At 46.5% G+C, this 57,671-nt stretch carries 44 protein-coding genes, 1 tRNA gene and 1 other RNA gene (2 of these 46 running past the window's edge); 16 read left to right on the top strand and 30 right to left on the bottom strand.

What is annotated here, in order from left to right:
• From IC230_RS16210 to IC230_RS16250, 9 genes are all read right to left on the bottom strand, one after another.
• Positions 1 to 905: the 5' portion of an NAD(P)-dependent oxidoreductase gene (locus IC230_RS16210; RefSeq protein ID WP_191040084.1), read on the bottom strand. 445 nt of this gene lie to the left of the window's left edge; 905 of the gene's 1,350 nt are visible here — the first part of the coding sequence; the start codon lies at positions 903 to 905; its stop codon lies off the left edge, out of view.
• 87 nt (positions 906 to 992) lie between these two features.
• Complete coding sequence (locus tag IC230_RS16215) at positions 993 to 1,859, bottom strand: nitrilase-related carbon-nitrogen hydrolase (protein WP_191040085.1); 867 nt, start codon at positions 1,857 to 1,859, stop codon at positions 993 to 995.
• Positions 1,860 to 1,938: 79 nt separating this feature from the next.
• Positions 1,939 to 3,321, bottom strand: coding sequence for a dihydropyrimidinase (gene hydA, locus IC230_RS16220; protein ID WP_191040086.1), 1,383 nt, complete (start codon positions 3,319 to 3,321; stop codon positions 1,939 to 1,941).
• Between the two features lie 255 nt (positions 3,322 to 3,576).
• Complete coding sequence (tnpA, locus tag IC230_RS16225) at positions 3,577 to 4,038, bottom strand: IS200/IS605 family transposase (RefSeq protein ID WP_191040087.1); 462 nt, start codon at positions 4,036 to 4,038, stop codon at positions 3,577 to 3,579.
• A gap of 185 nt (positions 4,039 to 4,223) precedes the next feature.
• On the bottom strand, positions 4,224 to 5,765 hold the full coding sequence (locus IC230_RS16230; protein ID WP_223860678.1) for an NCS1 family nucleobase:cation symporter-1: 1,542 nt from the start codon (positions 5,763 to 5,765) through the stop codon (positions 4,224 to 4,226).
• Positions 5,766 to 5,819: 54 nt separating this feature from the next.
• Complete coding sequence (locus tag IC230_RS16235) at positions 5,820 to 6,869, bottom strand: nucleoside hydrolase (RefSeq protein WP_191040088.1); 1,050 nt, start codon at positions 6,867 to 6,869, stop codon at positions 5,820 to 5,822.
• Positions 6,870 to 7,346 carry a GNAT family N-acetyltransferase gene (locus tag IC230_RS16240; protein WP_191040089.1) on the bottom strand — a complete coding sequence of 159 codons (477 nt, stop codon included), beginning with the start codon at positions 7,344 to 7,346 and terminating at the stop codon, positions 6,870 to 6,872.
• Between the two features lie 108 nt (positions 7,347 to 7,454).
• Complete coding sequence (locus tag IC230_RS16245) at positions 7,455 to 8,801, bottom strand: aminotransferase class III-fold pyridoxal phosphate-dependent enzyme (protein ID WP_191040090.1); 1,347 nt, start codon at positions 8,799 to 8,801, stop codon at positions 7,455 to 7,457.
• Positions 8,802 to 8,830: 29 nt separating this feature from the next.
• The gene (locus tag IC230_RS16250) at positions 8,831 to 10,288 is read right to left on the bottom strand and encodes a CoA-acylating methylmalonate-semialdehyde dehydrogenase (RefSeq protein ID WP_191040091.1); all 1,458 of its coding nucleotides are present in this window, start codon (positions 10,286 to 10,288) and stop codon (positions 8,831 to 8,833) included.
• A gap of 108 nt (positions 10,289 to 10,396) precedes the next feature.
• Here IC230_RS16250 and IC230_RS16255 point away from each other — a divergent pair, with 108 nt between their 5' ends.
• Positions 10,397 to 10,867, top strand: a complete 471-nt coding sequence (locus tag IC230_RS16255; RefSeq protein ID WP_191040092.1) for an Lrp/AsnC family transcriptional regulator — start codon at positions 10,397 to 10,399, stop codon at positions 10,865 to 10,867.
• A gap of 47 nt (positions 10,868 to 10,914) precedes the next feature.
• Here IC230_RS16255 and IC230_RS16260 read toward each other — a convergent pair whose 3' ends face one another.
• Positions 10,915 to 11,775: a DUF4349 domain-containing protein gene (locus tag IC230_RS16260; protein WP_191040093.1), complete on the bottom strand. Its 861-nt coding sequence runs from the start codon at positions 11,773 to 11,775 to the stop codon at positions 10,915 to 10,917.
• A 378-nt stretch (positions 11,776 to 12,153) separates the two neighbouring features.
• Here IC230_RS16260 and topA point away from each other — a divergent pair, with 378 nt between their 5' ends.
• From topA to IC230_RS16285, 5 genes are all read left to right on the top strand, one after another.
• Entirely contained in the window at positions 12,154 to 14,856 is a 2,703-nt protein-coding gene (gene topA / locus IC230_RS16265; RefSeq protein ID WP_191040094.1) for a type I DNA topoisomerase, read from the top strand.
• A 290-nt stretch (positions 14,857 to 15,146) separates the two neighbouring features.
• Positions 15,147 to 17,426 carry a glycoside hydrolase family 20 protein gene (locus IC230_RS16270; RefSeq protein WP_191040095.1) on the top strand — a complete coding sequence of 760 codons (2,280 nt, stop codon included), beginning with the start codon at positions 15,147 to 15,149 and terminating at the stop codon, positions 17,424 to 17,426.
• Positions 17,427 to 17,551: 125 nt separating this feature from the next.
• Positions 17,552 to 18,244 carry an SIR2 family NAD-dependent protein deacylase gene (locus tag IC230_RS16275; RefSeq protein ID WP_191040096.1) on the top strand — a complete coding sequence of 231 codons (693 nt, stop codon included), beginning with the start codon at positions 17,552 to 17,554 and terminating at the stop codon, positions 18,242 to 18,244.
• Positions 18,245 to 18,394: 150 nt separating this feature from the next.
• Positions 18,395 to 18,778 (top strand): iron chaperone, encoded by a 384-nt coding sequence (locus tag IC230_RS16280; RefSeq protein ID WP_191040097.1) that lies wholly within the window; start codon positions 18,395 to 18,397, stop codon positions 18,776 to 18,778.
• 54 nt (positions 18,779 to 18,832) lie between these two features.
• Positions 18,833 to 19,273 (top strand): hypothetical protein, encoded by a 441-nt coding sequence (locus IC230_RS16285; RefSeq protein WP_191040098.1) that lies wholly within the window; start codon positions 18,833 to 18,835, stop codon positions 19,271 to 19,273.
• Between the two features lie 22 nt (positions 19,274 to 19,295).
• Here the strand turns inward: IC230_RS16285 and IC230_RS16290 are convergent, their stop codons facing one another.
• The 3 genes from IC230_RS16290 to IC230_RS16300 form a co-directional block, all read right to left on the bottom strand.
• The gene (locus IC230_RS16290; RefSeq protein ID WP_191040099.1) at positions 19,296 to 20,510 is read right to left on the bottom strand and encodes a DUF5009 domain-containing protein; all 1,215 of its coding nucleotides are present in this window, start codon (positions 20,508 to 20,510) and stop codon (positions 19,296 to 19,298) included.
• Between the two features lie 8 nt (positions 20,511 to 20,518).
• A complete protein-coding gene (locus tag IC230_RS16295) occupies positions 20,519 to 21,253 on the bottom strand; it encodes a CPBP family intramembrane glutamic endopeptidase (RefSeq protein WP_191040100.1) in 735 nt (244 codons plus the stop codon).
• A 75-nt stretch (positions 21,254 to 21,328) separates the two neighbouring features.
• A complete protein-coding gene (locus IC230_RS16300; RefSeq protein ID WP_191040101.1) occupies positions 21,329 to 23,185 on the bottom strand; it encodes a M61 family metallopeptidase in 1,857 nt (618 codons plus the stop codon).
• A gap of 255 nt (positions 23,186 to 23,440) precedes the next feature.
• Here IC230_RS16300 and IC230_RS16305 point away from each other — a divergent pair, with 255 nt between their 5' ends.
• The 3 genes from IC230_RS16305 (at position 23,441) to IC230_RS16315 (ending at position 29,470) form a co-directional block, all read left to right on the top strand.
• Positions 23,441 to 26,509: a tetratricopeptide repeat protein gene (locus tag IC230_RS16305; RefSeq protein ID WP_191040102.1), complete on the top strand. Its 3,069-nt coding sequence runs from the start codon at positions 23,441 to 23,443 to the stop codon at positions 26,507 to 26,509.
• A gap of 126 nt (positions 26,510 to 26,635) precedes the next feature.
• A complete protein-coding gene (locus IC230_RS16310) occupies positions 26,636 to 28,321 on the top strand; it encodes a TonB-dependent receptor (RefSeq protein ID WP_191040103.1) in 1,686 nt (561 codons plus the stop codon).
• An 18-nt stretch (positions 28,322 to 28,339) separates the two neighbouring features.
• Positions 28,340 to 29,470, top strand: coding sequence for an HU domain-containing protein (locus IC230_RS16315; protein ID WP_191040104.1), 1,131 nt, complete (start codon positions 28,340 to 28,342; stop codon positions 29,468 to 29,470).
• Between the two features lie 139 nt (positions 29,471 to 29,609).
• Here IC230_RS16315 and IC230_RS16320 read toward each other — a convergent pair whose 3' ends face one another.
• From IC230_RS16320 to IC230_RS16340, 5 genes are all read right to left on the bottom strand, one after another.
• Complete coding sequence (locus IC230_RS16320; protein WP_191040105.1) at positions 29,610 to 30,473, bottom strand: sigma-70 family RNA polymerase sigma factor; 864 nt, start codon at positions 30,471 to 30,473, stop codon at positions 29,610 to 29,612.
• A gap of 75 nt (positions 30,474 to 30,548) precedes the next feature.
• Positions 30,549 to 32,675 (bottom strand): polyribonucleotide nucleotidyltransferase, encoded by a 2,127-nt coding sequence (gene pnp / locus IC230_RS16325; RefSeq protein WP_191040106.1) that lies wholly within the window; start codon positions 32,673 to 32,675, stop codon positions 30,549 to 30,551.
• Positions 32,676 to 32,900: 225 nt separating this feature from the next.
• Entirely contained in the window at positions 32,901 to 33,176 is a 276-nt protein-coding gene (rpsO, locus tag IC230_RS16330) for a 30S ribosomal protein S15 (RefSeq protein WP_191040107.1), read from the bottom strand.
• A 102-nt stretch (positions 33,177 to 33,278) separates the two neighbouring features.
• Positions 33,279 to 34,796, bottom strand: a complete 1,518-nt coding sequence (locus tag IC230_RS16335) for an LptF/LptG family permease (protein WP_191040108.1) — start codon at positions 34,794 to 34,796, stop codon at positions 33,279 to 33,281.
• A 95-nt stretch (positions 34,797 to 34,891) separates the two neighbouring features.
• On the bottom strand, positions 34,892 to 35,284 hold the full coding sequence (locus IC230_RS16340; protein ID WP_191040109.1) for an START-like domain-containing protein: 393 nt from the start codon (positions 35,282 to 35,284) through the stop codon (positions 34,892 to 34,894).
• Between the two features lie 114 nt (positions 35,285 to 35,398).
• Between IC230_RS16340 and IC230_RS16345 the strand changes: the two genes are divergently transcribed.
• Positions 35,399 to 35,472 (top strand) — tRNA-Met (locus tag IC230_RS16345).
• Positions 35,473 to 36,103: 631 nt separating this feature from the next.
• Here the strand turns inward: IC230_RS16345 and IC230_RS16350 are convergent.
• A complete protein-coding gene (locus IC230_RS16350; RefSeq protein WP_191040110.1) occupies positions 36,104 to 37,303 on the bottom strand; it encodes a hypothetical protein in 1,200 nt (399 codons plus the stop codon).
• 1,053 nt (positions 37,304 to 38,356) lie between these two features.
• Positions 38,357 to 38,731: a transfer-messenger RNA gene (gene ssrA, locus IC230_RS16355) on the bottom strand.
• A 167-nt stretch (positions 38,732 to 38,898) separates the two neighbouring features.
• Between ssrA and IC230_RS16360 the strand changes: the two genes are divergently transcribed.
• Positions 38,899 to 39,540: a hypothetical protein gene (locus IC230_RS16360; protein ID WP_191040111.1), complete on the top strand. Its 642-nt coding sequence runs from the start codon at positions 38,899 to 38,901 to the stop codon at positions 39,538 to 39,540.
• Positions 39,541 to 39,555: 15 nt separating this feature from the next.
• On the opposite strand, the gene IC230_RS16365 is transcribed toward IC230_RS16360, so the two are convergent.
• Both IC230_RS16365 and IC230_RS16370 read right to left on the bottom strand, forming a co-directional pair.
• On the bottom strand, positions 39,556 to 40,530 hold the full coding sequence (locus tag IC230_RS16365; protein WP_191040112.1) for an alpha/beta hydrolase: 975 nt from the start codon (positions 40,528 to 40,530) through the stop codon (positions 39,556 to 39,558).
• Positions 40,531 to 40,814: 284 nt separating this feature from the next.
• The gene (locus tag IC230_RS16370; protein ID WP_191040113.1) at positions 40,815 to 41,312 is read right to left on the bottom strand and encodes a DUF421 domain-containing protein; all 498 of its coding nucleotides are present in this window, start codon (positions 41,310 to 41,312) and stop codon (positions 40,815 to 40,817) included.
• Positions 41,313 to 41,387: 75 nt separating this feature from the next.
• Here IC230_RS16370 and cobC point away from each other — a divergent pair, with 75 nt between their 5' ends.
• Together cobC and IC230_RS16380 are read left to right on the top strand one after the other, a co-directional pair.
• The gene (gene cobC, locus IC230_RS16375) at positions 41,388 to 42,044 is read left to right on the top strand and encodes an alpha-ribazole phosphatase family protein (RefSeq protein ID WP_191040114.1); all 657 of its coding nucleotides are present in this window, start codon (positions 41,388 to 41,390) and stop codon (positions 42,042 to 42,044) included.
• Between the two features lie 10 nt (positions 42,045 to 42,054).
• On the top strand, positions 42,055 to 42,597 hold the full coding sequence (locus IC230_RS16380; protein WP_191040115.1) for a DUF6580 family putative transport protein: 543 nt from the start codon (positions 42,055 to 42,057) through the stop codon (positions 42,595 to 42,597).
• A gap of 102 nt (positions 42,598 to 42,699) precedes the next feature.
• Here IC230_RS16380 and IC230_RS16385 read toward each other — a convergent pair whose 3' ends face one another.
• Positions 42,700 to 45,330: an MGH1-like glycoside hydrolase domain-containing protein gene (locus IC230_RS16385; protein ID WP_191040116.1), complete on the bottom strand. Its 2,631-nt coding sequence runs from the start codon at positions 45,328 to 45,330 to the stop codon at positions 42,700 to 42,702.
• Between the two features lie 115 nt (positions 45,331 to 45,445).
• Positions 45,446 to 46,255: a glucose 1-dehydrogenase gene (locus IC230_RS16390; RefSeq protein ID WP_191040117.1), complete on the bottom strand. Its 810-nt coding sequence runs from the start codon at positions 46,253 to 46,255 to the stop codon at positions 45,446 to 45,448.
• Positions 46,256 to 46,710: 455 nt separating this feature from the next.
• Between IC230_RS16390 and IC230_RS16395 the strand changes: the two genes are divergently transcribed.
• The 3 genes from IC230_RS16395 to IC230_RS16405 all read left to right on the top strand — a co-directional run bounded on the left by IC230_RS16395 (position 46,711) and on the right by IC230_RS16405 (position 50,526).
• Entirely contained in the window at positions 46,711 to 47,316 is a 606-nt protein-coding gene (locus IC230_RS16395; RefSeq protein WP_191040118.1) for a T9SS type A sorting domain-containing protein, read from the top strand.
• Between the two features lie 513 nt (positions 47,317 to 47,829).
• Entirely contained in the window at positions 47,830 to 48,729 is a 900-nt protein-coding gene (locus tag IC230_RS16400) for an alpha/beta hydrolase (RefSeq protein ID WP_191040119.1), read from the top strand.
• A 45-nt stretch (positions 48,730 to 48,774) separates the two neighbouring features.
• Positions 48,775 to 50,526, top strand: coding sequence for an alpha-L-rhamnosidase-related protein (locus IC230_RS16405; protein ID WP_191040120.1), 1,752 nt, complete (start codon positions 48,775 to 48,777; stop codon positions 50,524 to 50,526).
• 69 nt (positions 50,527 to 50,595) lie between these two features.
• On the opposite strand, the gene IC230_RS16410 is transcribed toward IC230_RS16405, so the two are convergent.
• The 6 genes from IC230_RS16410 to IC230_RS16435 form a co-directional block, all read right to left on the bottom strand.
• Positions 50,596 to 51,015 (bottom strand): LytR/AlgR family response regulator transcription factor, encoded by a 420-nt coding sequence (locus IC230_RS16410; protein WP_191040121.1) that lies wholly within the window; start codon positions 51,013 to 51,015, stop codon positions 50,596 to 50,598.
• Positions 51,016 to 51,192: 177 nt separating this feature from the next.
• Positions 51,193 to 51,966 carry an SDR family NAD(P)-dependent oxidoreductase gene (locus IC230_RS16415; protein WP_191040122.1) on the bottom strand — a complete coding sequence of 258 codons (774 nt, stop codon included), beginning with the start codon at positions 51,964 to 51,966 and terminating at the stop codon, positions 51,193 to 51,195.
• Between the two features lie 112 nt (positions 51,967 to 52,078).
• Positions 52,079 to 53,419: an MFS transporter gene (locus IC230_RS16420; protein WP_191040123.1), complete on the bottom strand. Its 1,341-nt coding sequence runs from the start codon at positions 53,417 to 53,419 to the stop codon at positions 52,079 to 52,081.
• Between the two features lie 25 nt (positions 53,420 to 53,444).
• Positions 53,445 to 54,230: an SDR family NAD(P)-dependent oxidoreductase gene (locus IC230_RS16425; protein WP_191040124.1), complete on the bottom strand. Its 786-nt coding sequence runs from the start codon at positions 54,228 to 54,230 to the stop codon at positions 53,445 to 53,447.
• Positions 54,231 to 54,359: 129 nt separating this feature from the next.
• Positions 54,360 to 55,418 (bottom strand): sugar phosphate isomerase/epimerase family protein, encoded by a 1,059-nt coding sequence (locus tag IC230_RS16430; protein ID WP_191040125.1) that lies wholly within the window; start codon positions 55,416 to 55,418, stop codon positions 54,360 to 54,362.
• A gap of 44 nt (positions 55,419 to 55,462) precedes the next feature.
• Positions 55,463 to 57,671, bottom strand: the 3' portion of a protein-coding gene (locus IC230_RS16435) for a DUF7133 domain-containing protein (protein WP_191040126.1). 350 nt of this gene lie beyond the right edge of the window; only the last 2,209 of its 2,559 coding nucleotides appear in the window; the start codon falls outside the window, past its right edge — the gene reads right to left on this strand; the stop codon is at positions 55,463 to 55,465.

The following is a 57,671-nucleotide window of genomic DNA, read 5'->3' on the forward strand; positions in this document are numbered from 1 at the left end:
CGGCGGTAGACAATCGTTACTTCTTTGGCTCCCAGCCGTTTCGCCTGCGTAGCCGCATCAATCGCCGTCATGCCTAATCCAATCACAGCGACTTTATCACCGACCGGTACTGACGGGTATCCTTTCTCGCGGATGTCGTAAATGAAGCGTATCGCATCTTCAACGCCCGCCAACTCTTCACCGGGAATCTCCAGATGCCTGGCCACGCCAACACCGATTCCGAGATAAACAGCATTGTAATTGGTCTGCAACTCGGCTAACGTTACGTTACGTCCCAGTTCCTGATCGTACTTGATGTCGATTCCGCCCAGCGACGTAATGAAATTAACTTCATCTTCGCAGAATTGGGGCGTTACTTTGTAAGCAGCAATGCCATAGGTCATCAACCCACCGCCTTTCTTTTCCTTCTCGTAGATCGTTACGTCGACACCTTCCCGACTCAATACGTGCGCACAGCTTAATCCCGCCGGTCCCGCTCCTATTACGGCTACTTTCTTTCCAACAGACGGCTTACGCTGAAATAACGGCCACTTTTGCTCAATGGCTTTTTCCGTCGAGAAGCGCTGTAATTTGGCGATTGGAATCGGCGGTTCCTCCAGAAAATTGTAAACACACGAACCTTCGCATAACTTTTCTACGGGGCAAACCTTCGAGCAGCCGCCCCCCATAATGTTCGCGTCAAAAATCGTGTAGGCCGACCCTTTGACGTTATCCGTGGTAATCTGCTTGATGAACTTGGGAATGTTGATGCTCGTCGGGCAGCTTTTTGTGCACGGGGCATCATAACAAAACAGACAGCGATTCGCTTCCACCAGTGCCGCTTCGCGATTTTCGAACGGTGGATGGATGTCGCTGAAATTTTGCTCGTATTGTTCAGCTGTTAATCGATTGTTGAGTATCGCCACGTGTTTAGAATGATGACCGGGTCGCCGGTGCGATTATGAATGATAAATGATGGTACCCAAATGGCTCATTCATCATTTATCATTAGATTACAGTTCTACCAATTTATCATACGTCTCCGGTCTTCTATCCCGGAAGAATTGCCAGACGCTACGTACTTCGTCGATCATGTCGAGATCAAAATCAGCTATCAATAGCTCGTCTTTATCTTCAGAAGCCGTGGCAAAAATCTGGCCGCGCGGATCAACGAAATACGATGAGCCATAGAACCGTCCAAGGTTCCAGGGCTTCTCTTCACCCACGCGGTTAATGCAGCCCATGAAATAGCCATTCGCAGCGGCATGGGCGGGCTGTTCCAACTTCCATAGGTATTGCGACAAACCCGCTACGGTTGCCGACGGATTGTATACAATCTCCGCACCATTCAGGCCCAAGCAACGCGCGCCATCGGGAAAGTGCCGGTCGTAGCAGATGTACACACCGATTTTGGCGTACATGGTTTGGAAAACGGGATAGCCCAGATTGCCGGGCTTGAAGAAAAACTTCTCCCAGAAGCCCGAGGTATGCGGGATGTGGTTCTTCCGGTATTTACCCAGATACGTACCATCGGCGTCGATGACGGCAGCGGTGTTGTACAGGACACCAGCCTGCTCTTTTTCATAGACGGGCACGATCATGACCATTTTGTATTTTTTGGCGTACTCGGCCATCCGATCTGTCGTTGGACCGGGAACCGACTCCGCCGAAGCGTACCAGGCACTGTTCTGCCCCGGACAGAAATACGGGGTATTAAATATTTCCTGCAAACACAAAATCTGCACGCCTTTCTCACCAGCTTCTTCAATGAGCGGGATGTGCTTTTGCACCATCGCTTCTTTAATTTCCTCAATCGTGCCTTCGCCCTCGGTCTTCGGCAGACTCATTTGTATCAATCCCGATTTAATAATTCGTGGCATGCTTATTTCGTGTTTAATTGGTTTTAGCAGGGAGCAGGGCGTTTATTTTTCTCTGCCCATCGCACCATGCTCCCTGCTTTTAAATCTTCCCGCTCACTTTATTACGTTTAATAAACTGGCCGTATCCCTTGTCAACCAGGCATTTATTGTCGTCAATAGTAACCTGACCACGTAGTAAAACGGTTTTTACTTTACCCGTTAATTCCCAGCCTTCATAACCCGAATAATCAACGTTCATATGGTGGGTTTTCGCGGAAAGCGTGTGTTTTTCTGCTGGATCGAAAATGACAATATCGGCGTCGCTCCCCACGGCTATGGTTCCTTTTTTTGGGAACATACCAAAGATTTTGGCGGGGTTCGTACAGGCAACTTCGACGTATTTATTCAGCGTAATTTTGCCTTTGTCGACGCCCTCGCTGTACAACAATTCCATCCGATTTTCGATGGCAGGATGCCCGTTGGGAATCTTCGAGAAATCGTCTTTCCCCATCAATTTTTGCTCCCACATGAATGGGCAGTGATCCGTAGCGACGACCTGAATCATTCCCTGATTGATACCGGCCCAGAGTGCTTCCTGATCTTTCTTCTCCCGTAACGGCGGACTCATCACCCATTTGGCGCCGTCAATATCCTCGCCATAAAGCGACGCGTCAAGCACCAGATACTGGATGCAGGTTTCGGCAAATACTTTCTGATTCCGGCGAGTGGCATTCCGAACACCATTTAGCGCCCCTTCACAGGTCATATGCACAATGTACCCCGGACAACCCGTGTAATCGGCCATATCGGTAAAACGGCAACTGGCTTCGGCTTCGGTCACTTCGGGTTGCGAGAGATAATGATAAAGGGGCGACATTTTCCCTTCCGACCGGTGCTTGGCAATGAGGTAATCGATCATGTCGCCGTTGGTCGCGTGAACCGTCACCATGCCGCCTTGTTTCTTCACCTCCTGCATCAGACCAACCATCTGGCTGTCATTGATCATCAATGCTCCTTTATAGGCCATAAAGGTTTTGAACGACGTAATGCCTTCGTTCTCAACCATCTCTTTGATTTCAGCTTTCGAATTTTCGTTAAAATCCGTTACGGCCATATGAAAACTGTAATCCCCAACGGCGGTTCCGGTAGCGCGGGAATTCCATTCGGCCAGGGCTTCTTTTAGCGAATGCCCTTGTTTTTGCAGAACAAAATCAATCACGGTCGTTGTGCCGCCAAACAGAGCTGCGCGTGTGCCGGTCTCGTGTGTATCGCTCGAAAACGTACCCATGAAGGGCATATCCAGATGCACGTGGGGGTCAATACCGCCCGGAAATACTAATTTACCAGTGGCATCAATGACCGTATCGGCCTGAACGGGCAGGTTTTTCCCAATGGCCGAAATCGCTTCGCCCTCAATGAAAATATCCGCAACGTAATCGTCGGCCGCCGTAACGATCCGACCATTTTTAATCAAAAGCGACATAGTTAATTTATCGTTTATGACCACTCCCGTGGAGAGCCTCAACTACAAATTCTACTACAAAGAATTCAGGCCCGTCGGGCCGATATCTTTGTAGTAGAAAAGTTCAAATTCTGCATCAGCAAAAGCTCCATAGGAGCGACATCTTTTCTATTTCGCTACTATGGAGCTTGAAACTCATTGGCGTCTTTTTAACTACAAAGATTTCGCCACTATGTGGCTACACACGAATTGATTCAATTCAATGATACACGAATTTCAATTTATCCATTCAAATAAATATCGTTCATCGTATTCAACCTCAAACTTTTCCAAAAACGCTAAATACTCATCTTTAAAGCTCCTTTTCTGATGATGCACTGGCTGTGACAGAATATAGTTTATCACGTTGTCTAAATGAGATTTAGAGTACGAAAAAGCGCCAAAACCTTCCTGCCAATTGAATTTATTTTTCAATAATTTTCGGTCATTAATCCAAGCCGACGAATTTGCTTTTATATCCCTCACTAAATCAGATAATGAGATATTCGGCTTTACACTTAAAAGCAAATGTGTATGGTCAGGCATACAATATAGGGCTAAAACTTTTTGACTTTTACCATTTACAATCCCGCAGATATATTTCTCCAGTTCATCTCGAAATTCTTCTTTTATCAAGTTCTCTCTACCCTTTACGGCAAAGACGAGTTGAATATAAATTTGCGAATACGTATTTGGCATTTGAGCTTACGGTATTTATTTTGTTTTAAAGGCCAATTGGGCCGAATCATTGTAGCAAAATTGGGATTCGCAATTTCAGCTAAGCTCCTTAGGAGTGATATTGAAAAGATGCCGCTCCTAAGGAGCTAAAAACGGCTCAATCACCTTGCTTTTCTACAAAGATTACAGCCCTATGGGCTTAAAATTCAGTCAGCTAACGTAACAGCGGACTGCTGAAAGTTAGAAATCGAAGACCGACTATTCATCAAACCCATATAAACTAAACCGCTTACGAAAAAACCAACAAACCAGGCATAGTTGTAAAGATTTGAAATCCAGATCGGTACGCTGTCAGCAGGAATCACCTGAATCGTGGTGAGAAAGCCTGGAATGTTGGGAATAATACCAGCTAACAAAGCGATGATCGCTGCGGAGTTGAACCCGTTTTTGTAGCTATACATCCCGATTGTGCTGTACAGATCATTCAGGACAAGCTTTTGTTTACGCAGGAAGAAATAATCCGCAATCATAATCCCACCCACCGGTCCGAGCAGGCTGGAGTAACCAACCAGCCAGGTAAAAATGAAGCCTGTCGGATCGGCGATTAACTTCCAGGGGAAAATCAGAATCCCAATGACTCCCGTAATGTACCCTCCCTTCCGAAAGTCAATTTTTGCCGGAGCCAGATTCGCAAAATCATTGGCCGGACTGACAATGTTTGCGGCAATATTTGTCGCCAATGTGGAAATCGCCACTGCAATCATGGCGATGCTTACGAGAAGTTTACTCTCAAATTTCCCGGCCAATACGAGCGGGTCCCAGATCGTAGTGCCGTAAATAATAGTGGTTGCCGACGTAACGACGACGCCGATAAACGAGAAAAGGGTCATAGAGGTTGGAAGGCCAATAACCTGTCCGCGTACCTGCGCTTGCTGACTGGTGGCGTAGCGGGTGAAATCCGGAATGTTCAGCGATAACGTAGCCCAGAAACCAACCATGCCGGTTAACGCTGGAAAGAAAAAAGCAAAAAATGCAGCCGAGTCCGAGAATTTAGCGGGTTGCTCCAGAATGGGTCCGAGACCGTTTCCGGCAGAAATAGCCCACCAGAGTAACGCTATTGCAGCTATAGGCAAAAAGAACGCTTTGAATACCAGAAGCTTACGAATACTATCAACGCCGAGGTAAACGACGTACATGTTCAGCAGCCAGAACAAAAAGAAACAGATAGCCGGACCCGTTTGTAAGCCAAACGAAGCCGGAAAAACCGGTGGCAACGTTTCCAGCGACGGAATCCACAGCCGAAGCATCTGATAGATAGAAAACCCACCAATCCAGGTCTGAATACCAAACCAGCCACAGGCCACAATGGCACGTAGCAACGCCGGAACATTCGCGCCACGAGTGCCGAAACTGGAACGTACTAAAACCGGAAACGGAATACCGTATTTGGCTCCAGCACGCCCGTTCAACACCATCGGAATCAGCACAATGGTGTTGCCCAGAAAGATGGTGAAAATAGCCTGCCACCAGTTCATACCGCCCTGGATCAGCGAACTCGCCATCATATACGTTGGAATACACAAACTCATGCTGATCCAAAGAGCCGCATAATTCCAGGTAGTCCACGTTCGTTTCGACGCGGGAATAGGTGCCAAGTCCTCACTATAAAGCGTTGACGATTCGGATATAGTTGCTTCCGTTACTTCCTGCATTTTTCCGTTTTTGGTTTCTGATTTGAGCTTTGACAAAGTTTTGAACTTTGTCAAAGTTATTCTGCCGGTAAACTGTAAACTACAAACTATTTAGCTCATTTTCAACGTATCGAAGACCATTTTCTTGAATTTAGCTTCGTCGGCTTCGACACAAATCGTCGCATTCGGCGGTTTACCCCAAACGCCCAGTTCGTCAATCGCCAAAGCGCCTAACGTTAATTCGCCACGTGTTTCAACATCTACGTAACGCGACACTTTTTCCGATATGATTGTCGGATCAATCACGGCGGCAATCGTAATCGCATCGGGGTGATTCGAACCGTTCATTTTCTGGTGCTCTTTGCAATACACCCGGCGAACGCGGTTAATCTTCATGAAAAAGTCAGAGTATTTCGTTCCCAGCTTTTCCACTTTCGCGTAATCGTCGTCCGTAAATACCGAACTCTTCACACTCACGTCGAAACCAACCGTCGTCAGCGGAATTCCAGACTGAAACACGACCCGGGCAGCTTCTGGATCAACCCAGGCGTTATACGTAGCACTCGGGTTAATGTTGCCGTAAAATTTATAGAAACCGCCCATAAAGTACAACTCCTTAATCTTCTTCGCGATGGATGGATCGCGTAGTAACGCCAATGCTACGTTGGTCAATGGCCCGATGGCAACCAGCGTCAATTCACCGGGGTTAGCATTGACCAGACGAATAATTGCATCGACAGCGTGTTCTTTCTCCGACTTTTGTTTCGGGTCCGGGAAGTGCGCGTCGCTCATGCCATCGCTGCCATGCACATACGTAGCGTTTCCGTGCACCTGCCGCACCAGCGGACGTGCTGAGCCCTGATAGACTGGAACTTGGCCGGCTTTACCAGCCATTTCCAGCGTGTACAGTGCATTCTTGGTCTGTTGTTCAAACCCAACGTTACCGCACGTAATGGTAATAGCTTCTACTTTCAACTTCGGCGACATTACGGCCATCAGAACGGCCAGCGCATCATCGGTAGCGGTATCACTATCCAGAATAATTCGTTTTACGGAATCAGCCTGTCGCTTTTCGCCTGACGCAAATGCCCAGGCAGGCAATAAGGCCGAGGCCGATCCGGCCGAAACGGTTTTAATGAAGTTACGTCTTGTCGCGAGCATTTAGTCAAGTTTACGTTTCATTCCTTCGTGCGTTGCTACGAATCCCAGCGATTCATAAAATCGGATAGCGTCAGGCCTCCGCTTATCGGTTGTCAGTTGGATCAAATGGCAACCTTTTTCTTTAGCCCGGTTAATCGCGTACTCAAACACTTTTGTCCCGATGCCTTGTCCGCGATACGTCGACTTGGTCCGTACGGCTTCAATTTGCGCTCTTAATCCACCCTGATACGTCAAATATTGAATAAATGACAGTTGAAACGTAGCCACTTTTTCGCCATTCAATTCAACAATCGTTAACTCCTGATTTGGATCAGCCTGGATCTTTTCAAAGGCGTTTACGTAGCTATCTGACAACGTAGCGTCGTGTTTCTCTCGCAATGCGCCAAGTGTGTCATCCAGCAGCATTTGAACGATTTCATACAGATCATCTTTTGTTGCCAGCCTGAATATCAGGTTTTTATCCAAAGGTATTATCATTGAAAAGTTTATAGAACACAGATTTTTATGATGATTATGATTCACGCAGATCATAACTAACCATAATCATCATAAAAATCTGCCGGTCCGCCGGTGCGGTTCTATTGGTTAAACAACATGCTCGTCAGCGATTTTCAATGCTTCACTTATGATCGCCATCCCTTCATCAATCTGCTCTTTCGTGACACAGAGTGGTGGGGCCACAAATACGTAACTCCAGCGCACAAAGGTGTACATGCCTAGCTCCTTGATTTTAGCCCCGACTTTGCTCATCACCGCCATCTCCTCGGGCTTGGCGTTGAACGGTGCCATAGGCTCCTTTGTGGTCCGATTTTTAACAATTTCGAAGCAACCCAGCAGGCCCGTTGTCCGGAAATCGCCGATACTCGGATGTTTTTGCTTCATCAATTCGGCCTGCTCAGCAACGTATTGACCCATTTCGACGGCATTCTCAATCAGATTTTCATCTTCGTAAATTTTCAGCGTTTCGAGCGCAGCCGCACAACCCACCGGGTGCGAATTATAGGTCATACCCGTTGCCAAGACCGTATCGTTATAGCGGGCAGCAATTTTATCTGTGACCATCAGACAACCGAATGGAATGTATCCGCTGGTAATCCCTTTGGCCATCGTAACCATATCCGGCACAATCCCGTGATTTTCAAAGCCAAACCATTTTCCGGTACGTCCGAAACCACTCATGACTTCATCGATAATCAGCAGAATATCGTACTTGTCACAGATCTCCCGAACAGCTTTTAAATAGCCTACTGGATACTGTAAACATCCCGACGTGCCCGACTCGCCTTCCAGCATAATCGCAGCAATGTTACCAGATCCTTCGTAGGCAATGACTCGTTCCAATTGCTCAACCGAATCGGTCAGCATACTGGCTTCGTCGTGGTTCCAGCGATACCGGTACGGAATATCGATGTGGATAAAATTTGGGGCCTGCTGCGAATCGTCGGGCAGTTTACGAGGATCGCCACCCACCGATAAGGTGCCATACGTAGCGCCATGATAGGACTGGTATCGGCTCAGAATCTTGTGCCGACCGGTATACGAACGTGCCATTTTTATAGCCGCTTCATTCGACGTAGCACCACATAACGTAAAGTACGCTTTGTTCAGATCGCCGGGGCAGATTTCGGACAGTTTCTTGCCGAGTTCACCCCGAACCTTCGTCACGCAATAGGGCGTTACGTAGCTCACTTCCTGCATTTGCCGGACCACCGCTTCCGTAATCCGCTGATTCCCATGCCCGATATTGACATTCATCAACCCGGACGAAAAGTCGATGTAGCGCTTATCATCGTAATCATACAGATAAACGCCTTTGCCGTATTTAACCGCAATCGGTGAAATACCTTTTTGTTTGCTCCAGACAAATACGGTTGAATCAAAATTATCCTGGAGGACTTCCTCCGTTTCGGAAAGTGTTGCTGTGTCAAGCATATTTTTTTAGTTTGAAGTTCGCGATTTGACTAACTCATCCAGTTTATTCCAGCTTCGGGATTCCACTTGGTGGTACTCTTCTTAAGCTTCGTCCAGAATTCGATGGAGCTTTTTCCGGTAATATCCCCTACGCCAAAACGGCTTTCGTTCCAGCCGCCGAACGAGAACGGTTCGCGCGGAACGGGGACGCCCACATTTACGCCTACCATGCCCGCACTCGCTTTGTCGATGACGTAGCGGGCCATGCCACCATTCTGCGTAAAAACAGAGGCCGCGTTACCATACGGATTCGCGTTTTCAATCGCCAGTGCTTCATCGACGGTATTCGTTCGCATGATGCTGATGACGGGGCCAAAAATTTCTTCCTGCGCGATAGCCATGTCGGGCGTTACGTAGTCAATCACCGTCGGACCAACGTACGTACCGTTTTCTTTTCCTTCAACATTCGGGCTACGTCCATCGACCAGCACTTTCGCGCCCTGACTTTCTGCTTCGGTGATGTAGCGTTCAATACGTTCTTTCGACGCCCGATTGATAACGGCGCCCAGGTTTTTTCCGGGCACTACTTTCTGCGCTTCTTCGCAAAGTTTCTCAATGATATGATCAACCGGACCAACGGCTACCATCGCCGAAGCGGCCATGCAACGCTGTCCTGCGCAACCTGCCATAGACGCCGTAATGTTTTGAGCGGTCATGCCGGGAATTGCGTCTGGCAGGACAATCAGGTGGTTTTTGGCACCGCCCAATGCCAGACAGCGTTTAAAGTTGCTCGTAGCCCGTTGATAAACGTGTTTGGCAATTTTGGTCGAGCCGACGAACGAGACGGCTTCGATGCCCGGATGATCACAAATAGCGTTCACGACCTCACTGTCGCCGTGTACTACGTTAAAAACTCCCGCGGGCAAACCGGCATCCTGTAATAGCTCTGCTAGTCGTCCGACGCTCAGAGGGACTTTCTCCGATGGCTTGATAATCATACAGTTTCCCAGCGCAATGGCATTCGGAATGGTCCAGTTCGGCACCATGCTCGGAAAGTTGAAGGGCACGATACTGGCCACGACGCCTAAAGGCACGTGTTCGGTCCGGCATTCAACGCCTTTGCTCACCTCCAGGATTTCGCCGGTCACGAGTTGCGGGAGTGAGCAGGCAAATTCCGATAACTCCGCCCCTTTTTCAATTTCGGCAACAGCTTCGTCGTACGTTTTGCCGTTCTCTTCCTGAACCAGCAAAGCCAGCTCTTTTAAATTCTTCTCTAATAGCGCTTTGTATCGAAAAAAGACTTGTACTCTCTCCTTAATCGTTGTCCGGCTCCAGGCTGGGAATGCGGCTTTGGCTGCCTTCACGGCTGTGTCCAAATCCGTAGCTGTCGACAATGGAACCGTTGACAGATGCGTACCATCTACAGGCGAGATGACATCCAGTGTCTGGTCAGTTGCCGCGTCGACAAACTGTCCATTTATGTAATTCTGAATGGGGGTATATTTCATAGTTTTGTTGTACACCTGCATTTTTTGCAGAAACTGAGCATGCAAACTAAAAATAATTTACAGTTAAGTCAACTTTTAACAATATTTTTACCAAGCAAAACCACGAGAATGGAACGAAATCACAGTACGCTGGACGATCTGGACTTTGCCATTTTATCCTGCCTACAGAAAGACGGGCGCATGTCATTTACGGAAATTGCCGACCAATTGAACGTATCCGTCGGTACAGCCCGAACCCGGCTCAATCGCTTAATCGAAGAAGGCGTCATTAATATCATAGGCCGGGTTGATCCGGAAAAAGTAGGCTTCCAGGCCTATGCACACGTAGCGGTATACGTCCGGCCCGCTACGTTGAAAGAGCGTATTGCTGAGGAAATTTCAAAGATGCCGGAAGTGAGCTTTCTGGCGAGCACATCGGGGGAATACGACCTGGAAGTGGACGTAATGTGCCAGACAAACAATCATTTAGTCGAGTTTATCAACGAAATCTCAAAGCTCGAGGGGATATATCAGACCAAAACAACGCTGTATTTCAAAGTCTACAAATACGCCCAGCCGGATTTGAATTTATTGAAATGAGTGCTTACCTACAATATTCATTCCTATAAATATCGTCACCAGATTTATTATGCGGTATTCCGTCGTTGTCGATACCAGCGACGGACAAGCCAGCTTATCCCGCCCCCCACAATGAGAACTGGCAAAAAATAGAACAGGCCGATAAACACGGATCCTAACAGTCGAAAGCCGTCGCTAAAATTACTCCAGAGCTGCGAGAAGAATGGCTCTTCAGGCCGCAGGGCGGTCGCCGTCTGCTGGTAATACGTCAGACTAATGGTGCTGAGAGCTACGTTGTCTTTGAGCTGACGTAACTCAGCTTCCTGCACTTCGCGCTCCTCCCGAATCTGACCCAGTTGCTCCTCTATTTTCAACACATCTTCCACACTACGAGCCTGTTTCAGCAAGTTCAGGTAGGTTTCTTCTACGACTTTTTTGCTCCGTATGCGAGCTTCCACATCTACGTACTGTCGTGTGACATCATCAACCGTAATCGTTTTTATATCGGTATAAATCGATTCATTCACCACAGCCGTCAGTAAAGCGTCAAACTGATTGGCAGGCACCCGTATCGTCAGCGCATTTTCGATCGTGTTATCGGTTTTTGTTTCGTTTGAATTCGTAATCTGTCCCCCTTGCTGGTGAACAGCCTGCTCGATAGCCTGCCCTGATGCCTTAAAATCATCCACACGAATACGTACCCGCGCATTGCGGATAATTTTTTGATTAATAGCGGGCGTAGGCTGAACCGATTGTTCATTCCTCACCTTCTTACCTTGTTGTGGAGAAGACGTAGCGTCCTGGGTAAGTGCTGATGGCTGCAGTAAAGCCACATCTGCCATCGCGTGTTGATCAGTTTCACGGTTAGTGGGCTTTGACTGGCAGGCCATAACGACCAGCAACAGCCCAAGAGCTAAAAAATTATTCATAGTGGTCAATACGTTATTCCCTCCCTGTAAGATGCCTACCGATGATAATTTCCATATGAGGTCGTTTTAATTTTATTATTCGACAAAAACACGTCATATCACTTATTTTTAAGGATTTCGCGCATCGTAACCGAACTGTGAGCCATTAGCTGTTGTTATCCTTGTATAGCCGGTTGAGCGGCCCGACAATCCCCCCGTTTTATTGTATCGTACATAACTTGTCTTGCACAAGTCAGTGCTTTTGCGTCTATATTTGGCCCGAGGCATATAATCAGACCAGGAATGGCAAGCCCGTTTTTGTCCGGAATATACGCTCTGTCCATACAGATGCTTCGCAATAAAAGGCAGCGAAGATAGTTTCAATCTGAACCTCGAATTATGTCAAAAAACTTAGTCATAGTGGAGTCGCCGGCGAAAGCGAAAACCATCGAAGGCTACCTCGGCAAGGACTTTACGGTGAAGTCTAGTTTTGGTCACGTACGCGATCTGCCCAAAGATGGGCTGGCTGTGGACGTAGCAAATGGATTTCGACCATCCTACGAAATTTCACCCGACAAAAAGAAGTTAGTCAGTGAATTAAAATCATTGGCGAAATCGGCCGATGAGGTTTGGCTGGCTACGGATGATGACCGCGAGGGCGAAGCTATTTCGTGGCATTTGAAGGAAGCTCTGGGCCTGCGGGACAACACCAAGCGAATCGTATTCCGCGAAATCACGAAGAATGCAATTCAGAACGCTATTTTATCTCCCCGCACCATCGACGTCGATTTAGTGAATGCTCAACAGGCCCGGCGTGTGCTGGACCGGCTGGTAGGTTATGAGCTATCGCCCGTACTTTGGCGCAAGATCAAAGGCGGCAGCACAGGCTTATCGGCTGGTCGGGTTCAATCCGTGGCGCTACGTCTTGTGGTTGAGCGCGAGCGGGAGATTGATAAACACTCGGCAAAATCGTCGTTTAAAGTTACGGCGCAGTTTATTGTCGATGGTAATAAAGTTCTTAATGCGGAATTGCCTAAAAACTTCCCGACGTCCGGCGAGGCTCGAAAATTTCTGGAAGCTTGTATCGGTGCTACGTTCACCATCAAGAATTTAGAAGTCAAACCCGCCAAAAAGTCGCCCGCTCCACCCTTTACTACGTCGACACTGCAACAGGAATCGTCGCGCAAACTGGGTTATTCCGTGGATCGTACAATGCGGATTGCTCAGAACCTGTACGAAGCCGGTAAGATTTCGTACATGCGGACCGACTCAACGAACCTCTCGCAGGAAGCCATTGATAAGGCCAAAACCGAAATCGAAACAGAGTTTGGTCCGAAATACGTACAGACCCGGCAATTTAAGACGAAGAATGAATCGGCTCAGGAGGCCCACGAAGCCATCCGTCCGACGAATTTCAACGACCGTAATGCCGGTGGCGACCGCGATCAGAAACGGCTATATGAACTAATCTGGAAACGGGCCATTGCCTCTCAAATGGCGGACGCTCAGCTCGAGCGGACGATTGTAACGATCAGCATCCGGTTTGCGAACGGCGCGTCAGGAGCTACTGTTCAGCAGGATCTTAGTTTCGATGTATTCGGCGAAGATTTCGATCCGGCACAGAAAACAGCTTTTAATTCGCAGACTCCAGCCACGAACACTACGTTCCCGAATGAGCTGGTTGCGCAAGGCGAAGTCATTAAGTTCGACGGCTTTCTGCGGGTTTATCTCGAATCGAAAGATGACGAGGACGATGAAGACTCGAAAGGCATGTTGCCCCCGCTGAACATCGGACAAATTCTGAATCTTGGTCAGATGAAAGCGACGGAAAAGTTTACCCGTCCGCAACCCCGTTACGCGGAAGCCTCACTGGTGAAGAAACTGGAAGAAATGGGCATCGGTCGTCCGTCGACGTACGCGCCAACGATTTCAACCATTATCAACCGGGGCTACGTTACCAAGCAGGACAAACCCGGTCAGGAACGGAAGTACATAGAATATACACTCCAGAACAACAACATCAACGAAACCAGCGGCAGAGAAACCTTTGGCTCCGAAAAAGCGAAGCTGTTCCCAACCAACACGGGTATCGTTGTCAATGATTTTCTGGTCGAATATTTCCCGGACATTGTGGATTATAAATTCACGGCAACGGTGGAGAAAGATTTCGATGAAATTGCCGATGGCAAGATGAACTGGCAAACCATGCTGGAAGGCTTCTACGGCGATTTCCACAAGAATATTGAAGAGATTCAGGGATCGTCGATCGTATCCTTCAAGACAGGTGCGCGGGAACTCGGTCTCGATCCACGTACCGGCAAGAAAGTGTCGGCCCGCTTGGGTAAATATGGTGCCTACGCGCAAATTGGTGAATCGACGGACGACGAAAAACCGCAATACGCCAACATGCGCGACGGACAGCTTATCGAAACCATTACGTTGCAGGATGCACTGGATTTGTTTTCGCTGCCCCGCGAAGTTGGTTTCTTTGAAGATAAAGCCATGACGATCGGAATCGGCAAATTCGGCCCCTACGTGAAGCATGACGACAAATACGTTTCGCTGACAAAGGAAGATGACCCCTACTCGATTGACGCGGATCGTGCCATTCAGCTCATTCAGCAGAAACGGGCGGAGTCGGTTAGCGAATCGATAGGCGAGTACGAAGGGAAGCTTGTCACGACTGGAAAAGGGCGATTTGGTCCTTATGTTAAGTATGAGGATAAGTACATTTCGATTCCACGAAACGAATCCCTGGCAGGGCTATCGCTCGACCGGGCCATCGAACTGATTCTGGCTAAACGTCAGGCCGAAGCGAATAAATACATTAAGGAATTCCCGGAGAATCCGGCTGTAAAGGTCGTGAATGGGCAATACGGACCGTATCTGGCGGTTGGCAAACGTAACGTCAAGATCCCGAAAGATGTTGACCCCGCTACGTTAACCCTGGAAGATTGCCTGAAACTGGCTGGCGATGACCCGGCACCCGCAAAAAAAGCAGCTACCAGTAAAACAGCTGCGCCGTCTGCGAAAGCACCGGCAAAAGCGAAAGCGGCCGTCACGAAAAAACCGGTCGCGAAGAAAGCAGCCGCGAAAAAGTAAAAAGAGAATCCCGTTACTGATACGTAGCGGGATTTTTTATTGATTGATTTATCAACCGCAAAGAGCACAGAGGACTCTTGGCGACCTTCGCGATTATCTCTGCGTACTTTGCGCTGGGTTGCCGGAGCGGTTAAAATTATGGCGTTCATTAATCGAAAACCTTGTCAGTTTGTCTTTTGTAAGATTATCACCAAAAAGCCTTTCCAGTCGGGAAGGCTTTTGTTTTTAAGAGCCTTTGGAAAATCATCGCTATTTTGCCGCTTAAACCATATGCTACGTTGTCATTCCGCATGAAACATCTGCTTTTATTCTTTTTTCTTTCGTACACGACATTTGCCCAGACTGAAAATCAATACAATCTCATTCCGTTTCCAGCCCGCTTTGTCGGACAGAACGGCCAGTTTACCCTTTCGGCAAGCACTCGCGTTGTTACGTCACCCGCTACGGATGCGAGCGTAAAAGCCGTAGCCCAAACGTTTGTGAACCAAGTCAAAGCCGCGAATGGATTAACGCTGCCTGTTGCTGGAACAAGCCCAGCTTTAGCGAAAGGAGCGCATATTTTTCTGACGCTGAATAAGAAACTGAACCTCGGCGACGAAGGCTACAAACTAACTATAACGCCAACGCGCGTATTGGCCGAAGCTGCTACACCAAAAGGGTTGTTTTATGCCGCACAAACCATGCGGCAACTGTTGCCCGTTGGTCAGTCGGCAACGGCTACGATGCCTGCCTGTGCTATCACTGACAAACCTCGTTTTAGTTACCGGGGATTGCATCTCGACGTATCGCGGAATTTTATGCCTGTGTCGTTCGTCAAAAAATACATCGACTTACTGGCGATGCATAAACAAAATACCTTTCACTGGCACTTAACCGACGATCAGGGTTGGCGTATTGAAATCAAAAAATACCCGAAACTGACGCAGATTGGCAGCAAACGGGCCGAAACGGTCGTTGGACAGTATTTTCAAAATTACCCGCAGCAATTTGATGGCAAGCCCGTCGGCGGATTTTATACGCAGGATGAGATTCGGGACGTAGTGCGCTACGCGCAAAGCCGGTTCGTCACGATTGTTCCTGAAATTGAAATGCCTGGTCACGCACTGGGAGCGTTGGCTGCTTATCCAGAATTAGGTTGCGAACCAACAAAAGCGTACCAGGTAGCCACGAAATGGGGCGTGTTCGATGACGTATTCTGCCCATCCGACAAAACTTTTGGCTTTTTGCAGGACGTACTGACGGAAGTAATGACCCTGTTTCCCGGAAAACTCATTCACATTGGGGGTGATGAGTGCCCGAAAACAGCCTGGAAAAACAGTGCGTTCTGCCAGGAGCTGATGAAGAAAAATAATCTCAAAGACGAGCACGAGCTACAGAGCTATTTTATTCGGCGCATCGAAAAATTCGTGACCAGTAAAGGGCGGGCTATTATCGGCTGGGACGAAATTCTGGAAGGTGGTCTGGCGCCGAACGCCACCGTCATGAGCTGGCGCGGAACAGAAGGCGGTATTGCTGCGGCCAAACAGAAACACAACGTTGTGATGACGCCTACCGGAACCTGCTACATGGATTATTACCAGGGCAATCCGGCTACCGAACCGCTGGCGATTGGTGGTTATCTGCCGCTCGATCAGGTGTATGCCTATGAACCCATGCCAACGGAGCTAACACCCGCCGAGCAGAAATACGTGTTGGGCGTTCAGGGTAATATCTGGACGGAATATACACCCACGCCCGAAGCAGTTGAATACATGGTTTATCCACGCGCCATTGCCATTGCTGAATTGGGTTGGATGCAGGCGGGTCCGCATAATTTCGAGGACTTTGCTCAACGTCTCAAAAATCACCTGCCCCGACTTAGTGGGGTCAACTACGCCAAACGGCTTTTTGACATTACAGCTACGACTCAGGGCAACGAGCAGGGACAGTTGCAAGTGGTTCTGAAAAAACTCGATTCCGATAGCCGGATTTTCTATACGCTCAACGGCAAGGAGCCAAACGAACGTAGCACCGAATACATTGGCCCATTTACGTTAACCAAAACCACCACAGTTAAAGCCATGACATCTGCTGGTGGTCGTTTGCAACAAACGTTCACGCTACACAAAGGCAAGAATAAGCCCTATACGTATGCCATTCCGCTCGAAAACAAAAGCGACCAGACAACGAAAAAACTGACCGATGGTATCCGGGGCGAAACACCACGTGATCGTCGCCAGTGGGCCAATTTCTTCGGCGATATGGACGTAACGGTTGATCTTGGCGACGTAACGAGCGTTACGAAAGTGTCATTGAATTTTCTGAAAGTTATTTTAGAGAAGAACTTCCCCCCTACCTCCGTTGAGATTGCTTTATCAAAGGACGGAACGGATTTCAAAGAAGCTATTGCTCAGCCCATTACGTATGAGTTGAACGGCCCGTGGGACATTCTGCCCGTCGTGGCTGATTTCAAGACCGCTCGCGCCCGTTACGTTCGGATTCGTGCCAAAAACATAGGTGTGTGCCCCGCCGGACACCCGAATGCGGGCGAAAAAACCTGGTTCGCCACAGATGAAATTGTGGTAGAATAAAAGGTAGCCTGGACTTTAGTCCGGGTAGCCGTAGGCTAATTTGTAACTATAATCTTTTAGCCTATGGCTACCCGGACTAAAGTCCAGGCTACCTTTTCACCACTGAATTTCGTATCTTGTCTATTATGCAGACACGCAAAAAAATCGTTGTTCTTTCAGGCGCAGGGATCAGTGCTGAAAGTGGAATTCCCACCTTCCGGGCGTCGGATGGGTTATGGGAAAATCACCGCATCGAAGACGTAGCAACGCCCGAAGCCTGGATACGGAATCCAGCTTTGGTGCAGGATTTTTACAACCAGCGCCGGGAACAGGCACTGAGCGTTCAGCCCAACGCAGGACACTTTGCCCTTGTGAAACTGGAGGAGAAATACGACGTAACGGTCATTACGCAGAACGTCGATAATCTCCACGAAAAAGCGGGCTCCTCAAACGTGATTCACCTACACGGCGAGTTGTTTAAATCACGTAGCACTAAAGACCCGGACTTAGTTTATGACATCGAAGGCTGGGAACTGAAGGCGGGTGATTTCTGCGAAAAAGGCTCCCAATTACGGCCGCACATTGTCTGGTTTGGCGAAGCCGTACCTATGATGGACCTAGCGCTGGAAATTACCAACGAAGCCGATATTTTTATCGTCGTTGGTACGTCGCTAAATGTATATCCAGCTGCGGGTTTGGTCTATGCTGTTCAAAAGGGCATTCCAATCTACGTCGTAGACCCGAATATCCCTTCCATGCACAAACGGCCCAATGTTACGTTCATCGCCGAACCCGCTACGGTTGGCTTAACGCAATTAGCGGAAGAGTTACTGCATTGACGAAAGAAAATAGAACCGCACCGGCGGACCGGCAGATTTTTATGATCAATCTGATTTAAATGATCTTCGAAAATCATAAGCTATCATAAAAATCTGCCGGTCCGCCGGTGCGGTTCTATTTTTCAGCCATTACCCTAAACCTAAATCCACATGACAACAGATAAACCCAACACCATTGATGAATACATCGCTGAGTTTCCAGAAGACGTTCAGGAGAGGTTACAACAGATTCGTGCAACGATTAAAAGAGCAGCCCCAGACGCTGAAGAAACGATAAAATACGCGATGCCAACGTTCACACTAAAGGGCAACCTGGTTTACTTTGCTGCATTCAAAAACCACATCGGCTTTTACGCGACACCGAAAGGCAATGAAGCCTTTCAGAAAGAACTTTCGGCTTACAAACAAGGAAAGGGCTCGATTCAATTTCCGCTCAATAAGCCCATGCCGTTGGATTTGATTGCCAGAATGGTGAAGTATCGCGTTGAGGAAAACGTAGGGAAAGCGGCAAAAACGAAAACAATGAAGGGATAAACAGTTTACTACTTGATAAATACATTAGTCAGTTAATCAGCATATCCCCGAAGAATGAACACACTAAACATTGCCATTATTACCGTGTTGCTTACCAGTACGATTGCCAACGCGCAAATGAACGTTGCGAATTATTCGTACGGTAAACCCGGAACTGATACGTATGAACACCTTAGTTTCTGGGTAAAAGATGCTAAACGACAAGACATTACGTATGCCTACGGTAAGGATCGCAAAGAAGTCAAATTACGCTACGCAGGTAAAGCACAGGTCAATAATACGTCTGGATTTAACGCCCAGTTTCCCAATAATACCATCCTGACGATCATGCCCTCTGGCACTACGTTAAAGGTGAGTAATCCGAAAGATAACTACTCAAAAACATTTACCTGGGAATACGAAGGTCCGGTAAACGGCATTGGCACGTTCTGTGATGTCTGCACTCAAGATGAAAAAGAGGCATTAAAGCTTGTTCAGAAGTATTATTTAAAATAATTACTTCCAGTTTGGCATCTACTCATAACTTCAACTTCACCCCCACTTTATTCAATTGCCCCGTAATCCAGGCGCACAGGATTGCAAAGAGGAAGGATTTCAGTAAGCCAACCCCACCGACGAGCACAGCTTCTGGTAAATGAAGGTGCAGAAGCGTCATACCGGCGTAGGCGAAGTACGGAATCAGGTAGCATAGTAACGTATCGGTTCCGGCGGGTTTGATTAGGGTGAACCAGTTTGCTTTTCCGCCTACGTCCGTGAGCCAATAGATGGCCATGAAGGCCAGAATCGTAAAGGCGCTGCACAAGAATAGCCAGGCGGGTGTTTCTCTCAGTTTGCTGATTCCCCAGAACTGACGCGTATACAGTGCTAATCCAATCAGTGCTACGGCGATGACTAGAAAGACCAGTGTCATTTGTTTGTTATCTCCTCGTTGGCGATACTCCTGAAAAAGCGTTGAAATCACGACGCCCCCCATCGTCAGGCCAACTAACGTACCACCGCTAATCGCGCCGGGAATAAGATGAACCGCTTCTGGGAACAAATCTGCACTATTCGCTACGCTTAGAAGCGCGAAAGCAACCCAGGCAAGTACCAGAACAGGCATTCGATTTCGGGCGACCACCGTAACTAAAGCTGCAGCCAGATACGACCAGCCTATCAAGCCCAGAATCCCCCACCAGTGCGTGGCAAAACGTGGAGCCTCTTCGCCCCGATAAATGAACGCCAGCGCCAGCAAGATAGCCACGCCCAAGCCTTTACTCGTAGTTACAATCCATTTCGCTACGGTTTTGGGATATGTATTCCAGATCAGAATGAACGATAGACATGACAAGGTATTCCAGACACCCCGAGTCAAACCCGTCGCGGATTCGTTAATCGACTCTCCATTGACTAGAAAGACGCCCATAACCAGCAAGGCAATCGAGCGCATGATAACATGGCCAACCAACGTAGCATCCGAATCTCCTTTTTTTCGCCGGGCGTCAATGGCATACGGCAATGACATCCCTACGATAAACAGAAACGCTGGAAAGACCGAATCGGCTAGTCCCATCCCGTCAGCGTCGTGCGATACGTGTTCCAGCCAGGCAGGTATGTCTGTCAATGACCATAAGTCATTGACAGAAATCATCAGGACCATCGTTAGGGCCCGCAATATGTCGATAGACGTAACCCGTACAGACGTGACGGATAGCGTATTTGATTGAGTGAGCAATGTTTCTGGCTGAGGCATACACGGATTCAAACTAACGCATAAAAGATACAGACGTTCATCGTCAAGTTAAACGCAACGTGGGCAGCAATAGCCGGATAAATCGAATCACTTTTTCGTTTTATCCAGGCAAACAGGCAGGCGGTCAGGAACATAAGTAGTACCCATACACTCCCCGAAACGGGACGAAAAACAAATTGATGATTCACCAGACTGAGGCCATGATGACAAAGATGAATAATGCCAAAGAACAACGACTCGCTAACCACACTCGCCCGATAATTGAATCGTGTAGACAACGCATCCTGCAAGAATTCTCGGAAATAAATTTCTTCCCCAACTGGACTAAAAATAAGAGCAGGTATCGTGATGATCAGAAAGGCCCCCTTGCTATCCAGAGGTACAGTATTTGCATACGCATTTTTTATAGTTACGTACCAATTGTCGAGGCTTGTATCAAAGAAGGCTTTACCTAACAGAAAACAGAATAAGGCAGCAACCATTCCAGTCAGCAAAGCCAACCCATAAAACGATTGGCTCTTACTGCGCGAGAAGCCCATTTTCTGCCGTTGAGACCGGTTGAGAAAGATAAATGGCATCAACGCCATGAGTATAAAACCCAACGGAAGAACGAACCGGTAGGTAAGTGGACCCAGGATTCCGACTACCCTGACAACAGCGAAAATGATCCCAAACAATAGGGCAATCGGTAGATAATACGTACCGGTAGCCGTTTGATCTCGGGATGTCAATTGCTGTAGCATTAAGCACAATTTTACTGATGAAGCGCTTTTGTATAAAACAAATCAGGCCCGATAATCTACCGAGCCTGATTTGTTTTACTTAATGTACAACCACTTGTTATAGAGTGCCTTTTGGGCAGCTGTTACGTTCGGCAAGGGCGTTAGCCGATAACTTGCTAAAGGATTCGGCGTTAACGTAACGGGTATTTTACGTAACAAGCCCGACCGGTTGACTAATACGTTGAGCGTTTCACCAACCTGCCGATTGCTAATGAGACGTAACAAATCATCACCCACCCGAACGCTGTCTACTGAAAGGATTTCGTCGCCTACGTTTAGGCCGTCGGTGTAGGCGGCTGATCCGCGCCGAACACTCGTAACGGTCGATTTCCCGCCCGCAGTTGATACACCTACACCCAAAAATCCGTCCTGCGTTTTTGACGCTACGTTGGTCAGTTGCAGGCCAACCGGTTCAAAATATGTATTGTAACTGATCGGGTCAGCCGAGTTGACGCCAATGTTGAAAAAATCGTCGAGACTACGTCCGGCCGTTTGCTCAGCCGCTTTCCGGAATTCATCATCTGTAAACCCGCGCTTCTGTTTTTTATAGTACTCGTTATACAGGAATCGCATCAGGTCGTCCATGCTACGTTCGCCATTATTACCTGCCAGAATTGCCAGATTCAGCAACGTTCCCAATACGCTTCCTTTGCTGTAGTAGGAAATGGTCGTATTGTTTGAGTTTTCGTTGGGCCGGTACCCTTTAATCCACGCATCCCAGCTCGATTCAGCCGCCGACTGCACGCGCACGCCTGGTTGATTTTCGATACCCGTAATGTCGTTGGCAACAATATTGAGGTACGTTTCGGGTGAATGGAAGCCCGCCCGACGTAGAATGTAATCTTCATAAAACGACGTACAACCTTCTGACAACCAGAGCATGTGCGTATAATTCTCATTCTCGTAATCGAACGGTCCAAGTGCGACGGGCCGAATACGCTTTACGTTCCAGAGGTGAAAATATTCGTGCGCTACCAGGGTTAGAAAGCCTTTGTAATTCGCTTCCGTTGAATAGGCATTCCGATACGTTTCGAGCGTCGTCGAATTCAGGTGCTCCAGCCCCCCGCCACCGGTAGGGATATGGTGCACGATGAAGGTGTAATGTTTGCAGGGATGTTCACCGATGACCATTGCAGCGGCTTCACAAACGCGCTTATAATCAGCCTGTAAGCGCTTTTCGTCGTATTCCACATCACCAAACATAGCTACGGTATGCGGCACGCCCGACGCTGTGAAACCAAAAGTTCGGTGGTTGCCGATTTCAATGGGTGAATCCACCAGCAAGTCGAAATCTGGCGCTTCGTAGGTAAAGTTGGCACCGGCTACGGGTTCTAGCCCGGTTGCTACGTATTTCCAGGATTTGTAGGGTTGCACAACGACACGTAACGGAATGGTTTTCAGCGCGTCGTGGTACATGAACGTACTGGCGGGTGTTACGTACCCATGATCGGCATCCACAAAGTTCGTCCGTACAGTAAGTTCGTTGGCATAAACGCGATAGCGAATTGTTACGTTGTCATCAGCTGTGTACACGCGCCAGGCATTCTTTCGGATTTTCTCGCTTTTAACAGGCTTTCCAGCAGCCGTTGCCGTAAAGGCCTCGACGTTTTTGGCGTACTCCCGGATCAGATACGAGCCGGGCGTCCAGACCGGCATTTTGATATCCAGATACCCGTTTTTTTTTGCATTCGTCGCCGTTGCACTATTTTTCAGCTGCATCTCCACGTCAAAATAATGGGTCTGCGGCTCGGGCATCGAAAGCACGTAGGTTATGCCCGGCGATGCTGCTGAGGGGGTTTCGTCATTAGTAGATAGGGGCTTTGCAGTTGATGAAAGGAAAATAAAAAATGTCCAGACAGTAAGTAAATACAGGAGCCGGGCGTTTTTTTTCATACGGAAACAGGAATACCTTCGTTTTTTGTCCAGATTAAACGTGAATTTTGCCAATTCATTGGCGAAACTACGACGCAATCCAGAGAATAAGTAGTTTCATGTTTAAAGTTTCTGGTTTCAGTTGAACGTATCGATGTGTCAAGTGGAAGGTTTAACGTTCTAATGGGCCTGCCCTCTATCGAACTACGTGACAATCTGAAACCTGGGATGTTGAACCTTAAACCTCAACCCAACGTAAAATCGTTGTTTTCATCTATGCCCTATTCACTCACCCACACGGGTCAATGCCAGTCAGGCTATTTTTCGCTAAGTCGGCTAGTGTTTACCCTGACCCTGGGGTTGCTTTCTTCACTATCCGTTACTGCTCAGCGAACGCAGAGTTACGCTGAACCAGATTATCACTACCGCAACGGGATCGAACTGTTCGAGCGAGCGAATTACGCAGCGGCCCGTTACGAATTTCGGCAATATCTCGAACCTCGCCGGGGTGATGGTTCACAAACGCTGTTTAACGGCAACGATCAAAATGCCGTCGAAGCCGAGTATTATATCGCCCTGGCCAGTTTGTACATCGATGAGCCCGGTGCAGAGCTGCTCGTTGACCGGTTTGTCAAGAATCACAGCCAGCACCCCAAAGCGGCACAGCTTTACGGCGATCTGGGAACGTACTACTATACCCGTCAGAACTATGCAAAGGCCATTGACTTCTTAGAAAAAGCCGTTGCTCAGGGAGGTAGTAGTTCTCAACAGATTACGTACAAATACCAGTTGGGTCTCTCCTATTACAATACGCAGAATTTGCAGAAAGCGTTGCCACTGCTAAACGAGGTAAAACTCGATACCAGTTCACCCGACGCTCCGGCAGCTTCGTATTACGCCGGGGTCATCAACTTCCGCAATCGTAACTTTAACGAAGCCGTTGCCGATTTCCGACGTATCGAGAAAAACCCAACGTATCAGAATCAGGTGCCAAACTGGATTGCGCAGGCGCTTTATCGGCAACGCCGGTTCGATGAATTACTGGCCTATACTGAACCGCTCCTTAAACGAAATAGTGGTTCGGCCATGAGCGAGGTGGCTCTTTATACGGCCGAGGTGTATTATCAGCAAAATCAGTTTGCTAAAGCAATTCCGTATTACAAGCAATACATTACAGCGGCTGGAGCAAAAGCGCCCGGTGCAGTCAAGTTTCGGTATGGGAAATCGCTGTTCCGTACGGGCGCATATAACGACGCTATTACGCAGTTAAAAACACTGGCAGGGGGTAAGGATACGACGGCTCAGTACGCAGCTTACACCCTGGGGGTTAGCTACTTACAGACTCAGAATCCAAGTTATGCTTTAAATGCATTCGATCAGGCTGGCCGGTTAACTTTTAATCAGGAAATTCAGGAGGAAGCTCGCTTTAACCATGCCAAACTTCAATTAGATCAGAACAATGGAGCTGACGCTGTAAAGGAATTAACGGCCTTTCTGAAGCAGTATCCGAATAGCAAATTTGAGAACGAAGCGAATGAACTGGTTGGCGAAGCGTACTTTGCCTCAAACAATTACCCGGCAGCTATTGCCTATATTGAAGGGCTAAAAAAACGGACACCCAAAATTAACGCTACGTATCAGCGATTGACCTACAACCAGGGTGTCAATGATTTCAACGCTGAACGCTATCCGCAGGCGGTGGCGAATCTGGATAAGTCACTGAAATTTCCGGTTGATACTGAATTACAACAAGCTGCACAGTTCTGGAAAGGTGAATCCTACTCAGCCGGTAAACAGTACGATACGGCCATTCCAATTTATGCCAGCGTATCTAAGTCGGGTTCGACCTACGCTACGAAAAGCTTATATGGACTCGGCTATGCGTATTATAACAAGAAAGACTACGGCAATGCCGCTACGTATTTCCGCGATTTTGTAGGCAAACGAGCCAGCGTTGACGACCAGGCGCAGGTCCAGGATGCTACCATTCGCCTGGCGGACTCGTATCTGGCGACAAAGCAGTATGAAAATGCGCTACGATCCTACGATCAGGCAATTGCACAGAATGCCGCTGACAAAGATTATGCCTCGTATCAGAAAGCCGTTACGTTAAGTTACCTTGGTCGTGACACCGAAGCGAAATCTCAGTTTGATCAGGTACAGCGCCAGTATCCGAACTCACGTTTCGTTGACGAATCACTATTTCAACGGGCTAACGTCGATTTCGAGAAGGGTTCGTATCAGGTGGCCATTCAGGGCTTTACGAAGCTGATTCAGGACAAACCCAATAGTTCACTAATTCCGGCGGCCTTGCTGAAACGCGCCATTGCTTACGGAAACATACAGCAGTATGATCCGGCGGTTGCCGATTACAAACGAATTCTGGATAACTACGGTAACTCAGAACAGGCCCAAAGCGCATTGCTTGGCATTCAGAATGCGCTGAGTGATGCTGGTCGACCAGAAGAGTTTTCGCAGGTGCTCGGCCAGTACAAGAAAAGCAATCCGGGCAGTACCGATGTTGAGCGCGTGCAGTTTGACAACGCCAAGGATATTTACGCGAATGGGAAATACGCTCAGGCCATTCAGTCGCTGCAAGCGTTCATGCAGGAATACCCCAACAGTCCAAGCACGAACGAAGCTCGCTATTACATAGCGGAGTCTTATCGGCAAACCAACGACCCTGCGAATGCCCTTCGGTACTATAATCAAATCATTGCCGACAACAAATCTGATTATCTAATACGTGCTGCCACGCGGGCTGCGGACCTGGAATCAAAGCAGAAAAATTATCCGCGTGCCATTCAGAATTATCGGGTTATTCTGAGCAAAGCCAGCGGAAAACCCGATCAGGTTACGGCCCAACTAGGCATGATGGATACGTATTTCGTTTATCCAAAGCTGGATTCCGCGGCCATTCTTGCCCGCGACATCGTAGCGGCTGGAAGCGTGGTGCCGGGTGCTCAAAATCGGGCTCAACTTATGCTGGGCAAAGTAGCCCTTGCGAAAAGTGATTATAAAACGGCTCAAACGGAATTCGATAAAACCATCGCGCTAGCCAAAGACGTGAATGGCGCTGAAGCCCTCTATCATCTTGGTGAAATCCAGAACAAACAGAAAAAGTACAAAGAGTCGACGGCTACGTTGCTGAAGTTTAACGAACAGTTCGCCGACTTTGAGTACTGGAAAGGCAAAGCGTTTATTCTGGTTGCCGATAACAACGTAGCGCTAGACGAAACGACGCAGGCTAAGGCCGTTCTGAATTCAATCATCGAAAACTCATCCGACGAAACCATTATCGCCGAAGCCAAACAAAAATTGGCCACGCTTGAAAGCAAAAATTAATGAAGAGTGAAGAATGAAGAATGAAAAGTAAGAACAATGGTCTGTCTTCAGAAATAGACTTTATTCTTCACTTTTCACCGCTCCGGCGGCCCGGTCTTCACTCTTCACTAATTCTCACTCTTCACTATGATCGTACGTCCCCTTCTCACCCTTACTTTCCTTTCTTTATCAGCAACGCTTTGGGCTCAGGAGCAACCCAAGCCAACGCGTCCCGTTAAAGAAGGTGAAATCGATACGCAGGAAATTACGGTTGAAAAGAGCCGGAAAATTAATCTCCCACCGGCCAATCGACTATTCAACAAAATCCCATCCGTTAAGCCATCGGCTGAACAACGAAAACTAACTTACGAATTTGAAGACCGGAAGTTAACCGTTGGCGATCCCCGGATTATGCCGGGTGTACTGGCTCCCGCAACGGGTCAGGTTGACGAAACGTCAGGTTATAGTAATTACGTAAAATTAGGCGCCGGGAATTACAGCTCGTTTTTAGGCGAAGGTTTCGTCGGACTTAATACCCTTTCGAACCTTGCTCTTGAAGGCTCCATACGGCATTTATCATCAGGTATTGGGCCGGTCGATGGAAAAAATTCGAGCCAGAGTGATACGCGGGTTCGGGTTACGGGTAAATACTTAACCGATGCGTTTAAGCTGCAAGGTGATTTAGGGTTCGACCGAAACGCGTATAATTTTTATGGCTACAGCCGTGAATACGCAGCTTCACCAAGCTTCAATCCTGACTTGATCAAGCAAAACTTGAATACAATCAATTTTAAGATTGGCATCGAAAACGCCAAAACCGAAAATGCGATTGATTATTCGCTACGTACGGGTATTACGTCTCTTCGTGATCGCTTTAATGCATCCGAAACTGACTGGGGTACGAACCTAAATGCATCGCTTGGTATCACTGACAATATCGTAGCTCTTGTAGCCGCTGATGCCTACGTAACGCAACGCTCAGACGGCTCTATTGTTGATAATCGGAATCTGTTTCGGGTAAAGCCTACCTTTAAGTACACTTCCGATTTATTTACAATCACAGCCGGTATCAATGCCGTTAACCAAACCGATAAACGCCAGGGCATCAACGATACCAGAGCATTTCCAATTGTTGATGTCGATTTCGTTCCGGCAGGAAATATCCACGTATTCGCGGGTCTTGATGGCGATATTAATCGCAATACACTACGTTCGTTACTTGGCGAAAACAAATGGCTTGCTTCTCAGGTCGTTTTAGCGAACACCGTTAAGTCGCTGGATGTTTATGCGGGTACGAAAGGGGCTTTGAGCGGAGGGTTCTCGTATGAAGGTAAAGTTTCTTACGCTCGCTACCGGAACTTCTATACGTTCAACAACTCGCAACCCGACACAACCAAGTTTGGCGTACTATATGACGGTGGTATATCAAACGTGTTGACTGTTTCAGGACAATTAACTTATGCATTGAAAGACAAATTCCGCTCAACACTAAAAGCCGACTTTTTTGGGTATAATCTCGACCGTCTGGAACAGGCATGGGGTCGCCCACAGACTGCCGCCACCTGGACTAACTCGTACATTCTCGACAAAAAATTATTCATCACGGCCGATTTGTATTTTTATCAGGGCATCGTAAATAAAAACTTTACATCTAACGTGCTCTACACCCTAAAACCGATCTATGATCTTAATGTAAAAATTGACTATTTCCTAGGGAAACAAGTATCTGCATTCGTGTCGTTAAATAATATCTTTAGCCAAAACTACCAGCGGTATTTGTATTATCAGTCGCAAGGTCTTAACTTTCTCGGCGGAATCAGTTACTCATTCTAATCTCCACCGGCGCATCTTATGGCTTCCGTTAACGATTATCTCAAAAAGCTGCTGTATCAATACGACTGTGTAGTTGTTCCCGAGTTTGGCGCTTTTCTGACCCATTACCAACCGGCAGCCTTTTCTGAAGCCAGTGGCCTCTATCTCCCTCCTCGTAAACGGGTTGCTTTTAATGAAGCACTTCGCTTTGACGATGGTATTCTGGCTAATTACATTATGTTACACGAACCCGTTACGCGCGAAGGTGCGCAACGGCACATTAGCGTATTTGTTGATGAGTTACGTGAACAAGTTGAAGTAATAGGTCATTTTGAATTGGATGGTATTGGTACCTTCAGTCGTAATGATGAAGGAAAACTTCAGTTTGACCCTAGTTTGCGACACAACTTTTTTGGTGAAGCCTATGGTATGAGTGCCCTGTCGGTGCATTTGGTTAATCGCCCGGCAGTAGCAGAGACTCCAATCGAAGCTGTACCCGTTATAGCCGTTGGCCCCGTGTTAGTCCGAGATGAAGATGTAACATTAACCCCTTTACAACCCGCCCGGCCGTACTGGCGTGTGGCTGCCGCCGTCCTACTGGTTGGCTCGCTGGGTTTAGTTAGCTATTTCTCTGTTGTAAAGCCGGGTCAGCCTTTACAGAGCAGCCTCGACCCTGCCAATCTATTTCGGGTGCCAGCGGCATTAACTGCCCCTGCCAAAGATAAGGAAACACCGAAAAAAATAGAGGTGACTCATAAAATTGTCCCAGCGACGGCGCCTGAGACAAAACCTGTTGTCGCCCCTCCCACCACTGTCGGGCCAGTTGCTGTTACACCAGCGACCGTTGCTACGGAACCAGCGGTAAAAGAGGAGGCTATTATAGAATTAGAACCTGTCAAAAGGGTTCCTCTTGCGAAACTTGCTCCGGTTCATAGCGATCATCATTTTACCGTTATTGCCGGGGTGTTTTCCAGAAAAGAGAAAGCGATGCCTCTAGTGAGCTATTTACACAAAGCTGGCTATACAGATGCTTATATAATGGTTCAAGGCCGCAAATCATTACGTTACAAAGTTGCCGCCATTGGCTCAGACGATAAGTCAGAAGTTCAGTCGCATATTCCAGCTATCAGCAAAATGATTGGCTCGACGGCCTGGATCTATACGAAATAAGCAATCATATTTCTTTGTAAAAAGACAGTTCGTGAGGACTGTCTTTTTTGTTTTACTTAGCTTTCACAATACTCAATGCGTTAAAAACAAAACGACTCCCACTTTCGCAGGAGTCGTTTGGCAAATACAAACAGGAACATTAACCCAGATACGTCTTCAATGCTTTCGACCGTGAGGTATGGCGGAGCCGACGAATGGCTTTTTCTTTTATCTGTCGGACCCGTTCGCGGGTCAGGTTGAATTTTTCACCGATTTCTTCGAGTGTCATTGCATGTTCGCCATTCAATCCGAAGTAGAGCGTGATCACATCGGCCTCACGTTGCGTTAACGTTGAGAGTGCACGTTGTACTTCTTTACGTAACGAGTCATTAATTAAGCCCGAATCTGGTTTGTCTTCGCCGTCATTTTCAAGAACGTCGAGCAGGCTATTTTCCTCACCCTGTACAAACGGTGCATCCATTGATACATGGCGACCTGAGATTTTCAACGTATCGACAACTTCAGCAGCCGAAATTTCGAGCACGGCAGCTAACTCTTCCGGAGAAGGCTCCCGCTCGAACTTTTGCTCTAAATCCGAGAACGTTTTGGAAATCTTGTTCAGTGAACCAACCCGGTTGAGAGGTAAACGTACAATCCGCGACTGTTCGGCCAGAGCCTGCAAAATGGATTGACGAATCCACCAAACGGCGTAAGAAATAAATTTAAACCCGCGCGTTTCATCAAAACGCTGAGCTGCTTTAATTAATCCTAAATTCCCTTCGTTGATCAGGTCACCTAGCGAGAGTCCTTGATTTTGATATTGCTTAGCAACCGACACAACGAAGCGCAGGTTTGCCTTAGTTAATCGCTCCAGCGAGAGTTGATCACCATCCCGAATTTTTTGCGCCAGCGTTACTTCCTCATCAGGCGTAAGCAGGTCTACTTTACCAATTTCCTGCAAGTACTTGTCTAACGACTGGCTCTCGCGATTGGTAATCTGTTTTGAAATCTTTAGCTGTCTCATGATACGTTTTCCCCGGTGGAATGACTATATAACGCTAACGTTTGACGATGCATTACACAAAAAAGTAACAATGGCTTACGCATTTTTGTTCTCTGGCTTGGGCAGTAAAACCTTGCGTGACAAACGATATTTTCCTGTCTTTTTATCGATGTCAATCAGCTTTACCGTCACCTCTTCGCCTACTTGTAAGACACCTTCCATGGTTTCCAACCGTTCCCACTTAATCTCGGAAATGTGCAATAGCCCATCTTTACCCGGCATGAATTCAACAAAAGCCCCAAACGGTTGAATTGTTTTGACTTTACCTACATACGTTTCACCAACTTCCGGTACAGCCACAATACCTTTCACACGGGACACGGCTTTGTCCATGCTTTCTTTGCTGGTTGCAAAAATGCTAACCCAGCCAGCATTGTCATGTTCATCTATATTGACAACAGCACCAGAATCTTTCTGGATGTCCTGCACAACTTTACCGCCGGGTCCAATAACAGCGCCAATCTGGTTTGTATCGATCTTAATAACCATAGCACGAGGAGCATGTGGTTTTAGATCTGAGCGGACATCAGCAATACCTTTCTGCATTTCACCCAAGATATGAAGCCGTCCAACGCGAGCCTGTTCCAGAGCCTGGGCAAGCACATCGTACGATAAACCCTCCACTTTAAGATCCATCTGGCAGGCGACAATACCTTTTTCGGTTCCAGTCACTTTAAAATCCATGTCACCAAGGTGATCTTCATCACCGAGAATATCTGATAACACGGCATACTTATCACCATCCGAAATCAGGCCCATGGCAATACCAGCGACCGGTGCTTTAATTTTTATACCGGCATCCATCAACGCCATTGTACCGGCACAGACTGTCGCCATCGATGATGAGCCATTCGACTCCAGGATATCCGAGACGATGCGAATCGTGTATGGATTTTCTTCTTCGGGTGGCAGTACTTTTTTCAGCGAGCGGTGAGCTAGATTACCATGACCAATTTCCCGCCGACCAGCGCCCCGATTTGGCTTAACTTCGCCCGTCGAGAAACCAGGAAAGTTGTAATGCAACAGGAATTTAGCATATCCCTGATACATGGTCTGATCGACAATCTGCTCGTCAGTTTTTGTACCAAGGGTAACAGTTGTCAATGATTGAGTTTCACCTCGGGTAAACAACGCTGAACCGTGTGGACCAGGTAAAAGACCCGCTTCGGTAGAAATAGGGCGAATTTCATCTAATTTCCGTCCATCCAGACGAGTACGTTCGTCCAATACCAACCGACGTGAAGCCTCCCACACTAAATCAGCGAAATAGGTTTTAACTAAAGTCTGATTTATTTCTGAGCCTTCAAGAAATGAAGCCATGTATTCGTCGCGAACGGTTCTGAAACCCTCCGAACGGCCTTTTTTACTACCGCTCTGAAGACGCGCTACGTCATAAATCTTATCGTAGGTAGCAGTCCGCACGGCTGCACGCAGGACTTCATCATGTGTTTCATGATTGTACTGTCGTTTTTCAGTCTTACCAACTTTAGCCTCTAGCTCTTTCTGAGCCTGGCATTGTACTTTAATAGCTTCGTGGGCTACTTTAAGCGCTTCCACAACTTCGGCTTCTGAACATTCGTCCATTTCGCCTTCTACCATGCAAATATCTTTCTCCGTAGCTGCTACAATTAAATCGATGGTAGCCCGCTCAATATCAGCTGTTTTCGGGTTAATCTTATATTGACCATCAATTTTAGCAACCCGTACTTCAGAGATAGGTCCATTAAATGGAATATCCGATACGGCCAAGGCTGACGAGGCAGCTAAGGCAGCTAAGGCATCAGGCTGAACTTCAGGATCAGCAGAAATAAGTGTAATAATAACCTGAGTATCAGCGTGATAATTATCAGGAAAAATAGGCCGCAAGGCCCGGTCTACCAAACGACTAATTAGGATTTCGTGATCTCCTAAGCGACCTTCGCGTCGTTGGAAGCTACCTGGAATTCGGCCCGCAGACGCAAATTTCTCCTGGTAGTCAACCGATAGTGGAAGAAAGTCAACGCCTTCTTTCGCGTCTTTACTCGATACAACGGTGGCTAACAGCATTGTGTCGCCCAACCGTACAACCACCGCACCGTCGGCCTGTCGGGCCATTTTTCCAGTTTCGATGGTAATTTCCCGCCCGTCGGGCAGCGCAACGGATTGCGTGGTAATTTGAAACATACAGCAGATTTTGAATACGCCCTCTTACAGCTTTTTTGACTTCTGAGTTTAGATCCTATGATTACAAATTTTCATTAATCACACGTCTGGCCCAGTCATCAGACCTCAAACTAATTCTTCTTTGATTAAATAAACCTTCCGACCACAATCATCTCTTCAGCAATCAAACAACAAAAATGAGGGAATCTACTGTGTAGCAGATTCCCTTTTTTTGTGAGCGGTTAATTACTTCCGTAGTCCCAGCGCGGCTAAAATGGCCCGGTACCGGGTAATCTCTTTCTTTTGCAGGTAATTCAGCAGACGCCGACGTTTACCTACTAATTTCAAAAGGCCCAGTTGAGTGCCGTAATCGTGCTTGTGGACTTTCAGGTGGTCAGTTAAATGACTGATCCGGTAGGTGAACAGCGCGATCTGGGATTCGGCCGACCCGGTGTCCGTTGCGCTTTTGGCATGACCCGAGGTGGAGAAGATCTCCTGCTTTTTTTCGGTCGTTAGATACATCTTCAGACAGCTAATTTGATTGAAAAATTGAATTCGGGTGCAAAGATACGAAAAATAGTCTATAATTAGCACCTAACAGCCAACAGTTTCTATATGTATAAACTATACTAATGACTGCTGGCTATTTCCTGAAGATTGTCCTCTATAAACTTTCCATTTTTGTTTTAGCCGTTCCCAAGCGATCACATAGACATCTTTGTCAAAAAGGCGTGAGTCGTGGCGAGCCCGCTGCATAAGAAACAATCCAATTGGGAACAATACCGCGTTTGCCAGCCAAGCACCAATAGGAACCCACACTAAGCCCTCTTTCGCATATTTATCCCCCTGCAATGTCAATACGTATAGGAAAATAAAAAACACAATCGACACGAGTACGGGAAGGCCAAAGCCACCTTTCTTAATAATTGCACCCATAGATGCGCCGATCAGAAACATCACGAAAACCGAAATCGCCTGCGTAAATTTATGATGCGTTTCTAACTGATATTTCCAGACATTTTTTTCTTTTTCCGTCAGGTAGGTTACGTTAGAGGTTGAGTATGATAAAATATTTTGCGCTTGACTCAGTGCCATTTGCATTAAGTCGGGACGAGGCACATTCTGCTTATTTAGCAGCGAGTCGACCCATTTCCCCTCTGTTACTTTTTTCTCTTTGGCGGACGCATCTGACTTGAACTGATAATTATAGTATTGCCGTGAATTGCCAGCTACGCTTAAACTTGTTTTCGTATAATCTCTCCGCAGTGAGTCGGTCAATGTCGTCAGTTCGTTAAGATTTTTCATATACTCATGGTATTCGAACTGGTTCTCATCGGTACGTTTGATGCCAAATGATTCAAGACTAATCACAAGTCGATAATCCTTGAATCCATTTCGCATGAACTGTGCTCCTTTCGCATTAGGTCCACTACTGGCATAGCTAACCGTATTATTGTCTGAATATTCCTGATAGTCATTGCCGTTAAATAGCTGAAAGGTTAGGTACGTCCTGTCCTTATCCATATACATTCGTCCAGAATCGGCCAGAATAATCTCACGGTTACCAGATTCCAGTCCGTTTGTTGGATGTTTATATATAACTAGTCCTTTCAACAAGTCGCCATTTTTACTCTCCTTGGGTGCCTTTACTTTCTGATCTACTTTAATACTGTATCCAGGCAAATCATTGTAGAAGATGCCCTCTTTCAGATTTAGCGTCGCCTTAGCAGTCTTAATATCGTAAAGCAGGCTATACCCTTTTAAATTAGCCCAGGGAGAAACTGAATTATTAAACCAGAAGGAAAAGGCGCTAATAACGACGGCAACAACAAGTAACGGACGCATTGCTCGGGTTAACGAGATACCCGCGCTTTTCATAGCCGTCAATTCAAAAAATTCGCCAAGATTACCAAACGTCATCAGCGACGACAACAAAACTGCCAGTGGCAATGCCGTCGGAATAGTTAATAAAGCGAAGTAGAAAAGAAGGCGGCCAAAAGTGGCCAGATCGAGATCCTTAGAGACAAAATCGTCAATATAAAACATCAGTAGTCGCATCAGGAAGATAAAGATGACGACGCCGAGGGTTAAAAAAAACGGCCCCCAAAACGAGCCGAGTATTAATTTATCAATCTTTTTCACAGGATGGATATACAAAGGAAACTACCCAGTAATTGACTTACGATCTAATAACACAGATAACCTCGTAAATCGTCCATCATAATTCGTAAATTATGTTAACTACCAACAATTTCCCGCAATTTGTCCATTAAACCATCCCACAAATCCCTAAGTTCGTCCTGATCAGTGGTAGAAGAGTAGTCAGTAATACGTAGAAACGTTGATTGGGTTAGCTCACTCTGATCGACCCGAAAATCAACGTAGTTATTATCAGACCCATTTTCGTCTGTATCCAGAAACTCAAAACGTACACCCTTGTTTTGCCGCATGGATACTTGCCGGGCAATGTGACTTTCATTGTCCCACTGGAAATCGAATCGTTGTTCAGGCATAGTGTTCACCTTGCTGGCAAACCATTGTGACAAGCCCGATGCTGTACTAATATAAGGAAACAGCATTTTAGGAGATGCCCGCAGTTCATATTCAGTAATAAATTTAAATTTCTCCATACCTGATAGTCTAGTAGAAAAGGGTCCTTGGCAAAGGTAAACGATTTTTTTTGCGAAAGTCAACGCTGTTTTTGGCCTTGAGCCAATTTTTACTTACTTTTGTGGCATCAATACGGCGGGGTAGCTCAGATGGTTAGAGCGTAGGATTCATAACCCTAAGGTCGGCAGTTCGATCCTGCTCCCCGCTACCTTTTTATTATAGACTTATCTTTACTTAAAACCCGCTCTCGAGTGGGTTTTTATTTTTTCATATAGTTGTCTGCAAGTACGTTGATTTCTGACATACGGAATGGAATATCTATCAGGCGACTAAATATCTATTATCATAAAATTTATGAATACTATATTTAACAACATGATGAATAATGGCAATTTTATATACTGGAAATATACATCTGATAGTCATACCCACAGTTTTTGTATATGCATTTATAGCTATTTTTACGTAAAATAATGTTGGAGATATAATATATATACATATGAAAAACAAAAAAGCAATTAATGCGTTTAAAACCTCTTCACATTAAATCTTCTGAAATTAGTAGAATAAAAAAATTGTACTGTTTTGTAAAAGTTAACTTACCTAATGAATAATATAAAGTGAATATCAAATCTCTTCCATCTAATTTTTATGTAGTCATTATCTACAGGGGAAGAATTATTGTTGATAGCAAATAAATTAGTTTAATTAACCTATTAGGCAATAAATCTGCATCTAAATCAGCTAATTCTCTTTGTATATATTTGCATATACCCTATGTTAAAAATAGAATCTACATTAATCCCTTTAATATATCCAATTACAATTCATACAGGAAATTAAAACAACGAGGCCTCAAAAATAGTAAATTCAAAATCGTTAATATATCCTCTCTGGTTAGAATAGAATTTAATCGCCTTCACATTTTCTAAAGATTTAAATTTGCTTTCTTCAAAAAGGCTAAAATAGTCATAATAGTTTGAGCAATATTTATTTAGTACGCATTGATGGCTTAATAAATCAGAAACAGTATTAAATCTTATTTTCGAATTATGATCTTTAATTAATTCAACGCTAATATAAGGGAGTTTATAAAGTAAAGAAATAGCTTTTGCTTTATTAGAGTATTTAAACTTTGCTGTAAAAAAATAAAGTTTATCTGGGTTAATTAAATCTAAATTAATTACCGAGCCAAGCGTGCAGAAGCGTCTATCAATCAGTTTAAATTTAATATTTATATTTTTTTTTCTTTTTTCCGTAATAAATAATGATTTATTTATTTTATCCTTAATAGTGTATTTTTCCAGAATTTCAATTTTTGTTAGTGGTTCTTCAAACAAAAAATACCGTTCATCAATTGTATTTCCCCAAGAAACATTATTTAAGCTGGTATGAAAAATAATATTATCAACTTTCTTTTCAGAAATAAAATAAGAGTTCAAGCTATCCAACCTAGGAGTATAAGCGGAGTAAGATTGAAAAATAGGGCGCGGCTGATAATTTAGATTATTGAAATAGCTAATTGACGTAATGTTAGGATATATATCATATGTTTTTGATCTATCTAACTGGTTATTAGGAATTCTCTCTTTATATCTGTATTGATCATGATTCCAGTTAGTTAGGAAAAGTATGTCATTGTAGAAATTATTAATAAAGCCAAATGATAAGGTTATAATTACTACGTTATATATTCTATTTTTATACTCAGTATTTTGTGGCAGATACATCAACAAAAATATAATTACTGAAACAACTGAACATTTAAAAAACAAAGAGGCAGATCCTCTGGTGAATGAATAAGAAAAACAATAATAAAATGCTAATAAAATTAATATAAGTATGGAAAGGCCATTATATGAGAAAAAAAATCTTCTCATATAATACAATAGCATTGAAAAAAAACCAGTTACAACAATAGCAGCTAAATAATTTTTAGTATATTCTTCACCTTCATATATCTGCATGGATTTTTTGTAACCCGAAATTATTTCAATAGAGTTTAATATGTAACTATTGAAATCTACATTGAAAGACATGTACACGCATATAAATACAGAAACTAGAGAAACTATGTACGCAAATAGGTTCAAGTAGTTTCTTGATATAACGAAAGAAGCTGTTATTAAGAAACTAGTAATAATTATGGATGGAAAAAAACTAACTTTTAGAAATAGCATTACTATCGACGTAACAGCATTAAATACAATAATAGTTAACTCATTAGTTTTATTGGATTTATTATCATTCTTTAAAATAACTACAGACGAATGAATTAATGCGATAAAGAAAAGTATTGTATAGTCTACATAGAATCCAATTTTTATTACTAGCCACGGCAATAACACATATTTGGTAATATACGATATTCCTCTAGATTTAATAAATTTTACTGACAGGGATATATCATATATTACCAATCCTGTATACAATAAATATATACCTTTAAAAAAGTATGAAATAATTAGCAATTCATTAGTTAAGCCTTCTATAATAGGGTAACCTAGAAATCCTAGAGGGCCAAAAGTAAATATTATGTCCTTACCAAATAAATAATTGTTACTAACAGCGTAATTCAACGTGTACATCCAAGATGTATCTAAATTATTAGTTAATATAAAGTTGTTTTTTTGTATGACAAATGAAGCAATTAGCAGCAAAAACAACATTATTTCATATAAATTCGAGAAATTTTTATAGCTATTTGTATAAATATTTTTCAATCGATAACCTAATTTAGATGTATCCGAAAATATCATATTACGTATTCAATAAATTGTTTGTAAGGTATGAATTATTGTAATGCACAGTAGCTATTTATTTTATAATCTGTGAATAATAAGTTTACATATGTAAGTATTTAACTAAAAATAGGTTGCATGGATAAATCATCTAAGCTGACACTAAATTTCTCAAATACGGATCTACAGATTAATTGGAAGATTACAAACAATTTGTATTTCAGAAACTGCGGCTTTTAACACGTATACCTTATGTGTTCTGATTATTTATTCGATTTGCCTATACCGATTTGCCTTTTACCATTTTTTAGCACAAAAAGGCCTGTAAATCAATGATCTACAGGCCTTTTTTAGTGGAGACGGAGGGATTTGAACCCTCGTCCAGTCAAGGAAACCGTCGTGCTTTCTACATGCTTAGGTACGCTTAAGGTTGTCGGGAATCAGCCCGGTGTGTACCAGACCAAGCCTCATCCGTAGGTGCTTGTGTCTTACTCGGCCGTTAACACCATAAACCGAGCCAGCGCTGCGAGTCGATGCCTCCTGATCCAGCCAGCAGCACGTAGGCCGGGGAGACAATGGCTATTGCTTAATCCTCCGGATTAGGCAGCCATGGCGTAGTTATATTCGCCAGTTATTGTTTTGACGATTTGTTCGGTTCGGGAAATACCGTCAACTCCCGACATGCTTACACGCGACCTCAGCAAGCTGTCAATTCCGGTCGTCCCCAAATTAACTTCCCATCAGGGCGTGTCGTGAAGATAACTTACACACAGTCTTATTAGTTCTCAACAAACTAATAATTCATATTTTTCACAGAATTTTCATAACTTAGTTACTCTTGACATTGTTATGTCGTTATACTATATTATCTATAGGTTGGTAGGCTTCAAATCATGACAATCACCCCTTTTGAAACGAACTTATACCAGCACCTGGCCCCGTTCTTTACGGACCATGAGTATGCTCTATTAAGCGAAAAAAAACAATTTCGCCGGACAACGAACAGCGGGTTTCAGAACATCATTCTATCGTCTGTTTTCTACACCCACGATACCATGGTTGACGTAAACTTCGGCTGTCGGAATGAGCAGGTCGAACAAATTGCACAACAGTTTCTGAACAATCTCCCCGATTTACGATCCGATGCAAATACACTGATCGTTTCCATTGGTCGGTTCAGTGGCTCTCAATACTTCCGCTATAAGATTCACTCAGATAAAGAACTCCCGGAAGTTTGTGAGCAAATCGAGCACTTCTTTGATCGTCAGGGTTTCGATTTTTTGTCGACAGCCTCTACCCTATCTACTCTTGACCATCTGCTGAACGAATCACCTGGCCAGCCATGCCAATTTGTGTATAATCAGACTCACCGCTGTTACAAAGGATTGATTGCTGCCCGGTTAAATCACAACCCGCATTTCGACGGTTTGATTGACTGTTACCGGCATTTACTTATTCACCAGACTCAGAATCCCTACGAACAGATCCATTTCGAGCGGCTCATTGCTTATTTACAACATTATTCGGCTAATTAAGAAAATAATCTTTTTTTAGCTTTTCACAAACTGTGCTATGGTCGTGGCTAAACCGGGAGTAAGGGGGAGGTTTGGATCATTGTAAGAAGTCAGTGCTTCCTGCATTGAACTCGTGCTGGCATTTTTAAAAGCATGATTCATTTCGTCGAACCAGCGAATTTGAGCACTGGGCAAGGCACCTTTTAGTTTCTGGGCGTCAGAAACCATTACCTGCACATCTCGCTTTCCCTGAATAATTAATACAGGTACTGTCAGCAGTTTTATTTGGGCTGCGGGATCATATTTCATCCATGAAATCATGTAAGGCTGCACGCTGGGGCGAAATAACTGGCGGATGGCGGGATAAGCTGTCGGCAAACTACTCAATGTAAAGCCTGCTTTCAGGGAATCAATTGCGTTAAATACCTGCATCCGGTCGGCTTCAGGCAATTGAGGTTTTAATTGCGTTTTTAATTTAGTGGCAATGTCGTCGCCAGGCCCAGCCAGGGAAATATATTTATCTGCTTTAGCCAGTCGCGCAGCAACCATGCCAATTAGCGAACCTTCACTATGTCCGGCCACAACTACTTTGGTAAATCGCTTGTCGGCCTTTAATTGATTGACCCAGATTACGGCATCATTGATATACGTTTCAAACTTTATATCCTTTTCGTTCATACCCACACTAACGCTACGTCCCACTCCACGTTTATCGTAGCGCACTGTCGCTATACCTAATTTCGCCAGGCTGTCGGCCAGATATTTATACGAATTTGCTTTGACGCTACCCGTTTGCCCAACCGGAATCAGATTATTACCATTTCGATCGGTGGGCCCCGATCCAGCTATCAGGAGTACCACCGGTAGTTGCGTTTGCTTATTAACGGGCAAAGTTAGCGTTCCATCAATTAGTAGATCGGCTGTTTTGAGCTGCATTGGTAACTCGGTTTGAGCCATCACCTCCAGACCCGGGAAAATCAGCAAAAAAGTAGAGATAAGAAACCATTTCATAATAGGGAGAATTAGTGTAAACGAACGTAACAGATATACGCTTCAATTAAGTTGTATCTTTTTCCTGCTAGGCATAGATACTCAAATTGAGGCAATTAGAGTAATATTAATGATACTTCTTGTCGTATACGGTTTAGGAACAAGCGGTAAGTAAGCTGACGACCGTAAGCACTATATACACGAAAATCGGCATTTCGTTCTGATAACGCAGACGTAGCAACCGGATATACATGACTGGAATAGTAAGAACGACGACAAAGCTATTGAATTAAATTCCAGAAAGATCAGCTCTTTATCACACTAATATTACCACTTCCTTCAATATAGCATGTCTTCACTTCCGATACGTCTTCGATACCCTGCTGACGTAGCATACTCATCAGCTCAGAAGACGTAATCAGTTCCTTCTTCATATTTTGACGTTGCATCACGCCGTTCTTAATTAGTAGTACAGGGTCAGGTTCGCCTATTTTACTGAAGAAGACGGAACGAAACCCGAGCCAGTTTATAGCGTAGTCCCAGAAAACCAACACGCCCACCAGTAAACAGCCTTCTGTAATCGAGTCGTACTCGCCCGCCATCGAGTTTTGAGCGGCATCAGAAATTAGTGTAATCAACAGTAAATCAGCGATGCCTAGTTGCCCGGCTCCTCGTCTGAAGAATCGGATGTAGAGAAAACAAAACCAGTACGTAATGGAGCCACGGATAATAATTTCCCACAATGACATACTGGGAATGAACATTTTATCCCAGTCGACATCGACAAGCAATACAGTATTCATGTAGTGTTCGTTAAGAAGGGTATTGCTTTAGAACCAATTCTGCGTTTCGGAGTTTGCCCTACAAGCAGATAACTCATGGATATATACTTAATACGTCACACAGAAGTAGCGGTTGGTCGAAAGATTGCCTACGGACAATCAGATGTCGACCTGACCGATACGTATGCAGAACAACTGAACCGACTAAAAAATCACTTGCCTGATGGGGAACGGTTGGCTCACCCATCCACTATTTTTTCATCACCGTTACGTCGCTGTCGTCGATTGGCCGAAGATTTAGCGTCTGCACTTTCGTCGGGTAGTCAGATTGAAACGGCACCAGGTCAGACGGCGATTATCGGTGCAGAGCGGCCGGGGGTGCAGTTCGATGATCGTTTGAAAGAACTCTCCTTTGGCGATTGGGAAATGATCCCCTGGGCCGATATCAGCCCTGAACTACTTGCCACCTGGCGAGCCGATTATGTAAAAATCCGAATGCCCAATGGGGAGAACTTTCAGGATCTTTATCAGCGGGTTACTACGTTCTGGCAGGAGCAAATTCGGCCTCTGGAGGAAACGAATTCAGCTCAATGTGTATTTATAGTTTCACATGGTGGTGCCATTCGGGCTTTGCTGTGTCTATTTATGGAGTTACCTTTGTCGAACGCCTATCGGATCAATCTCGATTACGGGGCTGTCTCCAAACTGACATTGACGAAGTCGTCTTATACAATTCAATACATTAACCGCTGATTTTACACCCATGAAGCCGCTTCAGATTCGACTGACCACGCTGACCAGTATTGTTCTGGCAACTGCCCTGTTCCGATTAATACCTCACTGGCCAAATTTCACTCCCATTGCCGCATTGGCTTTGTTTGGAGCAGCTACTTTCGAGCGCAAGTGGCTTGGTCTGGCGATTCCATTGGCGGCTATGTTGCTGAGCGATGCACTTATTGGTTTCCACGGGAGCATGGGCGCAGTGTATACCAGTTTTGCGCTAACCTGGCTACTAGGCCTGTGGGCATTGAATAAACCAACAGCCGCCCGTATTGCGGGTGCGTCCGTTGCTTCGTCGATCCTGTTCTTTCTGATTACCAATTTTGCGGTTTGGTATGGTAGTTCATTCTATCCACAAACGCTGCCCGGCCTGATGGGTTGCTATGCTGCCGGATTGGCTTTTTACAACGGTACGTCCTTCTTCCTGAACGGTTTGTTAGGCGACCTGTTTTTCAGCGCGGTGTTATTTGGAGGATATTACGTTCTACAGCAACGTTTTTTTGTGCTACGTCCAGCCCGGCGTTAAGCGAGGTGATTGCTTTTTATGACGAGAGCGGCTTTAGATCAGCCGCTCTCTTTTTTTTATATGCCTTCCCGAAAGCTCATTCATAAACGACGCTTTAATTCATCACGTCAGACTTTCGTATTTCCGACTAATCAATTCAGCAACTAGGCCTGTCCAGCCCGTTTGGTGGCTAGCCCCTACACCTCGTCCATTGTCACCATCGAAATATTCGTAAAACAGTACGTAGTCCCGGAAATTAGGGTCTTGGTATTTCGGATGTTGACCAAAGCTAGGCCGGTTGCCGCTTTCATCTTTTGTAAACAGCTGGATCAGTCGGTTAGTAAGTTCACAGGCAACCGCCTTGAGCGTAATTTGCTGACCCGATCCAATGGGGTATTCTACCACAAAATCGTCGCCGAAGTAATGATAAAATCGCTCTAAACTTTCGATGAGCAGATAATTGGTCGGCATCCAGACAGGCCCGCGCCAGTTACTGTTACCACCAAACATGCCACTATCGCTCTCGGCGGGGGTGTAGGTTAATCGGAACGTAGTATTGTCTAAGGTAAATTCATACGGGTGATCGCGATAAATTTTGGACACAGCCCGGATGCCATGCGGACTCAGAAATTCATTCTCGTCCAGCATTTTATTGAGCAGTGACTTTAGCCGAAAACCACGTAGCAAGCTCAACAATCGCTTTTGGTCAACGCCTTCTTCTGTATACCGCGATACCTGGTGGTATAAATCGGGTCGATGGCCCTGAAACCAGGTCATCCGTTGCAGAAAAGCAGGGTTAGCCTGCATCAAGTCATTATCCAGCACCTCAACAGCAAACATCGGAATAAGTCCTACGAGCGTACGAACGCGCATTCGATGAACGCTTCCATCGTTCATGCGCAGTTGATCGTAAAAAAAGGCGTCCTCTGCGTCCCAGAGTCCGACATGGTTTTCGCCAATGTTGGTGATAGCCCCGGCGATGTACAGGAAATGATCGAAGAATTTGGTCGCCAGTTCGTCATACACACAGTCATGACGGGCCAGTTCGAGGGCGATCCGCATCATGTTCAGCGCATACATTGCCATCCAGCTTGTTCCGTCGGCCTGCTCCAAATGACTTCCGTCGGGGAATATCGTATTCCGGTCAAAGACGCCAATATTATCCAAACCAAGAAAACCGCCTTCAAAAATATTATTACCGGATTCATCTTTCCGATTTACCCACCACGTAAAGTTGAGCATCAGTTTGTGGAAGATGCCCCGTAAAAACGTTAAATCTTCTTCACCCGGTTTTCTTCTCTGTTCCAGTTCGAAGATTCGCCAGGCTGCCCACGCCTGCACGGGCGGATTCACGTCGGAGAAATTCCATTCATAAGCAGGCAACTGACCGTTCGGATGCATATACCACTCGTTGGTCAGTAGCATCAGTTGCTGTTTAGCAAAGCTGGGATCGATAAGCGCCAGGTTCACGCAATGGAAGGCCCAATCCCAGGCCGCATACCAGGGATATTCCCACTTATCGGGCATGGAAATAACCCCCGCGTTGATCAACTGAAGCCAGGTATGATTACGCCCTTTTACCCGTTCAGAGGGCGGTGGTGGCGTATTCTGGTCACCAGCCAGCCAGCGTGATACGTCATAATAATAATACTGCTTACTCCAGAGCATCCCCGCAAAAGCCTGCCGCTGCACCAGCTTTTCATCGTCGGTTGCCTGCTTAGGATGGATGAACTGATAAAATGCGTCGGCTTCTGCCTTTCGTTTCGTAAAAATCGTATCGAAATCAGCAAATGGCTGGGTCAAACCCGTTGATTCGAGCCGTAAACGCAACGTAACGGATTGACCCGCTTCAACCGTCAGGACGTAGTGGGCGGCTGCTCTTGTACCGGTATGCTTTGGATTGACCGTATCTGCTCCCTGTAGCACATAGTCGTTAATGCCGTCTTTGGGATATGCTGACCCCGTATGGGTGTTGTAGAGTCGGGCGAGGTTGGTCTCGTTTTCGCAGAATAACCATTCGGGCTGTCCATCAGCATGCAGTATGTAACGCCCGAGGGATGAATCTTCAACCGAAACCGATCCATCAGGCAATAAAACCAGGATGGGCTGATAATTCGGCACGCCATCAGAATCATCACCAAAGACCCACGTATTTCGAAACCAGAGGGTTGGCAATAGATGCAAAACAGCGGCTTCGGGACCACGGTTATAGGCCGTAACGAGCATCAGAACGTCTTGCGGTCCACCTTTAGCATATTCGATAAATACGTCGAAATACCGATCCTCGTCAAATAGTCCCGTATCGAGCAACTCAAATTCCGGTTCCAGCCGCGAACGACGTCGATTTTCCTCCAACAGCCACTCATACGGATAAGCCGTGTGTGGATACTTGTAGAGCATCCGCTGGTAAGAATGCGTCGGCGTATTATCCAGATAGTAATAAAGCTCTTTAACGTCTTCGCCGTGGTTACCCTCCCCATTGGTCAGACCGAAATACCGTTCTTTCAGAATCGGGTCCTGACCGTTCCAGAGCGCGAGTGCGAGACAAAGTTGCTGTTTATCGTCGCAGAAGCCGCCAATACCTTCTTCTCCCCATCGGTACGTATAGCTCCTGGCCATATCATGGGTTGTGTAGGCCCAGGCATCGCCATTGGCACTGTAATCCTCACGAACGGTTCCCCATTGCCGGTCGGAGACGTAAGGCCCCCACTGCCGCCAGGCAGGGTTTTCCAGTCGTTTTTGTTCAGTGGTCATAAGTTTAATAAAAAGGAAAAAGGGAAGAAAGGGAGGAAAGAGGAGAGGAGTTCCAGCCAGTAGCAATGTAGCTCCTTTTCCCTTTCCTCCTTCCTCCCTTTTTTCCCCTCTTTAATCAGCCGCCCGTAGCAAAGCCTTCGAATACAGTCATGCCCCCATCAATGAAAATACTGGCTCCCGTGATGTAGTCAGATAGGTCAGATGATAAGAAAACAGCCAGATTGCCAATGTCTTGAGGCTGCCCAATCCGATTGTAAGGAATCAAGGTCATCAGGCTATTCAATGCCTGGGGCGTTTCCCAGGCAGCCCGATTAATTGGCGTTTGAATCGCGCCGGGACAAATGCTGTTCACCCGAATCTTACGGTCGCCATACTCCTGCGCCAATGACTGCATGAGCATTTTAATTCCTCCTTTCGACGTAGCGTAATTTACGTGACCTGCCCAGGGAATCAGTTCATGAACCGAACTCATGCAGATAATTTTTCCGGTAGCCATCGATACTTCCGGTTTTGGTCCCCGGCGCAGAAACTCACGAATGGCCGCCCGGGCGCATAAGAACTGGCCCGTTAGATTCACGTTGATAACGGTGTTCCATTGTTCCAGCGTCATTTCGTCGAACTTGGCGTCGCGCTGAAGTCCTGCATTATTAATCAGAATATCGACCGTACCATATTTGGCAACTACATCAGCAAACATGTTGGCTACTTCGTCTTCCTTACTCACATCGCACTGAGCGATCATGCCCAAGCCTCCTGTGTCGGTAATTTCCTGTAGTACGCCCTCAGCAGCGGATTGAGACGATGGATTCGGATAGTTTACAACAACCTTGGCTCCGGCAGTTGCCAGGGCTTTTGCTACACCAGCTCCAATACCGCTACTGGCACCGGTTATCAGAGCGATTTGTCCTTTTAATACTTGATCCATGAATTTTTCACAAAGCGTTTTTAGTGAAAGCCATTTTACATGAGTTTGTTTGACGTCATTAATCCATAATGGTGACCCGCATGCGGTTGCAAACTACAGTTTCCCTGGTGCCTGACCAACCCATTAACCACTTGTTAATCTCCCAAAAGCCTGGTGACGAACCCAAACTTATCCGCTGTGGAAATGATACATTTTTTCAAAATTGGATTATTAGCATGAAAATTAGGTATGGAAACGTATATAGTCCTATTATTTACAATTATTAGAAAAATACAATTCATACGCCATTTATAGGGACTTATTGTACTTTTTTTATAATCAGCCCACTCTACCAATATGGAATTGTCTTTTATAAAGAATATCATTCGTAAACAGGCTTTAAACGAGGATACCTATTGCATTAAACCGAGTTTAGCCCACACCTTTGCAGAGGTAAAACAAACATTTCAAACCAAATGAAACAATTCCGTTTATCAATTGCTGTACTGCTGTCAGCATGGGGTCTGGCAGGCATGGGAGATGCCAAAGCCGACAACGTTTCGGGAATGGGTGGTGTGAAAGTTGAGAAGTCCGAACAAAAGAAAGTACGCGTTTATACACAATCGGGAAATTCCGTTGACGTAGCAATCATTGATGCTGACGGTAACGTATTATACCGAGGTCTTATCTCAAAAAGCACAAAGGGCGCCACGTCGTTCAACCTGAACAACCTGCCAGATGGTCAATACTTCCTGACAGCTGGTAATAACGCCTGGTGGATGTCGCAGGGCTTAACGATTAAAGCCAATGCGGTTAACATCGATGCACGCAATCTGAAAGAGGTAGCCCAACCAATCCTGACAACTTATGAGAAAAATAAGGTTGAAGTGACGTTGCCTGCCAGAAACGTAGATGAAGCAAACGTAGCAATCTATGATGCCCAGAACGTACTGGTCCAAACCGATACGTTTAAAGGAGCAACCCGCCGGTTCGATTTATCGGCTCTGCCTGACGGTGCGTATACCTTTGTTGTCGGCCCGGATCAAAAACAATTTGTGACCCGCATCGACATTCGTCACTAGGTTATTAAGGATTGAATTGATTGAGTCGCGAAGCTGATTCAATTACACTTTCTCAACTTTAGTAAGGCCGGTCTTTTCGGACAAGCCCGACCCATCATTCTCCACTCCGCCCGCAACTTTCGGTTGAAAGTTGCGGGCTTTTTTATTACTATCTGCTTTGAAATACTCAAATTCTTAATTAGCAATTAATTAGTAGTCAACAGTTTACCATTTTGTTACAACATACTGAAACTTGATTCAAATAGTAAAAACTAACTATAGGGTCAGAATAGGTAACTATAGGAAAGTTCCATGCTACTATTATATTTATTTTAGGGCATGAACGACAAGAAGTCTTGTAGACGCTTATTGTTTTCATCATAGGTTGACAAAAGAATGCTTTCCACGCCCTGCCGGAAAGCATTTTTGTTTATGCCCTACGTAGTAGTTTATGCTGATTTATTCTTTAAAAGACATCACTAAGGTAGCGTCAGCAAAAGATTTTTGTGGTACGTTTCTATTTGACGACTTGTCATGCCTTCTTTACGAATCATTCTACTGCTTACTTTCTCATTTATCGCACGTTTGGGTCTGGCTCAACGTAGCATCCCGCTTTACCCAAATGGAGTGCCCAACGCCAAATCGGTACCGGACGAAGAACGTAGTGATGCCAACCAGAACGCCTTCAACGTATCGAATCCTACCCTAACCATTTATACGCCACCCAAGGCAAATGGTACAGCCATAATTATCTGTCCTGGTGGTGGCTATGGTACGTTAGTCATCAAGCGTGAAGGATACGAGGTCGCCGAAGCTTTCAATAAGATGGGCGTAACGGCTTTTGTGCTGAAGTACCGATTGCCGAGCGATAAAACCATGATCGATAAATCGATTGGACCTTTGCAGGACGCACAACAGGCATTCAAAGTCATTCGGCAACGAGCGTCTGAGTGGCACGTTGACCCGAACAGAATTGGCATTATAGGTTTCTCGGCGGGTGGACATTTAGCAGCCACGACGGGCACTCACAGCGACAAGGCCGTCATTGATAACAAAGAAGCCATTAACCTACGTCCCGACTTCATGATTCTGCTTTATCCCGTCATTAGCCTGAATGATAGTCTGGGGCATGGAGCAACCCGAAAAAATCTGCTGGGTACGTCGCCTTCGGCCGAGCAGATCAAACTCTATTCCAACGAGTTGCAGGTTAGCAAAAAAACGCCACCTACGCTTCTGCTCCACGCTGGCGACGACCAAAAGGTACCCGTCGAAAACAGTCTTGTTTTTTATGAAGCCATACATCGCCAGGGTGTTCCGGCAGCCATGCACATTTACCCGAAAGGTGATCACGGTTTTCTGGGTACACCAACCCGCGATGAATGGATGGAGTTGTGCAAATACTGGATGAAACGTAATGGCTGGCTAAACGACTAGTTCATTGTCGGAAAGCAGTCGTTTTCACTTTCGAATCCTTACCCCATGAATTATAATCGGTTTCTCGTTCTTTTTTGTTGTCTCAGTTTGAGCGAAAACGTACTGGCTCAACTTCCACCTATTTTTGATCAGGCCCGCGCTCAGACGGCTCAATCCGAAGCGACAGTCCGGCGTTTTCTGTCGCCGGTAAAAATTCTGTGGAGCACTGGTTCGATTGCTCGTTCTGACCAACTTCTGAAACCAGGTAATGGACAGGCTGATTTATCGGGTAAAGGCGTTTGTTCGCTGAAAAGTGGCGCTACGGATAAACCTAGTCTATTGCTGGATTTTGGAAAAGAACTACACGGCGGCCTTCAACTCGTAACGGGGCAATGGAAGGTCAGCAAACCCATCACAGTACGTATTCGTTTTGGCGAGTCGGCGAGTGAAGCAATGGCCGATATTGAACCGAAACAAAATGCAACCAACGACCACGCGATCCGGGATATGACCGTGCAGGTGCCTTGGCTGGGGAAGCTGGAAATTGGCAACACAGGTTTCCGGTTTGTCCGTATTGATCTGGTCGATCCGGATACTGAACTGTTACTCAAGGAAGTACGGGCCATTTTTACGTTCCGCGATATTCCTTACACAGGCTCCTTCCGATGCAGCGATACGTTGCTGAATAAAATCTGGGCGACGGGCGCTTATACCGTTCACCTCAACATGCAGGATTACCTATGGGACGGCATCAAACGCGATCGGCTGGTATGGGTGGGCGATATGCACCCCGAAGTGTCGACCATTAACGCCGTGTTTGGCTACAATGACGTAGTGCCCAAAAGCCTTGATCTGGCCCGCGATATTACGCCCCTGCCCGGCTGGATGAATGGCATCAGTACGTACTCGATGTGGTGGATTCTTATCCAGCGCGACTGGTACTTGCACAACGGCAATCTGGATTATCTCAAGCAGCAGAAGACTTATTTGGTCGGCCTACTGAATCAGCTAATCCAGAAAATTGACGAGAAGAACAGCGAAAAACTGGACGGCACCCGGTTTCTGGACTGGCCTTCCAGCGAAAACGCAAAGGGAATTCACGCTGGTTTACAATCGATGATGGTGCTTTCACTGGATGCCGGAGCCGATTTGTGCCGGATATTAAATGACCCTGAAACGGCCAGGAAATGCGATGCTGCCGTAGCTCGTCTGAAACAATACGTACCCGATCCGAATAAATCAAAACAGGGCGCAGCTTTGCTGGCGTTGTCAGGCCTGGTACCTGCTCAAACAGCGAATAAGGACGTACTGGCTGTTGATGGGGCACAGAATTTCTCTACGTTCTATGGCTATTATATGCTCCAGGCTAAGGCCAAGGCCGGTGATTACAAAGGTGCGTTGGCGAATATCCGGCAGTTCTGGGGCGGTATGCTTGCCCTGGGCGCCACTACGTTCTGGGAGGATTTTAACCTCGATTGGGTGAAAAACGCCGGACGTATCGATGAGCTGGTTCCCGAAGGCAAGAAAGATATTCACGGTGACTGTGGAGCGTACTGTTACGTTGGTTTCCGGCACAGTCTGGCTCATGGCTGGGCATCGGGACCAACGCCCTGGCTAACCGAACACGTATTGGGAATCAGCGTTGTAGAACCCGGTTGCAAAGCCATTAAAGTACAGCCGCATCTGGAAGATTTAACTTTTGCTGAAGGTAGTTTTCCAACGCCCTACGGCGTCGTGAAGGTGAAGCACACCAAAAGACCGAACGGTACGATTCAGTCCGACATAAGCGGCCCGAAAGAGGTCCGAATTATCCGGTGATTTTGCGGTATGATTTCCGAGTTTAAACTGAAACGTGTCAGCCAATCAGAAATCATACCGCAAAACCCGCTAATTCAGATTGGTCATGATTTGTTGATGCTGCAGGTATTGATTCAACGTAGGCGATATGCGTCGGCGGGCAATTGTAAGTGTTTTGCCACCAGTCATTTCCACACAGGCAGCGTCACCGAAATCGATGTTCCGTACGTGTGCCAGATTCACTACGTGTGATTTATGAATACGCGCCAATGGGGACCCTAATAACTCCTGTTCAAAGGTTTTAAGCGTCTTAGCCATCAAATAGCGCCGTTTGTCACGGGTATGGATAAACGTGTAGTTGCCAGCTCCTTCCAGCCAGACAATTTCCTCGACGGAAACCCGTATCGAACGATTTTGTGTAACCAGTGTAATACGTTGTGGTTGAGCCGGAAGCACGTTCGGAGTTGTTGCAGAAAATGCAGTACGTTGTGAGTGAGTTAGCGGAGTCATTGTGCGTAGAGAAAAGGTTTGACTTTGTAGAATGATCGTCACAAACCTATCTATCTCGTATGATACGCTCAATAGCACCTGCGTTGAATGGTACATTACACCGTATGAACCGTCGAAAAGAGTACGTTAACCGTTATGGGTTAAAAGCCAGATTTCAGCAACGTTTATGAATAGCTATTAATACGTTGCCCGTCCGCCTGAAATGTCATAAATAAACCCGGTGGAGAAGCTGTTCTCGGCGGACACGATAAAACAGGCCATAGCGGCCACTTCGTCAACCTGCCCTAGGCGCCCCATTGGAATTTTAGCAGTCATATACGCTAGCTGTTCAGGAGACGTATTGTCGTTCATGGCCGTTTTGATGACAGCCGGTGCCAATCCATTAATCGAAATTCCGGTAGTTGCGTATTCTTTGGCAATGGCTTTTACCAAGCCGATTACGCCCGCTTTACTGACCGAATATCCCACCATCCCAGGATTGCCTTCTTTTCCGGCAATCGACGCCATCAGGAGAATACGTCCGTAGCCTCGGCTTGCCATTGCCGTTACCGCATATTTGGTAATCAGGAAACTTCCCAGCAGGTTAATGGCGCATACATTTTCAAAGTCAGCGGTGGTATACGTAGTAATATTGGTGCTGGTCGGTCCGACAATTCCGGCAGAATTTACTACCACGTCCAGTTGGCCAAAATCGGCAACAACCTGGTCAACAGCCTCCTTTACCTGGCTTTCCTGAGAAATATCTATCGGGTAAGTACGTACCGGGCGATCGGCTGTTGCAAATTCGCTACCGGACTTTTCCAGCAACGTAGCATTCCGGTCAAATAGAGCAACGGAAGCGCCTTCTGCAACTAACCGCTGGGCAATGGTTTTACCGAGGCCGTCAGCTCCGCCCGTAACAATGGCAACCTGCCCTTTGAAGCGATCAGGAAAATACGTCAATTCAGGCATAAATCAGTAAACAGCCAGACTGGTTTTAGATTATTTAACCACAGAGGCACAAAGTACACAGAGATGAAAACTTTGTGCTCTCTGTGCCTAAACGAATGTATTTAATGACTACTTATTGGTCTTTTTCAAAAATCAATTGATCCTCTTTTGCTTCGTCAGGGGTGCTACCTCGCTCAACTTTTCCGACCAGGAAGATATACGAGCAGGCACCAATGAATCCTAACGTACCGATAAAGACAAGCGCGGGAGCAAAATTTCCGTCTTTGGCTAAGTAGCCAATCGCGATGGGAACTACGATAGACGCCAGATTACCCATAAAGTTGAAAACGCCCCCTGTCAGGCCAATCAGATGCTTTGGCGATAAGATTGATACGAAAACCCAGGAAATCAGCGCCATGCCGGACCCAAAAAACGCGAGCGCCAGGAAGAAAATAATCAATGCCGTATCATTCGTGTAGTTGGCCCCAATGATACTGACCGACAAAAGGAGCCCAATGATAATGGGCGTTTTCCGGGCCATCCCGACTGATTTTCCCTGCTGAACTAATTTATCGGATAAGAAACCCGACAGCAACAAACCGGCACAGGCTGCCAAAAATGGTACCGACGCCAGATAGCCCGATTTAATGAAGTCGAGTCCCCGGTATTTCACCAGATACGTTGGAAACCAGGTCAGGAAAAACCAGAGCGTAGCATTGACCGCAAATTGACCAATATAAACGCCCCATAACGTTCGGCGGGAAATCACCTGCCTGAGGTTTTCCCACTTCCAGATGTTGACTTGCGGAGCACCTGGTTTCTTTCCTCGAAACAATCCGCCCCCTTCTTCAATATAGTCCAGCTCAGCCTGATTCACGCGCGGATGATCGAGCGGATCGCGGTAGAAAAGATACCAGACGACACCCCAGACAAGCCCAACCAATCCCGTGGTGATGAACAGACCCTTCCAACCCGCGTAGTATTGAATCGTCACTAGAACCGGCGTCAGAAAGGCGAGGCCGATGAACTGGCCCGATACGTACAGAGCGATCGCCGAAGCCCGCTCGTGATCAGGAAACCAGCTCGTTACGACCCGATTGTTAATCGGATAAGAAGGCGCTTCGAACGTACCAGTTGCCAGACGTAACGAAAAAAGGGCACCAAAACCTCTTATGAAGGCCTGCGCCAACGTAGCAATTGACCAGGTTATTAGGCAAAACGCGTATAAAACCCGTGGACCAAACCGGTCGGCGATGAGCCCCCCCGGAATTTGTAAAGCCGCATACGCCCAGCCAAATGCCGAAAAAATGTAGCCTAGTTCAACGGTTGACAGGTTCAGGTCTTTGCCCATCTCGGTAGCAGCCACCGAAATATTCGTACGGTCCAGATAGTTGATCGCTACGTTGACAAAAACGAGGGCTAACATGCTGTAGCGCACCCGAGTCCGTTGTTTCTTATCGCTTGACTGTTTCATGGGGTGAGGGTTTCCGATTTTCAGACTATCTCGCTGTCCAGCCGCCGTCAACGGTCAGCATCGAACCAACCATGTAACTCCCGGCATCACTCGCTAAGTAAATGGCTGCACCCTGGATCTCCCGCAGATGACCCCAGCGACCTAAAGCCGTAGCACCAACCACAAACTTTAGCCCTTCTTCCGTATCGGCAATGGGAAGATTCATTTCTGTCAAAAAAGGGCCGGGGCAAATGGCATTGACGTTAATGTTAAACGGAGCCAACTCCAGCGCGAGCGCACGGGTCATCTGAACAACGGCGCCTTTACTGGCTGTATACGGTGTTCGGTTCGACAGACCGACCAAACCGAGCGTACTGGCTAAGTTGATAATACGACCCTTACCCGCCTGCTTCATGTAGGGCGTTACGGCCCGGCAGCTCAGCCACGTACCATTCACGTTCACATCCAGCACCTTGCGAAATTCATCAAAGGTTAGTTCGTCGATGGCCCCACGAATGTTTATGCCCGCGCTGTTGATAAGAATGTCAATCTGCCCAAAGGCGTCTATGGCTGCTTTCGCCATGGCTTCCGATTGTGCCTCATTGGTAATATCAGCCGCGAATGAAATGGCTTTAATGCCAAAATCATCACTAAGCTCGTTAGCGGCCTGAGCCCCTTCGTCGGCGTTACGGTTCACCAGCATTACGTTGGCACCAGCCGATGCCAGTCCAGCCGCCATGGCCAAACCTAAGCCCTTAGAACCACCCGTAACTATGGCTGCTCGGCCACTCAAATCAAACTGTTTAACGCCTGGAAGTAGTTCTTTACTCATGTAATGAATGGTAGTTGTGGTGTCGGGTTTGAGAACCCGACACTTTTAGTCAAATTCGCGTCGGGTTCTCAAACCCGACACCACATAAAGTTGCTATAGTCTGCTAAGAATCTATAAAATTCATAGTCTCTACGTAAGCCCTAATGTCTCTTTACTATAGGCTAGGCAAGCCAGGATATTGTCCTCTTCAGCAGCCAGCTTATTTTCCGCGCTCAAGGGTGATGTTTTGGGAAGACCGGCTTTATACGGATGTTGCTTCACCATACGTAGCGTTCGGGCTAAATCAAGCCCCGGTACGTCGGTAAACGTTGACCAGTAATCGGTCGTTAAACACGGAATTTCCAGCGGATCGCGGGTGATCATTTCCAGGTTGAACGTAACGGCGGGATTATGTTTTTTGCACAGATCGATCATCTTCGACAGATCGCAGATCCCCTTGCCCAGTGGCACTTCCGACAGCAGAAACCCATCGGCATATTCCGCCAGCCCCATGTCTTTCACGTGCGTTGTAAATACGTATGGCGACAAGGTCTGAACCACCTCCATGGGATCTTCCAGCAGCGAGATGCTATTCCCAAAATCCAGCGTAACGCCAATCCATTCGCTGTTCAGTTGTTTGAGCATAGCAACCAACTCGGAAGCCCGCCAGTCTTTGTGATTTTCGACCGCCAGTTTGACCTGATGCTTGCGAAGGATCGGCTCGGCCAATCGGAGAGATACCAATGCATTTTTCTTTAACGCCTGAAAAGCTTCGACGGAATGATACGTTTCATAGCGACGGCCCGCCGAACAAACAGTTCGCAACACAGTCGCCCCGGCTTCTTTAGCATTCACTACGTCCTGCTCAAATTTTGGTACATCTGCCGCCGTTTTGGGAACGCTGATAGAACCTTCCAAATAAAGTCCCAACTGCTCCCGCTTCGCACGAACTTTCTTGGCAAAATCAGCCGTCCAGCCATTGACAACGACCTGAACGCCCCCTGATCCAATCTGATGGGCATGCTCCAGCAAGTCAACGGCGTTAGCAAAGCCAGGGTATTTCTGACTTTCCACTTTCGAGTTCCAGCGACTTCCGTACGAGTGTACGACAATACCCATCGGGGTATTTTTAACAAAATCGGGGATATCAGGAAACGTCAGCGCCATAGCACCGATTGAGGCCCGTTGTAGAAAATCGCGTCTGTCCATTTGGGTTTAGATAGCCGGGTGATACGGTATTCTGGCGGCTACGTTTATTTCGGCACACTCGCCTTCGCTTCGAGCATGTATTTGTTCAGTTCTTTGGCCGTCCAGGGCACGACTCTCCCCTGCGACGTAACGCGGGTCATGCCAATGAGTCGCTTACTGATTGGCCCGGCATTATTTCCCCATTCATTGCGGATGTAAGTCAATATCGCCGTGAGCGACGCATCGTCCATCGTTGAGTGGGCAGGCATAACGGGCAAAATCTCCGGCTGATCATACACCTTTTTGTTGATCTCGACAGGACCTTCCATACCGTGAAGCAGAATCAGTGCGAGTCGTTTTTCATCACCCACTACCCAATCAGAGGCAATGAGAGGAGGCCCGAAACGATTCAACCCTGCCCCATCGGTGCCGTGACAGCCCGAACAGGTGTTGAGATAAAGCTGCCGACCCGAGGCAAACAGTTTTTGCTCTTCCTCATTCAACAGACTCTTTTTTGACGTATTACTTTTCGCGGCAACATGACCCGGCCATTCAAACAGAGACGCCAACGCTGACAGACGTGATGGATCGATTTTGCTGGTAGCCTGCGCCAGAATGGGTGGCGCAGCGGCCAGCTTAACGGGTTTTAATTTGCGGTTGCTGGCAGCAATCGACATACCTGTCAGGATAGCCTTTTGTTGCCAGCTCAACGCCTGACCTCCGTTTTCCAGCATAGTCAACATGGCCGTCAATTCAGGCGGATTTTGCTTCTGTACTACACAGGTTGTCAGCTGCTCAACGAAGATTTCTTTCGACGGTTCAGCGATTTGCCACTTTGGATCTTTCATCAACCGCTGCAAAAAGGTAAACTCCTGGTTTTGAAGGCTACTTAACACGGCATCCCGCATTAACGGCGACGTACCCTGCTGATCGACAATGCCTGCCAGGACTTGCTGTGCTACGTTCTGATCGAGTACATTTCCCGAAAGGGCTATCTGTAACTGTTGTTGGATCGTCGCTTTTTGCCAGCTTTTTAGCAATTGTTCGCCTAATTTGGTCCGAACCGTTTTATCCACTTTGGCAAATGGTTCAAGTAGTCGAATGGCCGTACTACTCACCAGTGAACCCGGATCAGCGACTAATGGCAATAGCAGCTCGGGCGTCGTTAATTTCAGCCCTTCCAGCGTCCATAACGCATGAAATCGGCCCAACGAATCGCTACCCTTCGTCGCTACGTTGATTAACGTCCGGCCAATTCGTTTGTCGTTACGTTCAACGAGTAATCGTTGCGCCATATCCCGGTGCCATCCGTCCGGATTTGACAATTCAGCAACCAATGCCTCCGATGATGTTTCCGACAGCTTTTTCGGCTTTTGAGCTTGCCAATTCTCCGGGACGATCCGCCAGATACGTCCCCGATTTACGGGTTTCTCCAGACCACGTGCCAGCGTTTGCTCTTTCAGATAAGGCGTAACGTATGCCTCGTGCTGAATAAGTCCCCGATACATATCCGCTACGTAGAGGGTACCATCAGGGCCCGTTGCCTGATGAACGGGCCGGAATCGTTCGTCCGTCGACGCGAGAAATTCCGTACCGGGATGAGGATCGTGGGCAGCTACTAAAAGTCCCTTTTCTTCGACTACATTACGTTTAATCAGATTGCCCGCTGGTTCACAGACAAATATGTTGCCATGATAAGCCGCAGGCAGTGCCGTTCCCCGGTAATAAAGTGGCGAACAGGCGGCTGTAAACTCCTGTAAACGACCTTCTTTGTCCAGCGTGCCGGGTATGTAGCCCCGGTTAACGGCAGGCGTAGGCCGGATTGGATAAACGCGCCGATCTAAGGTTAGTCCGTAGTCGATACCCGTTGTGGCTTTGTGATTTTTATTCCGCGAAAGGTAATTCGGTGGGACCAGATCGCCGTGCAATTGCGACCAGTTATAATTGTAAAGCAGGCGTCCTTTATCGTCATGGCTGATGCCCCACTGACCGCGGAACTCGGTGCTATCGCGTTCCCATCTGTTATCCCGCAACCGGTACCGAACGCGCGATTTAGCGTTATAATACCAGTTATCCATACTCCGCCAGAGTCCGTTGGGCGCATGTTCGGGCAGACCGTTGCCCATGTATTTTGCATCGACGACTGTTTTTGTATCCGCTTTCAGATCACCATTGGTATCCTGTGTCATCCACAAAGCGCCGTTCTCGGCTATTAAGGCTCCACCCGGCACCAGAGCAATGGCTCTCGGCATAATCAGGCTGTCGAGGTAAATT

Source organism: Spirosoma validum, from assembly GCF_014699035.1.
GTDB lineage: Bacteria > Bacteroidota > Bacteroidia > Cytophagales > Spirosomataceae > Spirosoma > Spirosoma validum.

Bases quoted from the DNA above. Each gene is read 5' to 3' on its own strand.
- IC230_RS16215 (WP_191040085.1), bottom strand. From the start codon at position 1,859: ATGCCACGAATTATTAAATCGGGATTGATACAAATGAGTCTGCCGAAG.
- hydA (WP_191040086.1), bottom strand. From the start codon at position 3,321: ATGTCGCTTTTGATTAAAAATGGTCGGATCGTTACGGCGGCCGACGAT.
- tnpA (WP_191040087.1), bottom strand. From the start codon at position 4,038: ATGCCAAATACGTATTCGCAAATTTATATTCAACTCGTCTTTGCCGTA.
- IC230_RS16235 (WP_191040088.1), bottom strand. From the start codon at position 6,869: ATGCTCGCGACAAGACGTAACTTCATTAAAACCGTTTCGGCCGGATCG.
- IC230_RS16240 (WP_191040089.1), bottom strand. From the start codon at position 7,346: ATGATAATACCTTTGGATAAAAACCTGATATTCAGGCTGGCAACAAAA.
- IC230_RS16245 (WP_191040090.1), bottom strand. From the start codon at position 8,801: ATGCTTGACACAGCAACACTTTCCGAAACGGAGGAAGTCCTCCAGGAT.
- IC230_RS16250 (WP_191040091.1), bottom strand. From the start codon at position 10,288: ATGAAATATACCCCCATTCAGAATTACATAAATGGACAGTTTGTCGAC.
- IC230_RS16255 (WP_191040092.1), top strand. From the start codon at position 10,397: ATGGAACGAAATCACAGTACGCTGGACGATCTGGACTTTGCCATTTTA.
- IC230_RS16260 (WP_191040093.1), bottom strand. From the start codon at position 11,775: ATGAATAATTTTTTAGCTCTTGGGCTGTTGCTGGTCGTTATGGCCTGC.
- topA (WP_191040094.1), top strand. From the start codon at position 12,154: ATGTCAAAAAACTTAGTCATAGTGGAGTCGCCGGCGAAAGCGAAAACC.
- IC230_RS16270 (WP_191040095.1), top strand. From the start codon at position 15,147: ATGAAACATCTGCTTTTATTCTTTTTTCTTTCGTACACGACATTTGCC.
- IC230_RS16275 (WP_191040096.1), top strand. From the start codon at position 17,552: ATGCAGACACGCAAAAAAATCGTTGTTCTTTCAGGCGCAGGGATCAGT.
- IC230_RS16280 (WP_191040097.1), top strand. From the start codon at position 18,395: ATGACAACAGATAAACCCAACACCATTGATGAATACATCGCTGAGTTT.
- IC230_RS16285 (WP_191040098.1), top strand. From the start codon at position 18,833: ATGAACACACTAAACATTGCCATTATTACCGTGTTGCTTACCAGTACG.
- IC230_RS16290 (WP_191040099.1), bottom strand. From the start codon at position 20,510: ATGCCTCAGCCAGAAACATTGCTCACTCAATCAAATACGCTATCCGTC.
- IC230_RS16295 (WP_191040100.1), bottom strand. From the start codon at position 21,253: ATGCTACAGCAATTGACATCCCGAGATCAAACGGCTACCGGTACGTAT.
- IC230_RS16300 (WP_191040101.1), bottom strand. From the start codon at position 23,185: ATGAAAAAAAACGCCCGGCTCCTGTATTTACTTACTGTCTGGACATTT.
- IC230_RS16305 (WP_191040102.1), top strand. From the start codon at position 23,441: ATGCCCTATTCACTCACCCACACGGGTCAATGCCAGTCAGGCTATTTT.
- IC230_RS16310 (WP_191040103.1), top strand. From the start codon at position 26,636: ATGATCGTACGTCCCCTTCTCACCCTTACTTTCCTTTCTTTATCAGCA.
- IC230_RS16315 (WP_191040104.1), top strand. From the start codon at position 28,340: ATGGCTTCCGTTAACGATTATCTCAAAAAGCTGCTGTATCAATACGAC.
- IC230_RS16320 (WP_191040105.1), bottom strand. From the start codon at position 30,473: ATGAGACAGCTAAAGATTTCAAAACAGATTACCAATCGCGAGAGCCAG.
- pnp (WP_191040106.1), bottom strand. From the start codon at position 32,675: ATGTTTCAAATTACCACGCAATCCGTTGCGCTGCCCGACGGGCGGGAA.
- rpsO (WP_191040107.1), bottom strand. From the start codon at position 33,176: ATGTATCTAACGACCGAAAAAAAGCAGGAGATCTTCTCCACCTCGGGT.
- IC230_RS16340 (WP_191040109.1), bottom strand. From the start codon at position 35,284: ATGGAGAAATTTAAATTTATTACTGAATATGAACTGCGGGCATCTCCT.
- IC230_RS16350 (WP_191040110.1), bottom strand. From the start codon at position 37,303: ATGTCTTTCAATGTAGATTTCAATAGTTACATATTAAACTCTATTGAA.
- IC230_RS16360 (WP_191040111.1), top strand. From the start codon at position 38,899: ATGACAATCACCCCTTTTGAAACGAACTTATACCAGCACCTGGCCCCG.
- IC230_RS16365 (WP_191040112.1), bottom strand. From the start codon at position 40,530: ATGAAATGGTTTCTTATCTCTACTTTTTTGCTGATTTTCCCGGGTCTG.
- IC230_RS16370 (WP_191040113.1), bottom strand. From the start codon at position 41,312: ATGAATACTGTATTGCTTGTCGATGTCGACTGGGATAAAATGTTCATT.
- cobC (WP_191040114.1), top strand. From the start codon at position 41,388: ATGGATATATACTTAATACGTCACACAGAAGTAGCGGTTGGTCGAAAG.
- IC230_RS16380 (WP_191040115.1), top strand. From the start codon at position 42,055: ATGAAGCCGCTTCAGATTCGACTGACCACGCTGACCAGTATTGTTCTG.
- IC230_RS16385 (WP_191040116.1), bottom strand. From the start codon at position 45,330: ATGACCACTGAACAAAAACGACTGGAAAACCCTGCCTGGCGGCAGTGG.
- IC230_RS16390 (WP_191040117.1), bottom strand. From the start codon at position 46,255: ATGGATCAAGTATTAAAAGGACAAATCGCTCTGATAACCGGTGCCAGT.
- IC230_RS16395 (WP_191040118.1), top strand. From the start codon at position 46,711: ATGAAACAATTCCGTTTATCAATTGCTGTACTGCTGTCAGCATGGGGT.
- IC230_RS16400 (WP_191040119.1), top strand. From the start codon at position 47,830: ATGCCTTCTTTACGAATCATTCTACTGCTTACTTTCTCATTTATCGCA.
- IC230_RS16405 (WP_191040120.1), top strand. From the start codon at position 48,775: ATGAATTATAATCGGTTTCTCGTTCTTTTTTGTTGTCTCAGTTTGAGC.
- IC230_RS16410 (WP_191040121.1), bottom strand. From the start codon at position 51,015: ATGACTCCGCTAACTCACTCACAACGTACTGCATTTTCTGCAACAACT.
- IC230_RS16415 (WP_191040122.1), bottom strand. From the start codon at position 51,966: ATGCCTGAATTGACGTATTTTCCTGATCGCTTCAAAGGGCAGGTTGCC.
- IC230_RS16420 (WP_191040123.1), bottom strand. From the start codon at position 53,419: ATGAAACAGTCAAGCGATAAGAAACAACGGACTCGGGTGCGCTACAGC.
- IC230_RS16425 (WP_191040124.1), bottom strand. From the start codon at position 54,230: ATGAGTAAAGAACTACTTCCAGGCGTTAAACAGTTTGATTTGAGTGGC.
- IC230_RS16430 (WP_191040125.1), bottom strand. From the start codon at position 55,418: ATGGACAGACGCGATTTTCTACAACGGGCCTCAATCGGTGCTATGGCG.